The organism is Nocardiopsis protaetiae (assembly GCF_045446735.1).
Lineage (GTDB): Bacteria > Actinomycetota > Actinomycetes > Streptosporangiales > Streptosporangiaceae > Nocardiopsis > Nocardiopsis protaetiae.
On the sequence record NZ_JBJJBV010000022.1, the window covers coordinates 1 to 57671 of the forward strand.

The following is a 57671-nucleotide window of genomic DNA, read 5'->3' on the forward strand; positions in this document are numbered from 1 at the left end:
CCTACGCCGACCCCTCCGGGGTGTGGCGACTACTGCAACGTATGGGCTTCTCCCACCAGGTGCCCGCGACGCGGGCCGCCGAACGCGATGAGGAAGAGGTCGACCGGTGGCGCACCCAGGTGTGGCCCCGGGCCAAAAGAGGACGCTGAGACCTCCGGGGCGTGGATCGTCTTCGCCGATGAGTGCGGGGCGAGCACGTCCCCGCCCACCCGTCGCACCTGGGGCCGCAGGGGGCGCACCCCGTTGGTGGCAGCACGTCGGGGCCGGCGGGAGCGGGCCAACACCGTCGGGTGGCTGTGCGTGCACCCCGCCACCGGGGCGGTGAAGCTGTTCCATGCGGTGCGCACCCGCTCCTCCATCACCGCCGCGGTGCTGCCCGCCCTGCTGGACCGTCTGCACCGGGCGCTCCAAGGCCCGGTGGTGTTGATCTGGGACAACCACTCCTCCCACTCCGGCAAGAAGATGACCGCCCAGATCACGGCACGGGACTGGGTGCGGGTGGTGTTCCTGCCCCGGTACGCGCCCGAGCTGAACCCGGTGGAGACGCTGTGGGCGCACCTTGAACGGGTGCTCAGAAGCCGTCTGTTCCGGAGTCTGGAGGATTTGGAGCAGGTGATCAACGCGCATCTGCGTCTGGTGCGCAAGCGCACCGATCTGCTGCGGGGGTTCATCGAGTCGGTCGGCTTGGAACCCTCACCGTTTCCGTCAACCGCATAATCAAAGATCAGTACTCAAAAGTGGCACGAGTCAGGTCAGGTGTCGAGTCCGAGCCGGTGGAGGAGGAGTTCGCCGAGCTGACCGACCGCATCCGTACCTACCTGGCACTGCGGGGCTGAGGAAACCGCCAACAGTCCGGGGCGTCTTCTCCTGCGGGAGGAGGCGCCCTCCGACGCTTCTCTGAAGCTGCAGGGTGCCGTCGCGGACTTCTCGACCAATGGTCGGGAAGAACCCGAGGTGACTTCTCGGACCGTCGAAGCGGCCTGGAGGCGTTCCAGAAGCCTCCGAGGGAAGCTGATCAGGATGGGCCATCGAGGGGCCGATAACGCCGCCGATCACTCCGCCGATAGGTGGGCCCTTCCGGGGGCCAATGACCCCGCCGATCGGTGGGCCGCCTTGATCGGCCCACCCTCAGCCCGTTATCAGTCCAGGTCAACGCCCCTGCAGGTGGGCCTATAGGAATCCAGACTTATACCCAGTAGGCGGGTTCCTTCACGTAGGGCGCGCGGCGCCCGGGGGTATGCGAGGGCGTTCACGCCCCCGCACACCCTTCCCGGCAGCCGTCTGCCGCCCCGCTCCACCCACCTGTCCTTGGGCGGCTCAAGCCCAGACCTTCCAGGACCGGCTCGTCTTGGCTACCCGGACGATGCCCGGGCTGCGCCACGGGGCCGCCTCGCTCGCACTGGCCGCGGGCACGGACGTGAAGGTGGTGTCCTCCGAGCTGGGCCACGCGACCACGCATTTCACCCAGGACACCTACCAGTCGGTGTACCCCGACGTCGCCAAAGCGGCGGCCGAGGCGACCGCCGCGCTGCTGCGCGGGACGCCGGTGTCGGTCGGGTAGCGGGACGGGGGAGCACACCAGGAGCGATTCAGCGCCCCGAGCCCCGGGCTGCGCGGCGGGTTCACCCCGCCTGGCCTGGGGCTTTGCCATGGGCGGAAGTGGCCTGCCATCGGATCAAAGGTCCCCTGGAGGAAAAAGCCGATTGTGCGCAAAAACTAGGCGAGGTTTTCTTCTAATAGTGATTTGTTTGTGTATTGTGGTCGCCTACTTGAACCCCGTAGGAGTTGGATATTTCTACGGTGTACTTTCCGCCGGACGCGCCCTTAGGATCGGTAGCGCTTAGTACTTTTGACGCGGCCTCAAGGAGCTCCTTATCTTTCTGGATTCCCATCTGGCGAAGGTAGGATTCCAGTACTGGTTGCCAGTTTTCAGGGTCCTCCGCATATTCTTCGACTGCGACTTGAGCAGACTTCTTACTTGAAAGCTTGTCCCTCAGTGAATCACGAAATTTGGTGTAGGTGTCTACGACTGCCTTCCCTGCTACCTCGTGTCCGCCTTGGGCAGCGCCAGCTAGGATTGCACCGAGTACTAGCGATATAGGATCCAACTTTACTCTGCCTCTCGCTTTTTATTCTCTGCGGTGTTGGTGGCGCTCTAATGGCCGCGTCAACTTACTTCATTCAGGAAAATATGGCATCAAATCTATTGACTTGTATGACAAAATAGGGCTGTTGGGTGACGACTGCGTAAATACATCGCAGTCTTCTCCGCCTAGCTCAAATATCCAGTCGAGACAACTGCCGCAGGGGGTCCATCCCCGAGGTGAAACTATGAATATTGCAATGGCTAACTTTCCGCCATTTGCCACAAGGTTGCCAAGTGCATTAGTTTCCGCATGAATATCGTGGCTACGAAATCGATGCTCGACGTTACAGCCGGTATGGAGTCGGCTATTCTCGTCCATCACGGCACACCCAACCGTGGTGGGACCATAGACTCGTGCTCTTTTTTGGCAAAGCCATGCAGCCTGGGACAATTGAACTTGGTGGGAAGGATCACACACGGTTATTTTACCCATCTTTGGAAGAAATTTCCAAGTATTTCGTGATTTCAGGTTCCGAAACTATCAGCGCGGCTATGGCCGGTAAAAGCTCGCTTTTAGGCCAACCCTGAGTCACTGCGTGGTCTACTGCAGCGGTTGCACTTTTAGCCAACTTTCGGAGGTTTGCTTCGCTTATCGCAAGGTTAGTTCGGGCTATTGTGGTTAGCGCCTCACGTGCCACCCACGGGTGAGTATCCTTTAGGAATTTGAAAACCTGTTTGGCCTCGGTGTCGTTAACTCGCCCCTGAGGTAGGCCCAGATCAAACTGTGAGGCTGTAGCCCATCGAATTCCTTCGTCGAAGGAGTCTAGGAGTTCGAGAATAAGGCTCTCACGCAACTCTTTATGCGTGTTCGACAACACGTATGAGATAGTATCCTCGATAGGCGAATAGCGACCTTTGCTGCTTCCTGTCAGGCCTGGTTGGTCCAAACTTATTTCTGTAGACATTTTTTGCATGTCCAGATCAAGGCTCAAAATTTCGAGATTAGACCTAATTAAGCTTGGGCTAGCAATAGGCAGGGACTCTAAGCTGAGACGAGATGGTGTATTTTTTTCTCTCTTAATGAACTTTCTTATAGGAGAGGGTAGTGCATTCGATATGTCAAGGCGATCGAGTGGGTCGATCCAATTTAGAATTAGGCGGATGTACTGAATGTCATCTTCATTGCAGCTTTCAAGAAGGCGCTTTATTTCATCCCATTCGTCGAGTTTGCCCTTGGCAGAGTGTAAGAGGGACGAACTGATGAGCTTCCTCTTGGACCACTGATCTTCGCGATTTAATACCGTATCAACTAGAGTCCTTAGGCCTCCGTTTGATGCGGACAGTGATGGATCACGCGAATGCTGCCACAGAACCTGTGGATGGTTAAATTCATGTATTTCTTGAGTGCTACCAGGAAATAATTGAGAAGCTGAGCTGCTGGCTGTGGTGGCGATAGAAAGCATAACGCTGAAGTTAGCTGAGTCGCGCGCATAGTCGAGAAGGTCAAGTGAAATCTTGCGGGAAATTTCATTAGTGCTACTAGTAGCAGCTAGCACGTGAGACAGGGAGTGGCTGAAAGCACGACGCAGTTGCCAATTTCCGTGCTTCGCGATAACGGGGGCTAGGCGATGGCACAAGAGGAGGTCTCCAACGGGACTTGTCGGAGTTGCCATTCTCCTATTCATTTCCTCAGTGACGGTGTTGACGATAATCATATTTTCGGATTCAGAGGCAAGGAGAGCTGTTAAAGAGAAAGGCCCGAGGTTAGCAATCTTGTCATTCTCAAGAATTTTTTTAGTATTTTTGGAAGGCAAGTTGTAGTAGTGATTGTACTGGGTGTTGTGGTTGCCTAGTTGAACGAAGCTAGGCCGGTCAGATTTATGATGCATGATGGGCTTGTCCGGTTCAGAGTAATGATGGCATAAGCGGTAGACAGCGAGGATCAGTGAAGTTGTGCCTATTGCAGGGCTTCGGTTACCATTCTAATGAGTCGCTTCGTGTTTTTTGGGGATATATTTGCTTTATCTATGTCCTCTCTAACATGGGTCCCAGTCTGTGTATAGACAGACGCGCCCTGGCTTCTTGGGCTGCCTGTTAGCACCAGGGTTGCTGAATAACCACTATCCTCGATGTTCCAAGCACGATGTAGAATCGTGTCAGATACATGATAGAAGTTTCCTTCTCGATGCAGTAGGTCATCGGAAATAGCGAGTCGAGAATTGCCTTGGAAACTTAGATTTCCAGGCGGCAGTGTCGCGCGAGATCGCTCGTAATGGTAGTGATCCATTTCCACTCCCCTGGAAGATTCTTTGAACCTGTGTTCGCCTAATCCCCCAATCAGGATCCTTGAACCAAAGGACCATACGTGGTCATGTATGTTCTCCGGGGCTTCGTCTTTTTCGTCTTGGTTATTGTCTTTGGGCTCCCAAATGTGTAACCGTAATGCGAGTCCCAATCTCCGCTCTAGAACTATTTTGGAAAAGCCATTTGCATGGAGGGAGCTGCGCTTGGAAATGGACTCCAAGACAGGCGCTTGGTTTAAAATATCACGAAGGTAGTCGTGAATCTCACGACGACTCATCGATGCTATAATTTTTTGACTTTCCCGAAGGCGATCTGGGTTTCTGGTTGAATTGGCCATCGAGAGTATTTCCATTTTATTTCCCGTTCTATGGTGAAATTGAATGAATCAATGTGATGGTGAAGCTTCACCCTTGGGGGTGGTCCGTCTGTGACGGTTGTTTCTCGTGTGGGCTGTGTGAGGTTGGCAGGACACAGTTCTGAAATGCCTTCCAGAAATGAGGTAGTCACCACGATGCCAGAACGGTTCAGTGGTGGTAGGGCATAGGCTTTTTTGGCCGGATCTGGCCAACCTTCGATGCAAGGCTTGCACCAGTTCCCTCATCGTGCAAACGCAGAGAGGACGTCCACCCGAGTAGTGATCACCTCCGGCCTTCAAGCCTGAGTTTGGTCACGGTGTTGACTCCGCGAGGAGAGAACCTCTCTGGTACTACAGTTGCACTTCCGTTTTGTCATGATTCACAAGCCGCTCGTCTGCACTGGTGGCAGCCCATCGCCAGCGCTTGGTGGGAGCGTCTGAACACCGACCACGCCAACACGTGCTCCGGGCCGTGCCCGACCGCGAACAGGGCGTGCATCAAACGGACGATCTCGTTGCAGGTCAGCGCCACCAGCCCTGATCGGTGCGGATGCAGGTGCGACTCGGCCAGGCGGCAGATGGCCACGAACGCGTAGGCGACCATCACCAGTAGGCTCCACCACTGCCAGGAGGTCCACCCGCGCACCTGGTGCTCGTCCAGACCGGCCAGGCCCTTGCCGTGCCGGAAGGACTCCTCCACCCGCCAGCGGCGCCCGGCCACCACCAGACGCGCCGAAGGCACCGGCACCGGGGCGAAGCAGTGGAAGAAGGCCAGCTCACCGGTGGTGCGGTTGCGGCGGATCAGCACCCACCGCACCCCGTGCTCATCGGTGCGGTCGTCGATGAGCGCCCAGTCGTAGTAGCGCTCGCCCTTGGACCCGGCCCCGGCCGAACGCTTCTGCCAGCCCTGTTCTGGGACCAGGACGGCCAACTCTTTGACCGGCAGGGGACCGCGCGGGGTGGGCAAGGGGTCGGTAGCCGACATCTCCATCACGTACCCCACCCCGTGTTCTTCCAGGTAGCCGCGCAAGTGCGGGTTGCGGCCGTAGACCTCGTCGCCGGTCACCCACGCGTCAGGGGTGTGCTCCAGGGCGGCGGCGATCATCTGCCGGGCCAACTCGGGCTTGGTGGCGAAACGGGTCGTGTCGGGGACCCCGGCCGCTCGGCGGCGGGCAAGGTCCCCGGTCCAGGCCCGGGGCAGGTAGAGACGGTGGTCGATCAGAGCGTGCGCTTGGGGGGTGGTGTGGGCGAGGTAGACCGCGACCTGGCAGTTCTCGACCTGGCCGGTGACCCCGGTGTACTGGCGGGCGACCCCGACCGTGTGTTCTCCCTGCTTGACGTCACCGGTCTCGTCCACGACCAGGACCGTGTCAGGGGTGCCCAGGTGGGCGATGACATGGTCGCGCAGCGCGGCGGCCAGAGCCGTCTCGTCGATGCGGGCACGGGCGAGCAGGTGCTGGAACCGGTACGGGGAGGGGTGACCGGCGTGTTCGGCCAGGGTCCAGCAGTTCTTGGCTGGCAGCGGGGCCAGCAGGGCGCTGATCATCTCGCGGGCGGTGGTGCGGGTCTCGGGGCGGGCCAGGTGCAGGGTGACGACGGTGTCGATGGTCGCGTTCAGCAGGCGCGGCCATCGCTGGGCGGCTACGCTGGTGTCCGCGGCCGCTGCCTGTTCTTTCTTTGTCTTCACAACCATTGATGATCGGGCGGTGGCCGTTCGTGTGTCCGGGAAACCGCCAGATCAGCGGCGCTTATCCTCCGGGGCAGGGTAGAGCACTCAGACCAGGACAAACCGGAAGTGCAACTGTAGTACCGGGCGCCCACCCCCGCGGCCCGCGCCTCTTCTCACCACCCCGAACCCGGTGCTGGCGATCCTCGATGACCGCTTCCCAGGGCCGGGTCAGCTCCTTGATGAGCGTGGTTAGGTGGTGTCGGGGGATGAGCGTGGTTAGGTGGTGTCGGGGGATGCGGGTGAGCTAGGACCGCACGATTGTCCTTGATCGTCACGACCAGAGCATGCCACGGCACTCCAGTGAGGTCTTATCCGCTACCACACACCGACTAGTAAGTCGGTCAGCGATGCTCCGGTGCCGCCAAAGGATGGTCTGTTCGGGTACGGTACAGACCTGACGGGCAGTCCACATCACGGATGGTTATGTGAACTAGGTTCATGTCCCGGCCCTGGATGATGGTGCCGCCGAAGATCTCTCCGTACACGGCGGCGACAGTTGGCCTAGATCCATGTCGCCTTGTGCATGCCATTTGCCTATGGTGCGTCAGGCTCTGCGGGGTAAGGGGTTACAGGGGACGCGTCCGCTACCGGCCGTTGGGGCGTCACGGGGCGCAGGCCCTGGATCGCGCGTGTCAGGGTGGCTGTGGGGTTGCTGGCGTACGGACGAGGGGCAACACCGTCGGCGGAGTGCCGTGGGCCCACGCGGTCACGGTTCGGCAAAGTGCTCCGGGAGATTGACACCCACCTGTACTGACCTTGTACTGGGGAGCACACCAGGAGCACACATGGGCCGAAAACGGGGCGAGGGCCTCTTGCGAGGTCCTCGTGGAACCCCTGTGAACTGGGGTTTTGGGGCGCACCCAGCTCGACACAATGCGAACCTTCAGCCTGTGATCGAGGGGCCGCAGATCGAACTCCTTCCTGCTCACGCCAAGGTGCGCAGGGACGGGTACCGCGATTCGCGGGATGAGCGTCCGGGTGCGGGGAAGTGAGTGCGGTGGTTGCTTCCCGTTGGTCCAGGTTGGTCACGATCGCTGCTGTCCTGATGCTGGCGTTGATCGCCGCGGTGGTGTCCTACTCGCACATGTATGAACTCGCGTTGCGTCACGGCGAACCCGAGTGGCGTGCTGCGTTGTTCCCGTTGTCGGTGGACGGGATGATCGTGGGCGCTTCGATGACGCTGCTGAGCGACGCGCGCCGCGGCCGTAAGGGTGGTGTGCTGCCCTGGACCCTGTTGATCATCGGGTCGGCCGCGTCCTTGGCGGCGAACGTCGCGGTGGCCGACCCCACGATGTGGTCGCGGATCATCCACGCCTGGCCGTCGTTCGCGCTGATCGGTGCGTACGAGTTGCTCATGCGCGAGTTTCGCACCACCGCCAGGAGTGTACGCACTGCGTACGCAGACGATCAGCACCCACTGGGTACCGACTCGGAGCGTGCTGGAACCTGTGAGCCGGTTGCAGAGCAGACAGAGACGGCACTCCGAGTCGTGTCGCCTGGAAGAACAGCGGAGACCTCCGAGCCGCTGTCGCCGTTCCAAGCCCGAGCATGGCAGTGGGCAGTGGGTCAGGAGAGCGAGACCGGAGATCTGCCTACCGGTAAGGAGATTGCTGATTGTTTTGGCCGTAAAGAGCGATGGGGTCGACTCGTGAAGAAACGTGGCCTTGCTGAGCGCAGGACTGCTTCGTCAGGCAAGGGCGAGCCACCTACTGACCTTTGATGTACGGGGTGACGGGGTGACGGGGTGAGCCTGTCGCGCTGAACTGGGCAAACGGAGCTGCCGCGACCGGTCGAGTTAGTCAACCGCAAGCTCAAAGGTCAGTAGCGATGTTGGAGGCATCGAGAATTCAGTAACCACTGGCTAAGCCGGGGAGCCCGGTGAACTGGTAGGCCAGGGGCTCACCCCCGCTCGCGCGGGGAACACCACCTCGGCCTCGGGGGCGGCCGCGGCCACCGCGGCTCACCCCCGCTCGCGCGGGGAACACGGTAACGGTGCGGGCGGTCCAGGCGCGGTGGGCGGCTCACCCCCGCTCGCGCGGGGAACACACTGAGCCGCGGCTTCCCCGGTCATGCTGTCCGCCGGCTCACCCCCGCTCGCGCGGGGAACACACTCCCGGAACACCATCGCTCGTGAGCTGAAGCGGCTCACCCCCGCTCGCGCGGGGAACACTCGATGGCGACGATCGCACCGACCTCCACCAACGGCTCACCCCCGCCCGCGCGGGGAACACGCGGCCCTGATCGCCGACCGCATCCTTGACGTCGGCTCACCCCCGCTCGCGCGGGGAACGCCCCAACAACGCCAAAGCATGGAACAGGGCGATCGGCTCACCCCCGCTCGCGCGGGGAACGCAGCTTCTCGTTCTCCAGCACCTCGCGGTGAGGCGGCTCACCCCCGCTCGCGCGGGGAACGCTCGTGGCTGAGGACGCGGACCTTCTCGTCCTGCGGCTCACCCCCGCTCGCGCGGGGAACGCACGCCATCTCCGCGCGCTGCGCCGAGAAAATGCGGCTCACCCCCGCTCGCGCGGGGAACGCTCGTACCGGTGGTTGATCAGCCGGTAGTTGATCGGCTCACCCCCGCTCGCGCGGGGAACGCGCCACCTCTGCGACCTTGACCAGCTCCCCGGTCGGCTCACCCCCGCTCGCGCGGGGAACGCGGGGGTGGCGGCGTTGAGGCGTTCGCGGATGGCGGCTCACCCCCGCTCGCGCGGGGAACGCGGCGTGGTGGTGCTGACCGAGGTCACCCGTGACGGCTCACCCCCGCTCGCGCGGGGAACGCGGTGTCGTAGTGGGCCGCCATGACCACGTCCAGGGCTCACCCCCGCTCGCGCGGGGAACGCCCGACGACGCGGGGCCCCGGTTCGTTGTGATCCGGCTCACCCCCGCTCGCGCGGGGAACGCATCCGGGTGCCCAGCACGATCTCGGCGGCCAGCGGCTCACCCCCGCTCGCGCGGGGAACGCCGGCGAGGAGCTGGAGCCTTCCCCCCGGGTGGCGGCTCACCCCCGCTCGCGCGGGGAACGCCTGCACACCCGCGTTGACGTGGGACGTTCGATCGGCTCACCCCCGCTCGCGCGGGGAACGCGGTACACCCACCGCGACGACGGCGCCCTGGAGCGGCTCACCCCCGCTCGCGCGGGGAACGCAACCGCCGCGCAGCCCCCCGCACCGTCGGGGACGGCTCACCCCCGCTCGCGCGGGGAACGCCGGCGGATGGTGATCAGCAGCCCCCACAGGGCCGGCTCACCCCCGCTCGCGCGGGGAACGCTTGAGCGCGTAGCCCTTGACTCCGTGGGTGGCCGGCTCACCCCCGCTCGCGCGGGGAACGCGTGAAAACGTGGACCAACGAAGACGGCAAGAGCGGCTCACCCCCGCTCGCGCGGGGAACGCAAGTTCGGCCTGACCATGGTCGGGTCCATCGACGGCTCACCCCCGCTCGCGCGGGGAACGCCCACCGACCCCACAGCCATCGGCATCGTGGGACGGCTCACCCCCGCTCGCGCGGGGAACGCGCCATGTGCCAGTGCCACCCGCCGTCTGGGTGCGGCTCACCCCCGCTCGCGCGGGGAACGCCAGCGAGCACACGGGTGAGCGCAGCCGGATCCCGGCTCACCCCCGCTCGCGCGGGGAACGCAACGTCCGCGAGGTGCCCGGTGCGAACCTGGACGGCTCACCCCCGCTCGCGCGGGGAACGCGCGTTGACGGCGGCGACTGCCTGCTGGGATAGCGGCTCACCCCCGCTCGCGCGGGGAACGCGACGGCGTCGTCCCATTCATCCGGCTGGGTGTCGGCTCACCCCCGCTCGCGCGGGGAACGCTCGCCAGAGCCCGCTCTACGCTACCGCTCACCCGGCTCACCCCCGCTCGCGCGGGGAACGCCCTGGAGCAGCGGTGGTGGGAGTCCCTGGCTGCGGCTCACCCCCGCTCGCGCGGGGAACGCGAGGCGACCGCCGGGCGCGGGCTGGAGGGCGTCGGCTCACCCCCGCTCGCGCGGGGAACGCGTGATCTCCTCCTCGATCATCCATCCGGCCGGCGGCTCACCCCCGCTCGCGCGGGGAACGCGCACGACGCGCCCAGCGTGGACATGCCGTCGGGGGCTCACCCCCGCTCGCGCGGGGAACGCCGCACCCGGGACCCGGCGTCCAGCGCCAGGATCGGCTCACCCCCGCTCGCGCGGGGAACGCGCACCGCGGCACCCGCTCCGCCGCCCCCACACCGGCTCACCCCCGCTCGCGCGGGGAACGCCAGGACCTGTACGGTGACGGCGTTGGAGAGGTCGGCTCACCCCCGCTCGCGCGGGGAACGCCGGGCCCAGGCCTTGGCCTGCTGGGCGTAGAGCGGCTCACCCCCGCTCGCGCGGGGAACGCCGGCTCTGGGTGCGGCCCCAGGACCACGACGCCGGCTCACCCCCGCTCGCGCGGGGAACGCGGCACCCCGGCCGCCGCGGCGACCGCCCCGGTCGGCTCACCCCCGCTCGCGCGGGGAACGCGCCTCCTCGGGATCGGTGGTCTCCCGGGTGAGCGGCTCACCCCCGCTCGCGCGGGGAACGCAGATCCCGTGCACCCGCTTGCGCTTCGCGAAGCGGCTCACCCCCGCTCGCGCGGGGAACGCGGAGCTGCTGAAGGCTTCTCGTGGGTCGAAGACGGCTCACCCCCGCTCGCGCGGGGAACGCGGATCCGGATCCGGATGACCACCGGCCCCGTGCGGCTCACCCCCGCTCGCGCGGGGAACGCGTCTTCTCGACCGTGTCGAGTCGGCCGTCCAACGGCTCACCCCCGCTCGCGCGGGGAACGCATCTGCCAGATGAGCCCGAGGCCGCGCAGGCGCGGCTCACCCCCGCTCGCGCGGGGAACGCGGGTGTTCAAGCAGCTGCGCGAGGACGGATGGCGGCTCACCCCCGCTCGCGCGGGGAACGCCCCCACGATCACGGCCTGCACGGCCAACTCACCGGCTCACCCCCGCTCGCGCGGGGAACGCCAACCCCGCGGCGATCACCGCGCTGATCGTAACGGCTCACCCCCGCTCGCGCGGGGAACGCACCGTCGGCACCCGCACCACCAGCAAGCGCTACGGCTCACCCCCGCTCGCGCGGGGAACGCATGTTTGCGTACCGGTCGATCACGTGCGCGGTCGGCTCACCCCCGCTCGCGCGGGGAACGCGGCATCGACCCCCGGCTGTGGGAGACCCGCGGCGGCTCACCCCCGCTCGCGCGGGGAACGCCGACCAAGCCCACGAAGGTGATGGGCCACTGGCGGCTCACCCCCGCTCGCGCGGGGAACGCGGATCGGCTCCCCGTCGATGCCGATCGGCGGGGGGCTCACCCCCGCTCGCGCGGGGAACGCGCAACGAGATCTGGCGCACCGCCCCCGGCAGTCGGCTCACCCCCGCTCGCGCGGGGAACGCGATGAGGCGTCCGCGCAGGCGGCGGGCGCCGACGGCTCACCCCCGCTCGCGCGGGGAACGCAAATCCCTGCGGTCGTCCTTGGTCAGGTACAGCGGCTCACCCCCGCTCGCGCGGGGAACGCTTCTGCGGAGGAACCGGCCGAGGAACCCGCCGCGGCTCACCCCCGCTCGCGCGGGGAACGCTGGACAGAAATCTGTCCGACGTGGACAGAAATCGGCTCACCCCCGCTCGCGCGGGGAACGCTCTACGTGGCCGACGCCCCGCACGGCGGCGAACGGCTCACCCCCGCTCGCGCGGGGAACGCAGCTGGGCGTCGACGATGCCGTCGATCGCGGCCGGCTCACCCCCGCTCGCGCGGGGAACGCGGGGTGGTGTCCTCGCGAGTGGTCTCTCCCGGCGGCTCACCCCCGCTCGCGCGGGGAACGCCCCCCCGTCGAGACGGAGCAGCAGCCGGGCGAAGGCTCACCCCCGCTCGCGCGGGGAACGCCGTGGTGACCGGCCACGTCGAGAAGGTCAGATCGGCTCACCCCCGCTCGCGCGGGGAACGCCTCACTGCGACGGCCCCAAGTCCCGGAACCGGCGGCTCACCCCCGCTCGCGCGGGGAACGCGGGCCAGGCGGGTCTCTCCGCAGTGCCAGCGGCGGCTCACCCCCGCTCGCGCGGGGAACGCGTTGGGGACGCGCCTCGGAGGGGAGTGAGGAGCGGCTCACCCCCGCTCGCGCGGGGAACGCGCATCCGGCGGAGGGTGTCGTGGCCGGGGCGGGGGCTCACCCCCGCTCGCGCGGGGAACGCGGCGATGTCCGCCCACCGGGGGGCGACCTCAACGGCTCACCCCCGCTCGCGCGGGGAACGCGGATGAGGGTGACACCCGCACCTACGAACTGACGGCTCACCCCCGCTCGCGCGGGGAACGCGCGGGCGCGGGCGGCCAGGGTGGCGGTGCTCACGGCTCACCCCCGCTCGCGCGGGGAACGCGCGTCAGCGACGTACATGTCCACGCCGCCGATCGGCTCACCCCCGCTCGCGCGGGGAACGCACTTCCTGAACTGGGCTTTTAATGGGGCGTTGCCAATTTGTGACATGAAGTGGTCTCGGGAGGCGAGGGTTTCCGTCCATGTCTCATTCGTGTGCATGCCTTCTGCTGTAGAAGCCTGGATGCCTTGGCCGGCTGCCTGTCTTTGGAGTGTCAGCCCTAGATGCTAACCCTGACGTGGGACACGCCCAGCAGGCCCTCGTTCACAGGAAAGGGACATGTAAGTGGACAACTCCCTAGACGCCCTAATGTGGGGCAAAAGTAAAGGTCTTCCGGTCCCCTATCCGCTCATCTGTCACTTGAGCGATGTAGCGGCAGTCGCTGGGGCGCTGTGGGACATCCTGCTTGATGAACGCGGCCAAGAGCGCATCGCGCATCGACTCCAAGTGAGCCGCTCGTCATGCCGCGCATTGGTCTGCTTCTGGGCTGGGCTTCACGACATCGGAAAAATCAGTCCCCTCTTCCAGGAAAAGGATCCCGCCCGATACGCCCTTCTAGCTCAAGATCCGAGCTACCGCATCGAGAAGGACCTCTCACACGAACGTTTGGGGCATGATGCCGCGACTCACTGGGCGTTGACCACGATCTTGGCCGAGCTCGGTTACCCGAAAGGCCGTCCGATCACACGTTCCCCGGCGCACCAGGTAGCCCAACTGCTCGGAGGGCATCACGGATTCTTCCACCAGGCCCTTGATCGGAAGATGCTGGCCGCGGTCGATCAGTGGGTCCCTGCTCTTGGGGGGCCAGGCTGGGAGGAGCAGCGCCATCTGCACGTCACCGCGCTGGAGAAGCTCACCGGTGTGGAGGCGGTGCCTCTGACCCGGCTTCCCGCTGATCTGGTCGGCTTTGTCGCTGGCCTCACTGTCGTGGCCGACTGGTTGGCTAGTCAAGAACACGTCGTTCGTCAAGCACTACCACCAGCGGGATGGGCGGCTACAGAGTCCGCTCTGTCGGAACACTGGACGAGAGCTGTGAAGCGGGCACCCGCCATCGTCAAGCAGGCCCGGTTGGGTCGCGCCACCTTCCCGAATCGGAGTTTCGCCGAACAATTTCCCCAGATCCACACGCCCAACCAACTCCAAAAAGATCTGGCTGAGCAGCTTCCCGCGCTGGTACAGGGGGGAGCCGGTCTGCTCATGATCACCGCGCCCACCGGGGACGGAAAAACCGAGGCCGCACTGCACGCAGCGAGTGTGCTGGCCAGGGCATCGGGTGCGGGTGGACTGTTCTTCGCCCTGCCCACCATGGCCACCGCCGATGCAATGCACCGCCGTGTGCGCAATTTCGTCGGCGCCAATGTCACAGGGGACACTGCACTGACCCTCGTGCACAGCATGTCCTGGCTCGCAGCCGCACCCAACACCGATCAGAATCACAGTGCCTCCGACGACGTGTTGACCGACGAAGCGGTCACCCGCATCGAAGCGGGCCGGTGGCTGCGCACATCCCGACGTGGTCTGCTGGCACCGATGGCGACCGGGACCATCGACCAAGGGCTGGCGTCGGTACTGCCGGTGCGGTTCAACATGCTGCGCCTGTTCGGGCTGGCCAACAAGGTCCTTGTCGTCGATGAGGCCCACGCTTATGGGCCGTGGATGCACAGCCTGCTCGTACGCCTCCTGGAATGGCTCGGAGCCATGGGTGCACCTGTGGTCCTGCTGTCAGCGACCTTGGCAGGGCGCACCGCCTCATCCCTCGTTGAGGCTTATCGCCGTGGAGTCGGGTTTTTTGAACCTCAGGAGATCGCACCCACCTACCCGGGATGGGTCTATGTCGACGCCACCACCGGCCAGGTCACACCACCCCGTAAGGCCCCCAGCAGCCGCCCCCGCCGACTCGGTGTCGAGGTCCACCAGGTGCGCTGGGACGTCACCGAGCCCGATCGCATCTCACCTGAGGCCGGCACGCGTCGAGACGCACTTGTGCGACTGCTTGCCCCTGCTCTGCAGGCCAAAGGGTGCGTACTGGTGTGCTGTACCACAGTCGAGGAAGCCCAACGTACATACCGATTCCTGAGCGCCGCCTTCACCGAACTCATCGCAGACGACAACCTTCGCCTGCTGCATTCCCGCTATCCCGCGTGGCGACGCAAGGACATCACTGATGACATCGAGATTCTGTTCGGTAAACCCGGTAGGAACGATCCTCCCGGACGCCGACCAGCCCCAGCGGTGCTCGTTGCGACGTCCGTGGTCGAACAGTCGCTCGATCTTGATTTCGACTACGTCATCAGCGATGCAGCGGCGCTCGCACAACTTCTTCAACGCGCGGGGCGATGCATGCGCCACGCACGCGAAGACCGGGCCCTGGGCATGGGCGACAACCCCAGAATCGCTGTGCTCGAACCCGTTGACACTGATGGCAAGCTCGCGGTTCCACGCACCTGGGGCAAGGTTCATGACACCTCGCTCCTGCTGCGTACGAGCCGGATCCTTGCGGACAAAGCCGAGCACGGAATCAGCATCCCCGAAGACGTGCAGGAACTCATTGATGCCGTCTACGCCGAGGACTTCGTTACCCGCCTGGAAGCACCTGATGAGCGCCAAGAACTCAATGTCCATGACGCCGAGCGCCATGCCACGGATCTGGCCGAACGTCATCTGGCCGACATGACGATGATCCCACCGCCCTATGACCTCGGTGATCTCGCCGAGCTCAGCAACCAGGGAACACACCAGGTGGACGAGGAACTCATCACCACCCGTCTGGGGGCGGACTCCGAGCGAGCGGTCTGTGCCTACACCCAGCCCGATGGCTCCCTCACCCTCGATCCCCAGGGGGTGATCGCACTCCCCGGCGTCCATCACGCGCTCACCTCTGAGGAGTCTGCACAGATCGCGAGCCACATGATTCCAGTGCCAGGGCGTTGGCTAAAGGGGCGCACCACCACACACGAACCTCCCACCTCCTGGGCCGAACGTTCCTTCGTCGCCCGGACCGTGCTGTTGCCTATGCGGCGGACCAGCGACGGCAGATGGACCTGTGACGTTGGTTCGCACCTGCTGGAGATCTCCGACGTAGGGCTGGAGAAGAAGTAGGAGCGTTTCCCAGACTTAGACCATCCCACCTTGCTACTGTGTGGTTCAGCCGTCCCATGCAAGCTTTCCTGGCAGGGACGGCGCCCCCGCTCGCGCGGGGAGAAAGCAGCCGCAACGGGTGTTTTCGACCAACCCACCGGCTCACCCCCGTCAAACGCACGGGGAGGGATTCGACTCTAGTGCACCCCCCGGAGGTGCGATGACCTCGATCGACAGGCTTTACCATCTGCTAACGGAACCCAATGTGCCGGTCCGGTGGCGCTCGGACGTCTCGTCGCAAGGCCGCCCGGAACGGGTCGGGTTCAGAGACCTTCTTGTCCATGCCCACGACATCGCGGCGCTGGCTGTCCCGTTGCCTCCCGCGGCGGCTGCCTTGATGAGGATCCTGTATGCGTTCATCCTGCGCATCACTCGACTCGATCGCCGGGAAGCCACCGATAGGAGCGGGGAAGACTGGGATGACCGGCGCTTCGCGATCCTTGACGACGGACGGTTCTCCGAGAAGCACATCGATGACTACTTCAACCGGTACTCCGATCGATTCTGGCTCTACCACCCTGAACGGCCCTTCCTTCAAGACCCACGACTGAGCGAGCAGTGCTCCAAACCGGCTGGCGTCAACAAGCTGGTCACTACCCGTCCCTCCGGCGGTAACCATTCGTGGTTCTCGCACTCCAGCCCTCACGACCCGACGCTTCCCACCTCGGATCAGGCTCTTCTCCACCTGCTGATCTGGAGCTACTACGGTCCCTCCGGCACTTGTGCCATACGCAAGGTCGGTCAGATCAGCGCAGGCAACACCAGCGCCGGCCCCCTGCGCGGCACCTTGTCCTACCATCCTGAGGGCGAATCGCTGTTCGAGACCTTGCTGGCCGGGCTTCCCCGACCCTCGACCACCGTCGATGCGGACACGGACCTTTGCCCCTGGGAATGGCACGACCTACCTGATCCGCTCTCGCCGCGGGAACTGGTGACGGGACCCTGCTCAAGCCTGACCGCGCGCTCCCAGCACGCGCTGCTGTTGGTGCCCGACCAAACCGGTGAACACGCCCGGGACGCCTATGTCACCTGGGCCTACCGTAATAAACTGCCGCGCGGCGACGACTATCTCATCTGGCAGGTGAGCAAGGACGGCAATCCCTACCCTCGACCGGCGGAAGCCGACCGGGCCTTGTGGCGTGACCTGGATGCTCTGTTGCATAAGGCGCCGGTGGGGGAACGGCAGGCCCAACGGCCGCGGATCTTCTCCAGTGCCATTGAACTCTTGCAGGAGACTCCTTCGCGGACTATGAAGGTCAGGGCTCTGGGATTCGACCAGGACGGTCAAGCCAAGGACCGACAGTTCGTCTCAGCCTCCACCCCCCCGGTGCTGGACCTGATGGAACGGCGCGATGCCGACGTAGAGCAGATCCGTCACGTCGGCCATATGCGTCATTTGGGGGAATTGGCCGGACGCCGCCTCGATACGGCCACCAAACGGGCCTGGGCCCTGTACAGCGATGCTGCCAAGATCAGCACCTGCTCGTGGTCTCGCCAGGCGGCCGCGCGCTACTGGCCCGCTGCTGAGACGGAGTTCTGGCGACGGTTGCGTACGCGCAACTGGGATGACATGGCTTCCTCCTTCCGACGTATCGCTGAGCGTGCCTACGAAGAGGTCACCGCTCCCGCCGCCGGTACGGCGCGGGGGGCGCGAGCGCGGGAGACGGCCCGTATCGACCTGTACGGGGGACGCCCCAAGAAAAAGGTGAGGACCTCATGAGCGACCACCCTTCATCGGTCCCGGCGGAGCAGTCCGTCAACCGGACGAACAGCGTCCCTTCCGAGCAGATGCGAGCGGTCCGAGCCTTCGTCAGCGCGGTCATGGGGCGGTGCGCCGATGACCGGGGAGCGCGGGCCGCGCTACGCAGTGGGCTCGGCAAGCCTCTGGACCGTGTTCCACGTATGCACTCCATCGTCGCCCCTCTGCTCCCTTCCTGGGTCATGGGTAAGGCCGATGCCGAGCGCGCCTACTATGCCGTTGCCTCCATGATCGCGCTGCTGCCCAAGGACGAGATCCAAGCCGCCCAGAAAAGTCTCGACTCTGATGGGTCCGACACTGACCGCTATGGCCAGAGCCTGGGGAGCTCCCTGGCCGAGGCGGTTGCCTCGGGCACCCGCAAGGGGCTTCGAGAAAGCGCTGCGGAAACGCGCATCAACCTGCTCACCAAGCAGAGTGTGGAGGGCCTGCACCGGCATCTGCCCGCGACCATCCGCCAACTCCAGGGAGTTGGTACATCCATCGACTACGCCCGCCTGGTCAGCGATCTGTTGCGGTGGCGTCATTATCGCGGTGACATCTCCCGGCGTTGGCTCCAGGACTTCTACCGGGATCGGTTCAAGGCTGACCGTGATGCCGCCCAACAGGCGGATACCGAAACTGAAACCGATCCGGTCTCCCAAACCTGACGACACTCCAGCGCCGATAAACCACTCCACCACATCACATCCGCGCACGTGAAAGAGAGAACCTCATGCAGCGCCGACCCTCGGACATTCCCGGACGCTTCATCGACATTCACCTCATCCAGAGCGTCCCTTATGCGAATCTGAACCGCGATGACACCAACTCGGTAAAACAGGTCGAATTCGGAGACAGGACGCGTACCCGGGTCAGCAGCCAGAGCTGGAAGCGCGCCACCCGAGCAGACTTCCAGCGCATCACCGGTCAAGCAGCGGTGCGTACCCGTCGCATCGGAGAAGCTGTGGAGCGGGTCCTGCTGGAAGACCGTCAATGGCCCCAGGACCTGGCGCGTCGCGCGGGCCAGCACATCGCGGCCGGATCCAGCATCAAGGCCGATCCGCCCAGTGACGAAGTCCCCGCCTGGTCCACCAACGCCATGGTCTACGTGCCCGCCCCGGCGATCGCCGAGCTCGCTGACCTCGCAGAGGCGCACCGCTCTACCCTCGAAGCGGCTTCCGACATGAAGAAGGGGAGCAAGAGCGTTCTGTCCAAGGAGGACATCGATGCGGTGCTGCGCTCCACCAACGGTGTCATCCACCTCTTCGGGCGCATGCTCGCCGAAGTCGACGACGCCGGAGTGGACGGTGCCGTGCAGGTCGCACACGCCTTCACCACCCACGCCACGGACACCGAACTCGACTACTTCGCTGCTGTGGACGACATCACCGACGCCTGGGGCGACACCACCGGCAGCGCACACATGGGCAACACCGAGTTCAGCGCAGGCGTGTTCTACCGGTACGCGACCGTGGATCTGGACGACCTGCTGAACAACATCAAGGGGGACCGTGCCTCGGCCAGGGAACTGGTCGCGGCTTTCCTGGAGGCTTTCATACTGTCCATTCCCCAGGCGAAGAAGACCGCAACCGCTCCGCACACCGTCCCTGACATCGCACACATCGCGGTGCGCTCCGACCGTCCGGTCTCGTTCGCCGCAGCTTTTGAAGAGCCGGTGGCGGCCGGTCGTGACGGAGGCTACGCCCGTCCTTCCGCTGTTCACCTGGCCGAGTACGCCGCGGCGGCCCACCGTCTGCTGGGAGAACGCGGCCGGCTGCAGGCAGCATGGGCAGGCACTCACGCGGGTGAGGTGGAAGGGTTGGGCGAGCGCAAAGACTCCCTGCTGGATCTGATCAGCTCCGCCGTGGACGTCGCACTGCCCCCGGAGCAGCAGTGACGAGCAACCCTGAACCTACACGCGAGCAGGTTCCCGGCCTGTTGCTGCACCTGTCCGCCCCTCTGCAGTCCTGGGGACAACGCAGCCACTACAACGAGCGTGACACAGCTGCCTTCCCCACCCGCTCCGGGGTCCTGGGCCTGCTCAGTTCTGCCCTCGGTCGCGCTCGCGGTGCCTCCATCGACGACCTCACCCAACTTTCACTCACCGTGCGTGTGGACCGTCCCGGGCATCTGCTGCGTGATCTGCACACCGTTGGAGGAGGTCTGCCGGCAAAGGAGACCGTCACCACGGCCGAAGGCAAGAAACGCGGTATCAAACAGGCCACCCTGCTCTCTCACCGGTATTACCTCCAGGACGCCGCCTTCACTGTGGCCATCACCGGTACCACCGACCACAGCGACCTGATTCGGGCCTGCGCTCACGCTCTGGAAGCGCCCACTTGGGCGCCCTACTTGGGGCGACGTTCCTGCCCACCCACCGGACCTTTCTTTCTGGGGCACACCCACAACCCCTGGTGGCACCTGACTCATCTGCCCCTGCACCGTGCTGCACCCGCCGCCACTCATACGGCAGGGCATGCGCATGTGCTCTTCTACGGTGATGCACCGTTGGACAATCGCCTGGCCACAATCATCGAGGACCGGTTCGATACACATGCGGCGAACGGAGCGGACCCCATCGGTGAGATCGACGATGATCCTCGTACCTTTCACACCCACCACCGCTCTTACCGCACGCGCCCTCTTTTCCAACGGGAACTGCAAATGGGCCGGCGCCAATGCGGTGGACTGGGCAGGCACTACCTGGAAGCCATCGGAACCTATCTGAGTGAGTACCGCACCACAGAGCACGGAAGGATCAGTCCATGACTCACTGGATCACACAGATCCGACCCGACCTGCGCTCACGCGAGGCCCGCCGCGACCTGGGCAGCGCCGTTGGCATGCACCACAGACTGATGTCCCTTTTCCCGGACGGGGCCGGCCAGGAGGCTCGGCGGACTTTCGGTGTGCTCTTTCGTGTTGAGGACACACCCCGCGGGCCACAGATCCTCCTGCAGAGCAACATCGAGCCCGAACTGAGCCGACTGCCCGAACACTACGGCTCCGGGCAGACCAAGGACCTCAGCGTGTTCCTGGACGCCCTCAAAACAGGTCGTTACGTGCGTTACCGCATTGCCGCCAATGCTGTACGCCGCCCCGGACATACCACCAAGGCGAAGAGCGACGTTAATTCCGTTGTCCCTCTAGTGGGTGCGGACGCTGAGGAATGGTGGACCCGGCAGGCCGAGGCATCCGGACTCAAGCTCCATCACATCGCATCCCATGCCCTGGACGCCGCGCGTGGCGAACGTAAAGAGGGACGCCACAAGATCCGTCACGCTCGTACCCTCTTCGAGGGGACTGCCCAGATCACCAACGCTCTCCTGCTCCGAGAACGCACCATTACCGGTGTCGGTCGCGGTAAGGCTTACGGGTGCGGCCTGCTCAGCCTTGCCCCCGCACGGGGCCTCCTATGAGTAAGAGCGCACGACAACGGTTGGCCGCACCGACGGTGGCGATGCTCCCCCGGATTGCGGACTCCCTGTCCTTCCTCTATCTGGACATCGTGCGTGTATACCAGGACGACACGGGAGTCTGCGCCCAGGTCGAAACCGAACAGCGCGGTAAGGAACTGGTCTACCTTCCCACCGCTGCGCTCAGCTGTGTCCTGCTGGGACCAGGAACCTCCATCACGGCCCGAGCGCTGACCACCTTCTCTCGCCACGGCACCACGGTCCTCATCAGCGGTGCTGGAGGCGTGCGCTGCTACTCGGCCATGGTGCCCAGTTCACTGAGCACCACTTGGCTGGAGCACCAAGCCCGAGCCTGGGCCGATGACGAACAACGCTCGGCGGTCGCCAGACGCATGTATGAACGCCGCTTCGGTGCTGGAACCGTGCAGGACGAGACCTCCATCGCTCAACTACGAGGGATGGAAGGCCAACGAGTCAAAGCGATGTATCGGCTACTGGCTCAGCAATACAAGCTCAGCCGGTTCCGCCGCTCCTATAACCCTGAGGACTGGGATGACCAGGACCCGGTCAACCGCGCACTTTCCTCGGCCAATACCTGCTTGTACGGCATCGTGCACGCGGCTATCTTCGCGTTGGGGTGTTCGCCAGCCCTGGGTTTTGTCCACAGTGGTAACCAGCAAGCCTTTGTCTACGACATCGCTGACCTGTACAAGGCCGAGCTGACGATCCCGCTGGCTTTCTCTCTCCATGCCTCATCCAGCCCTGAACAACAGGCACGAGTTGGATTTCGAGAAGGGTTGCGTCTGTTCGCGCTCCTGCCTCGCATCGTGGCCGATATCCAACGTCTCCTTCTACCTGGTGCTGATGTGCAATCACCGGACTTGGAGGAGCAGGTCGTGGATCTATGGGATCCCATCTCGGGTGCAGTTCCGGGTGCGATGAATCACAGTTCGGATGAATGGTGATTGTTCCTATCCGACGAGAAAGAAGAAGGTGAACCGGTTTGTCGAACATGATCGCCATCAGTGCCACCGCCGTGCCGGACCACCTGCGGGGCGCGTTGTCGCGGTGGTTGCTGGAGGTGACTCCTGAGCTCTATGTGGGAACGGTCTCCGCTCGCGTACGGGACGAGCTGTGGGATGCAGTCAGCGCCTGTGTGGCTGATGGGCTGGCCGTGCTCCTCTACCCCAGCGACAACGAACAAGGCTTCGAGGTTCGTACTGCCGGCCAACGTCGACGGCGCCCCATCGACTTCGATGGGTTGACACTGATCGCTTTCGGGGCCACGGAGGGAACCCTCAATCCGGAAGATAACAAAAAGGTAACCTCCTTGTAGATCTGCAGGTCAGGAAGTCCCTTCCCCGCGCGAGCGGGGGTGAGCCGCTCACTTGCCCTCCTCCTCTGTGAGCCATGAGCCCTTCCCCGCGCGAGCGGGGGTGAGCCGATCACCACCCCCGGCCAGATCACCATCCACGACCCTTCCCCGCGCGAGCGGGGGTGAGCCGTCCGACCTGTGCACCCTGGTCCTGGGTGACGCCCCTTCCCCGCGCGAGCGGGGGTGAGCCGCGCCCGGCACGCGGCGTCCGTGATCGGGATGACCCTTCCCCGCGCGAGCGGGGGTGAGCCGACCACGAACGCGTGGACGCCGGGTGAGGAGTCCCCTTCCCCGCGCGAGCGGGGGTGAGCCGCGTCCCGGCGTACTCGGCTTCGTAGTTGGCGACCCTTCCCCGCGCGAGCGGGGGTGAGCCGGAACGGGGTCGTCTCGGGGCTCACGGCGAACACCCTTCCCCGCGCGAGCGGGGGTGAGCCGGTCCGGGTCGGGTACGGGGACCGCGAGGTCGACCCTTCCCCGCGCGAGCGGGGGTGAGCCGGCGCCCTGTGACCGCCCCGACCGCCTCCCCCGCCCTTCCCCGCGCGAGCGGGGGTGAGCCGTGGCTCCTCAACGCGGCCCTGTGGGCGAACCCCCCTTCCCCGCGCGAGCGGGGGTGAGCCGGGGGACGGTCGCCTGTCCGCCCGGCTCCGGCACCCTTCCCCGCGCGAGCGGGGGTGAGCCGTGGCACACCCAGGGGTACGACGACCGCACCGTCCCTTCCCCGCGCGAGCGGGGGTGAGCCGCGGGAGCTCGTCCCGGGCGGGCAGGTCGACCGCCCTTCCCCGCGCGAGCGGGGGTGAGCCGGTGTTCGACACCTACCTGCGGCGCGGCATGACCCCTTCCCCGCGCGAGCGGGGGTGAGCCGCGGATGTCCCGCCGGTGGGGCAGCCCGGAGGGCCCTTCCCCGCGCGAGCGGGGGTGAGCCGTCAAACTGCCCCGGAACGCCCCTCCCACAAGGCCCTTCCCCGCGCGAGCGGGGGTGAGCCGACTGCCGGGGGCGGTGCGCCAGATCTCGTTGCCCCTTCCCCGCGCGAGCGGGGGTGAGCCGGTGTTCCAGTCGGCCTCGGGGTCCAGCATCTGCCCTTCCCCGCGCGAGCGGGGGTGAGCCAGCTGTCGCCGGGCCCCACGCGGTCACCCCGTGCCCTTCCCCGCGCGAGCGGGGGTGAGCCGTTGACCTACACCACCATCCCGCAGCAGGTCCACCCTTCCCCGCGCGAGCGGGGGTGAGCCGTTCGGCACGAAGGGCGGCCGCGGGTGGGACATCCCTTCCCCGCGCGAGCGGGGGTGAGCCGCTGTCCCACGTTTTGACGCGCCACCGGTATGTCCCTTCCCCGCGCGAGCGGGGGTGAGCCGTCGGCCTCGGGGTCCAGCATCTGGACCAGGCCCCCTTCCCCGCGCGAGCGGGGGTGAGCCGTTCCACGCCTCCCTGCCGCACCCGCGCCAGACCCCTTCCCCGCGCGAGCGGGGGTGAGCCGCGGGTGCCGTGCTTTCGGGTCCGCCGCGTGGGCCCTTCCCCGCGCGAGCGGGGGTGAGCCGCGGGACATGGCGGCGGCCATGTCGGCGGCGATCCCTTCCCCGCGCGAGCGGGGGTGAGCCGGCGCCCCAGGGGGGCGCAGTGGCGTGGGGAGGCCCTTCCCCGCGCGAGCGGGGGTGAGCCGGCTTCTCCGTGATGGCCGCCGCCACCGAGCCCCCCTTCCCCGCGCGAGCGGGGGTGAGCCGCTACGAACCCCACCCGGCCGCCGTGGACGACCCCCTTCCCCGCGCGAGCGGGGGTGAGCCGCCCGGCCTCACGCTGGGCGGCGATGCGCTCCCCCCTTCCCCGCGCGAGCGGGGGTGAGCCGCTGATGCGTCGGGCCGTCGGCGCCCCCGAACCCCCTTCCCCGCGCGAGCGGGGGTGAGCCGCCGAGACCCCCCCTGTGATGGATGCCTACGCCCCCTTCCCCGCGCGAGCGGGGGTGAGCCGTCGGCCGCCATCAGGACCACACCCGCGAGCGCCCCTTCCCCGCGCGAGCGGGGGTGAGCCGGGCACGGCTCCGGCTGGGCGTGGTGCCGCCCGCCCTTCCCCGCGCGAGCGGGGGTGAGCCGCGTGCGCGGCCCGGTAGGCGCGGTGCTCCTCCCCCTTCCCCGCGCGAGCGGGGGTGAGCCGCCGGTGGGCGCGGAGCCCGAGGGCACCCTGCTCCCTTCCCCGCGCGAGCGGGGGTGAGCCGGCCCGCCGCGCCGCCCGTCGGGCGCAGGGTGACCCTTCCCCGCGCGAGCGGGGGTGAGCCGATGCCGGTCCTGTACGTGACGTTGGAGATGCCCCCTTCCCCGCGCGAGCGGGGGTGAGCCGCCGCACAGCGCGTGCATCACGTACTGGAACAACCCTTCCCCGCGCGAGCGGGGGTGAGCCGCGCGAACCTCAGCGATGATCTCCGACACCCGACCCTTCCCCGCGCGAGCGGGGGTGAGCCGATCATGTCGATCTTCGGGTGGTCGTCGGCGGACCCTTCCCCGCGCGAGCGGGGGTGAGCCGTCGGTGCGCTTCCCGATCCTGTCCGCGCTTCCCCCTTCCCCGCGCGAGCGGGGGTGAGCCGCCACGTCGCAGGGGAGTTCACCGGCCTGATCCCCCTTCCCCGCGCGAGCGGGGGTGAGCCGCCCATCCCGAGGCGGGCGGCGGCCTCGGCGGTCCCTTCCCCGCGCGAGCGGGGGTGAGCCGATCCCGGAGCGGACCGGCGACCCGGACGAAGCCCCTTCCCCGCGCGAGCGGGGGTGAGCCGCCATTGTGAGTGCGGTATCCGCAGCCGTCGCACCCTTCCCCGCGCGAGCGGGGGTGAGCCGCCTCCGGTGCGGAGGTCAAGCGCCTGGAGCGCCCCTTCCCCGCGCGAGCGGGGGTGAGCCGTCAACTCGGAACACACGACCGTGCAAAGCCCGCCCTTCCCCGCGCGAGCGGGGGTGAGCCGGACGCCGCGTGCGCCGACCCCGGTGTGGACCCCCCTTCCCCGCGCGAGCGGGGGTGAGCCGTAGAGGTGTTCGTCCACCCACACGGCCATGAGCCCTTCCCCGCGCGAGCGGGGGTGAGCCGGCGGTGCGGTTGGCCACGGTGGCGTGGACGGCCCCTTCCCCGCGCGAGCGGGGGTGAGCCGATCCCGGCCTCCTCGCCCACGGTCAGGTACGTCCCTTCCCCGCGCGAGCGGGGGTGAGCCGACGGCGGCCGCCTTGGTGGACTTGAGGACGACCCCTTCCCCGTGCGAGCGGGGGTGAGCCGGACAGCACGATCTGGATCTCACCGGTGGTGGTCCCTTCCCCGCGCGAGCGGGGGTGAGCCGTGGATGCCCCAACCGTCGGGGTAGGCCAGCGTCCCGCTGACCACGGCGTTTTCGCAGTCGGAGGCGGGTCCGATGCGAGAGACCGTCTCGCGGGCGACTTCCTGGGCCGAAGCGTTTTCGCCGAGCCCCAGAAGTGCATGCGCGAGGTTTCACTGCGTCGTTGCCACTCGCATGGTACCCACCGGTCAGCCTGCCGGGATCAGGCAAGCCACCGGCTCATCTTCGCGGGATTGGCATTGGTCCAGATCAGGGCTTTCCTGACTCTGCGCTCACCCTTGCGCGGAGTCAAGGGCATGGGCAAGCCGTCGTTGTGGCGTCGTGCGTTCATCACGTGACGAAGATTGGCGACCTGGTACAGCTGTTTCTCGATAAGGGACGGTGGAAGGGTCCCAGTAAACGATGGAATCCTATCTTCCTGGTCAGGTGGGTCGGAGGCTAAGGATGTGCTCGCTTGGTAGCGGTCACGAGGTTCGACCACTCATCCGACGGGAACAACAGGGCGCCGAGTTCCCGGTGCCGAGTGTCGCGTACGGCCGACACTCCGGGTAGGTCGCCGACCTCCACGCATTCCTGACCATGGGCGGAGGAGTAGCTCGACTTGCGGTACTCGAAGTCTTCGGGGTGGAGTTGGTGGGTCACGGGGCTTCCAGTTCGGTCAGTAGTTCGTGCAGGTACACGGTGGTGTCCGCGGGGGAGGACGCCGCGGCCGACACATGGTGGAAGAGCCAGTCGTACCGGTCGGTCTTCTCCGGTGCCTCCAGCAGGAGGGACTCGCTGAAGTTCTCCAGGTGCACCACCGGCTGATCTCCCGCCTCGAAGTCCAGGAGGGTGAAGGCGCCTGCCATCCCCGCGTGTGCGCCGGCGGCATCGCGCATCACCTGCAGGGTCAGGTTCTCCTGCTCCGTGATGGTGAGCAGATGGCGGACCTGGCCTGCTTGAACGTCTCGCCCGCCGACGGCCTTTCGCAGGGCGGACTCGTCGATGACGGCCCAGACCCGGGGCGGGTCGGTGTGTGCGAGTAGCTGCTGGCGGTGCATCCGGGCGTCGATGCGCCGCTCGACCTCCTCGGGGTTGCGGATGTCCGCCCCGGCGAACAGGGCGGCCGCGTAGTCCCGGGTCTGGAACAGGCCGGGGACGAGCATGGGCGACCAGGTCCGTACCCGTGTGGCCGCGGATTCGAGGCCGATGTAGTTCGTGGACGCGTACAGGTCCTCGATCTCGGTCCACCAGGCCTTGCTTCTGCCCTCGGTGACCAGTTTGAGGATGTACGACCGATAGCTCTCGTCTTCGGCGCCGTAGTAGTCCAGCAGGTCCTGCACGTCCCGGGGCGAGGGGCGCTTCCACTGGTTGGTCTCGATCCGGGACAGCTTCGACTGCTGCCAGCCGAGTGTGGACGCGACGTGGGCGGCTGTCGTCGGGGTGCCGTCTGGCTGGCGGTGTTCCCGTCGCAGCTTCGCCAGCTCTGCGCTGAGGGTCCGCCGTCGCGCGGTCGGGCTATGCATCGAACCTCTCGCTCCTACGTGTGCGCAAATCCTACGCCGCCCCAGGGTACCTTCTGGATCCAGGTATTCCTTTTTAGATATTGCGTTTTAGAACTTGCGGGCTCATGATGGGGCTCACCGGTTCCCACCGGATCCCTCCGTGAGTCAGGAGAGACACTCCATGCACCTGTATCGGTTACTGTCCGCATCGATTCGGCGTGTGCTGACCCCGCCCTCCACGGGCCGCCACGCCCGCCGACCCCAGCCCACCCCTGGCCGCCGACACCACCGACCGCAACCGACCCCCCGCACTGTCCGGCGCGTGCCGGCCACTCAGCCTCCGAGATGGACCGCTTCCCTCCCCTCCACCTGGCGGTCCCCGGTCCTCGACGAGAGCCCTGTCCGCCCCTACTACCGGGCCTGGGAAGAGGAACGCCGCCGCCGGATGCAAGACCGCGACCGGCTGGGTGTCGCCGTGCTGCAAGAGATCTCCACCCCGCACCCGCACCCGCACCTCGACCCCGCGGATCCGGCTGTGGCCGTCCGTCGGCGACAGGCCGTGGGGGTGGGAGTGTGAGCACCGCCCTGGTCACCGCCCGTACCCATGTGGACCAGGTGTCCATCACCCAGCCGGATGCGGCCGACGTCCATCTCACATGGTCCGCAGATGTGCCGGACCTGACCCCCGGGGCCGTTCTGCTCGACCTGGCTCCCGGCGTCACGCTGCACCTGCAGACCGGCTTCGACGACCTCGACGCCCCCTACGTGGAAGCCCTCATCACCGCCCTGATCGCTGTCCGTGAACGCATGGGCGGGACGGCGGGTGGTGCCTGATGCACGCCACGACCGTCGTCACCATCACCGACCTCACCGAGACCGATGTCCGACTCACGCACGACCCCATGGGTTCGGGAGCTGCGACATCCCTGGTCATTGCCGGGTGCTACATCGACATCACCCCTGCGGTGGTCTCCGCGGGCACTCCGGACGAGCGGGTCGCCGCACTGGAGCGGTTGGCCGATCTGGCGGTGGAGGCCGCTGCCGGGCTGCGTCGCGCCCGGTCCCGGGAGGTGCGCCGCCCATGACTCCCCGCACGGTGTTCGAGGTGCGCGAGACCATGAGCCGGTCCGCGCTGGGCCGGTGGGCTGGCCTGTTCGGTGTCCCGATCCATCACCTCGGGTCGGACATCGAGGGCCGTGAGGTGTACGGGGCGCGGTTCGGTCCGCATCTGCGTGTCTGCCGTACCGCTCCGGAGCGACTGCACCCGGTCCGATGGACCTCCCCGCTTGAAAATCTTCCGCACCCCAGAACGGCCCCGACCATGTTCGCCTGCCCTGCGTGGTGCGAGAACGACCACGATGCCAGCGCCTCGGATGCGGTCCGGCACCTGCGGCTCCTGCACGACCGGACCGGCCATCCGGTGACCGTCTACGCCGAACGCGATGACCTGTCCGCAGGAGAGCACGGTGTGCCCTGGGTCTGCCTGGTCACCTGGGTCGGCTCCGAGGCGGTCAAACTCCGGCTTGCCGCCGCACAGGCGCGGGCCCTGGCCGTGCTCCTCGCCGTGACATGGAGGGACGGTGACGTTGCCGGAGCCCTCACCGAAGGAGCCGACCTCATCGAGTCCGACATCTGAAAGCCCGGCGCACCCGGTGTCGTCTCCCGGGTAGAGGGCGTGGCGAGGGGCCACTGCGCCGTCCGGCCCAGGCGCAGCGGACCACCTCGCCGCACATACTCGTCAGCGCAGACTCACGACTAGCATGCTGTCGTTCTTCTCGATGATCACCCCGTCGGGGTTCTCCACCGGCATACCCGTCTGGTGGGCGGTGATCTCGGGGATCGCGGTCCGGTCGACGTCCCAGTCCCGGGTGCGGTCGATGATCTGCCGGGCCAGGTGCTCACCTTGGGGGCCGTGGCCGATGGCACCGAGTTCGAACCGCACCTTGGTGTCGGCGCCCGGGAGCCTGCGCACGCTCAGGTACGCCAGCAATGCCCCCGCGAGGAGGGCCGGGTTGAGCGCTGGGACGGCGGGTGCGACCAGGTCGCTGCCGAGCGCGGGGGGTTTGACGACCATCCGGCCGGTGCTCGGGGTGGTGGCGGCCAACCGCATCGACACCCCCTCCAGTGGGGTGTCTCCGGCGATGCGCACCCCCGACCACACTTCGGCGGGGGGACTGTGGAGCACGTCGGCCAGGTCATCGGTGACGCGGGTGTCTCGTGCCGGTTACGTTAGAGGCCATGGTGTGTGCTGGTCTCGCCTCCCCAGCTCCCTTGAACCGAGGTACATCGAAGCCAGGATTTCCTTCGGGGACGGGCGAGGAGAGTAGCGCTATAGGGTCGTTTCGTGACTACCGTTGACCTGCGACATGCCACCGAACGACTTCCCTCCTCGATGCGTGAAGCCATCACCCATGGGGAGGTCTTCACCCGCGGATGGGTCGTTGAGCTCATACTGGACCTGGTGGGCTACACCCCCGAGCGCGACCTCGCCACGTTCACGATCGTTGAGCCCGCGTGCGGAAGCGGAGCGTTCCTAGGCCCGATCGTGCAACGGCTCAGCGCATCCTGCAAGCTCCACAACCGCGACCTGGACGAAGCCCGGCAAGCGCTACGGGCTTTCGACCTGTTCGAAGCGAACGTCAAGGCCAGCCGGGACTTGGTCCGCACTCAGATGCAGGAGCAGGAGTGGGACGAATCGACGGTCGAGAATGCCGTTCAAACTTGGATCACCCAAGGTGACTACCTCCTGACACACCACCGCGGCCAAGCCGTGGACTTCGTCGTCGGTAACCCGCCCTACATCCGCCTCGAAGATGTTCCTCGTGAGCGCATGGCTCGATACCGGGCAGCATGCCCCACCATGGGCGGCCGAGCTGACATCTACGTTGGCTTCTACGAGGCAGCCTTGCGCACCCTCCGGGAACAGGGACAGCTCGGATTCATCTGCGCAGACCGATGGATGCACAACCAGTACGGAGCACGTCTACGCGAGCTCGTGACCTCAGGCTTCAGCGTTGACTTCGTACTGACCATGCATGACGTGGATGCCTTTGAAGAACAGGTCTCCGCTTACCCCGCCATCACCATCATCAGCAAGCAACAGCAGGGCAGCGCGGTGGCAGCCGACACCAGGAAGGGCTTCTCCCAGGCTGAGGCACGAGAGCTCTACGACTGGAGCCTGGAGCCAGAGAGCCAGGTCATCGAGAAACCGACCTATCAAGCAGCACGGCTGCCGCACTGGTTCTCCGGGACTGAACTCTGGCCCGCGGCTTCCCCAGCACGTCTGGCCATGCTGGAAGACCTCAACGACCGTTTCAGTGTCCTCGAAGACCGCACGGCCGGCACACGGGTTGGCATCGGAGTGGCGACCGGCGCCGACAAGGTTTTCATCACCACCGATGCCAACCTGGTGGAGGAAGATCGGCTCCTGCCGTTGGCCATGGTCCGGGACACTAAGACCGGCACCTACCAATGGCAGGGGTACTACCTGGTCAACCCCTGGACCCGTAACGGGGAACTGGTTGACCTGGACCGGTTCCCGCGCCTGCGGACTTACCTCGTACAAAACGCTCATCTACTCCGCAAACGTTACGTCGCGGTCCAACAGCCCGAGCGCTGGTATAAGACCATTGACAAGGTCGATCATGCCCTGGTGGGCAAACCGAAGCTGTTGCTCCCGGACATGAAGACCACGATCCATCCGGTCCTCGACAAGGAGGGTGTCTACCCTCACCACAACCTCTATTACATCGTCTCCGATGTCTGGGACTTAGAGGTTCTAGGCGGCCTGTTGATCTCCAAGATCGCACAGGCCTTCGTTCAGGCCTATGCGGTCAAGATGCGCGGTGGAACCTTGCGGTTCCAAGCCCAGTACCTGCGCAAGATCCGGGTTCCCGAACCGTCCGAGCTGAGCGATAAGGTTCGGTTGCAACTAGCCGAGGCCTTCAGGAACCGCGATGTGGAGGCAGCAACACGAGCGGCACTGGATGCCTACGGCCTGGATCATCTTCCCGACTAGGAGGACAGGTTGGCGGTTACTCGTCAGGACTTTGAGGACGCTATCGCCGAGTACTGGGGTGTGAAAAATAAACAGGGTGAAATTTCCAAGATTAAAGGTGCGGTCGGCGCCGGAACAGCTGGTTCTGTCAGAGGTGGAAAGCACTTTGATGGCGTCGCGAGGCTGATCAAGAAGTTCTTCCTCGAAGCTGGCTACCCAGAAGATGCTATTCGTATCGATCGAAAGCAAGGGTTGGAGCTTCCGGGATATTTTCGACCCCAGAAGCAGTGGGACGTGGTCGTTAGTCTGAAGCAGACATTAGTTGCGGCTTTTGAGCTGAAGGCTCTTGGCGCTCCTTCATTTGGTAAAAACTACAACAACCGTGTGGAAGAGGCACTGGGCAGCGCTGTGGATCTTCGTCGTGCGGTATTGGCTGATCTGTATCCCAAGGAAAAGCCGTGGTTGGGGTACTTCTTCATTATGGAGGACGATGAGGGCTCCCGGCGTCCAGTCAATTTCGCGAAGAAGGCCGCACTTCCGCCTGAGGCTATTTGGCGGGGGGCTTCCTATCAGGATCGGTTCGGGATTTTCTGTCAGCGGCTTATTGATGAGTCTTTGTATGACTCTGTTTGTTACGTCACCTCTTCTAAGGAGTCCCTGAGTCCAGTTGAGCCAGTGGAACAACTCGACTGGTCGCATTTTGCTGCTGGGGTGCGCAGTAGAATCTCCTACTTGGGGGAGCTGGGATATCCCAGCGAGGGGTGCAAAAAATCTTGATCTTAATCTTTTAGGTGCAGTGGAGGCTTTGGTGAACACCGGGGGGCGCCTGTCCGAGATTTACCCGTAGGCGCCCCAGCGTCGGGGCGTCCATGCGTCGTTGCCGCTGGGTGCGCTCGGTGAGGAAGCGCTGGCCGGTCTCGGCCAGTCCTTCGGCGTCGGCGATGCGGCTGCGGTTGAGCGGTTCCCACGACGGCCGCGTGGACCCTGAGGTGGTATCCGAATCAGCGCGAGCGAAGACATCGCAGGCTTGGGCGAGTGAAATGCCTGTGAGCCTGTCCTGGTCAGAACAAAGTCTCCTGACCCTGCTGGTCTGGGATTGTTTCTGCACTGGCGGCGGTGATCAGTTCCGCCCAGGACGTGATCCCGCCCTGCGTGGCCAGTTCGCGCAAGAGGAGGGCTGCGGCCACGGCGTCCCACAGCGCGCGGTGCGGCCTGCCGGTGGGGACCAACTCGTTGACACGGTCGCGTAGCCCGAACCGATCCAGCAGGGCGCCGAGTCCTTTCGGGCCTGGCACGTCCAGGGCCCGTGCCAGGCGCAGGGTGTCGATCAGCCCGGCCGGGGCCGCCCGCGGGTGCCGCAGGCGGAGAAGCCTGTTGTCGACGCCGATGTTGTGGCCCACCAGGTAGCGGCCCTCCAGTCGGGTCACCAGGGCGTCGTCGATCTGCTCGGGGCGGGGCGCGGCTTTGAGGGTGTCGTCGTTCAGGCCGGGGCTGATCCAGGGACGGCGGGGGACCGGCCGGCCGGGGTTGACGAGGGTGTCGTAGGCGGTGGCCAGGTCGGGGGACCCGTCGACCAGCCGGACCAGGGCGATCTCCAGGATCGCCTCCTGGTCGCGGTCCTGGGAGCCGGTGCCCTCCAGGTCCAGCGCGACCAGCGGCATCCTCGTCCACGCCTGGTCGGCCATGACGGGTCCCCCTCGTGTTCGGTCAGTCGTCTTCGTGGCGTGCGGCCGCCGCGAGCCGCTGTCGGGCCTGGTCGAGTCGGTGCTGTTCGTCTTGGCTCAGGGTGTACCCGGCCAGGGTGCGTCCGTGCGCGCGGTGCAGGTGCGGGTGGTCGACCTCCCACACCTGGAACCGCAGCCGGTGTTGCAGAGCGTAGCGTCGCTGCTCGCCGAGGGCGTGGGTGAGCACGTGCCCGCCCTCGACCAGGAACGGGGCGTCGGTGTCGTAGCCGAAGGAGTCCAGCGCGGCCCGGAACTCGTCCCGGGTGGGCGCACGGTGGTCGTCGGCGCAGATCCTGCGCTGGGCGGCGGGGCAGATGTCGCACAGCTCCGGCACGCCCCAGTGGCCGTTGTAGTCGGGTACCTGGTGGGCGTAGGTGACCCCGCAGCTCGTTTTGCGGAACAGCGGCACACCGGTGCCGTGCTTCTGCCAGGCCCGGACGACCTTTGCGTCCAGCTCTTCGGGCAGCACTTTGCGGCGTTGGTAGTCGGTCTTATAGGGCACTTCCACGCCGAGGTCGCGCAGGTAGGTGGCGTTCTCCTGCTTGTGGTAGTAGCCGGTGAACACCAGGGCGTCGACCTGGGCGCGGTCGGCGAGGTCGAGCACGCCCCGCATCGTGTCCGGGTCGTCGTTCCACCCGGGGGTGATGGGCCGCCAGTACAGGATGACCTTCGTGCGGCGGCGGTGCGCGGCGGCGGTCTCGATCGACCTCACCGTGGCCTGGGACTTCGCGATCGGCTCCACCCGGGAGTCGGTGATGCCGGAGTAGGTGAACAGCAGCGTCACCCGCACGTTGACCAGGGCCTCGAAGCGTTCCATGTCGGCTCGGGTGACGTGGAAGCGGGTGATGATCAGCACCAGGTTGCGCAGGCCCCGCTGGTCCAGCTCCTCCAGGACCGCGAAGGTGTGCGGCTTGACTCCGGGCAGCATCGGGTCGGTGGCCTTGTTGAAGAGCTGGATCGGGGTGGTGTGCGGGGCGAACGCCTCATGGCCCAGGAGTATCTCCACCGCCTCTGCGGTGGTGACCAGGAGCTGCGGGGTCTTGTTGTCGAAGTCGCCCCAGAAGTGGCGGACGCAGTAGCCGCAGTCCAGCGGGCAGCCGATGATGTGGTTCAGCGACAGCCCGCTCTTGCGGTTGGTGATGATCTGCGCCATGTACGGGTCCAGCCCGGCCTGCTGTCCGGCGGGCATCACGGCCAGGGCGCGGGGGCCGACGGGGATCGACGCCCCGTCGGTCAGCATGGTCTCGGTCATGGTGACGGCTCCTCGGATCGGAGGGTGGAGGTGAGCAGGTGCGCGAACGCCGGGCCGAACCACACGCCGAACTCACGCTCGGCGCCGGCCGGGTCGTCGCTGGTGTGGACGAGGTTGTCGATGAACCGCCCCTCGGCGCGGGCAGCAGCGGTGGAGTCGGTGCCGTAGCGGCCCCGGAGGGTGTCCGGGTCGGCCTGGGCAGGGTCGTAGTGGCCCAGCAGCGCGCGGACCCGCTGCGGGGTGTCGTCGGTGGGACCGCGGAACAGGGCGACCGTCACCCTTTGGCCGACCCAGTTGCGGCGCAGCTCGGCGGCCACGTCGAACGGGAACCGGTCATCGAGGGCGAGCATGTCCGCGTAGTGGGCGCGGATCTGCTCCTCGTCCACGACCACGGTGCGGCGGTGCACCAGGTGGGCGTGGGCGGCGATGTGCTCCAGGACGGTGTCGACCAGGCCGCGGCGGGTCGCGTCCGGTTTGCACAGCGCCACCGTCCACCGCCCCCACCCGCCACCGGGAACGAGCGCCGTCACGCCGCGACCTGCGCGGGCATGCGGTTCTTCCACCGCCGGGCGGCCAGCCACCGGTATCCGGGATCGAGCGCGGCCAGGTGAGCGGCGCCCACCGGGGCGTCGGTGTGCTTGATCTGCCGGTACACCTCGAACAGCAGGACGATCTGCCGCCAGTACGCGGGCAGCGGCAGCGCGGCCACCTGGGCGGGGGTGTAGCCGGTCCGGTCGGTGCGCAGCGTCTCCTCGTGCTCCAGGACCTGGGCGATGACGGCCATGGAGGTGTCGGCGCCCATGGTCGGCAGGGGCGGGTCGGGGCGGACGTAGCCGGGGGTGCGGGGTTCGTTGAGCACCCGCCGCACGGCCTTGGTGTCGCGGTCGTTGACGTGCATGGAGCCGACGTGGTGGGTGTAGTGGCCCAGCTCGACGCCGAGTTCGCGGGCGGCCACCTCCTGGAGGAAGGTGAACGCGAACACATCCGAGACCATGCCCATGTAGGCGTCGTTGCCGCGCATGTAGCACGTCAGGTGCAACCGGCCCTGCCGCAGCAGGAACTGGCCGGCCAGGGTGCAGGACACATCGGGGTTGTCGGGCACCGCGAGTTCCTCGGCCCGGTAGATGGCCAGCACGGCGCGTTTGGTGTCGGGGTCGGCGCGCAGCAGCTCCAACACCCGCGTCCACTGGGTGACCTCCTCCCGGTCGGGGGAGAAGAGCTTGGTGCCGTACGCGGTCCCGGTGAGGACCTTGCCGTCGGCGGAGTAGGCGCCCATGCCGGGCGCGTAGTAGCCGATCATGGCGAGGTCCTCGCGCCCGGCCGCGTACCACAGGGCCTCGGCGATGTTGTAGACGACGTTGACCGCCCGCCGCTCCAGGAACGGCAGCCGGTTGCGGGGGTCGGTGAGCCTAAAGCTCGTGTTGGTGACCTCGGCGGAGTCGTTGCCGCGTGAGGAGGTGCGGTACTCCGGGGCGGTGGTGACCGCTTCCAGGACGGCCAGGTAGGCGTCATGGAAGGACTCGAAGGCAACGGGTGTGAGAAGGGCAGGAGGCATGGCGTTTCTCCACGTAGAGGTGCTGAGACGAAGGTGACGGGTCTGGTCGCGGTACGGCTCGGTGGCCGGGCACGGGCCGTTGGGCTCCTCGGAGGTCACCGTGCCGGTGCCTGCGTTGCCGTCGGCGGGTCGCTGCCGGGGTGACCGGTCGGTGCCATCAACCGCCGAGCGGCATCGGCCAGTGCGTGTGCGCGGTCGTGTTCACCGCGCATCCGGGCAAGGCCCGCCAGGCTCGTGAGCAGACCCGCCTGCTCGTGGACCGCGCCGTCAAGGCGGGCCTGGTGCAGCGTCTGCTGCGCCAACATCTCCAGCACCCGTACGGTGACGGGCTCCGGGGGCGTGAGGGTCAGCACCCGGAGCAGGCCCTGCACCGTGCGGGTGGCCTGGTAGGTGTCCGGGGATCCCAAACCCAGGAGCGCTTGGTGGGCGTGAGTGAAGTCGGCGGCGGCCTCGTCGATGTGGTCCATCCGGGCCCGGTTCTCGGCGCGTTTGCGGAGGGTGAGCGCGGCTCCGCGGCCCCGTCCGATCGCCAGGTGTCCCGCCAGCGAGGCGCAGTAGAGTTCCTCCGCGCCGTCCAGGTCCCCGGTCTGGCTGAGGTGGTCGGCCAGGGACTGCTCGGCCGAGCACACCCCTTCGGGGTGGTCGGCGGCCCGGTAGGTGTCCAGGGCGGCCTCCAGGTGCGCGCGCTGGTCATCGGGGTCGGTGGTGATGACGGCGGCCCGCTGGTGCATCAGGGCGATGGCCACTTGGTCGCCGCAGGCCAGGGCGGCTCCCATGCCGTGGTGGTACAGGACCGTGGCGGCCGCCCAGGGCTTGCGGTGGTTGACGTAGGTGGCGATGTGCTCGGCGATGCACCAGAGCTCGACGCGCTCGTCCTCGGCCAGGAGTCCGGCAAGGGCCACCAGGTTGTCGAGCTCGTCATCGAGCCAGGCCATCGCCGCACCCTTGGTGGGGAACCACGTCCGTTCCTCGGTCTGCTGGGCCTGGGCGGCCTCCTCCAGCCCCTGTCCATCAGCGCGCCATCGCCATGTGTTGAGCGCGAGGTCGGCGGCGGCCACCCGGAGCCGGTGGAAACGGGCGGCCCGGTCGATGGCCTCGGCACGGTCGGTGCCGGTGAGGCGGAGGCCCAGGGCCACGCGGACCGGCCCGGGCAGGGTGTAGCGGTGGTCTCCCAGGTCGGTGACGATCCGGGCGACGGTGAGGGTGCCCAGCACGGCCGCGGCCTGTGCGAAGGGCACGCTCCACAAGGCGGCGGCCAGGTCCGCCGACAGGTGCGGCCCGGGGTGGGCGGCCAGCCGTGCGGCCGCCCGGACGGTGCCCTCGGGAAGCAGGTCCAGCGCGCGGTCAACGGTATCGGGCATGGAGAGCGTCTCCGTGTCGTCGGGGTGAGCGAGGGCGAGCAGGCAGGCGTGCAACCCGGCCAGCAGGGGAGAGCCGCCGGCGGCCGCAGCGGCGGCGTCCAGGGTCGCGCTCGGCAAGGGCCGGTCGACCAAGCGGGCGATGAGCCCGGAGACCGTGCCGGTGTCCAGCGGAGGCAGCCGGACGAGGCGACCGCCGCGAGCCACGAGCCGTGTCCACCCGTGGGTGCCGATCACGACCCCGGCACACCCGGACCCCGCGGGGAGCAGGTCCTGGACCTCGTCGGCGCGGGCGGGGTCGGCGTTGTCGATCACCACCAGCAGACGCAGGTGGTGCGTCAAGGTGCGCCACAGTTCCACCGCCTGCCCCGGGTCGTCGGGGAGGCCGGTGTGACCCAGAGCCGCGCACCACCGCCGGAGCGTGGTGTCGGCGATGCTGCGGGACAGATCCGTGTAGACCACGCCATCGGGCCACCGATCGGGGTTGCGGTGCCACCAGTCGACGACCAGGGCGGTCTTGCCGATGCCGGGTGCTCCCTCGACGGCGACCCAGCAGGTGCCGTGTCGGGTGTCCCAGGCCCGGTCGAGGTGGGCACGCGCGGGTTCGCGGTCGACGAACAACTGGTGCGGTGGGAGCTGGCGGGGAGACGGTGGTGGTTGCGGAGCAGGGGCAGCCGTCAGGTGCACGGACCCGTGCACATCGCGCAGTTGCGCGACGGCCGCGGCCCCTCCGACTTCACCATTGATCTGGTTCAGAGACACGGCACCTCCTCACCGGTGCGCACGACAGTGGGGACTGAACGGTGATCACTCATTGGCGCTCCTGGGGGAGGGGCGGCCTGCTTCCGGCTGTTTGACCATGTGGGCGGTCACCTCGGGCCCGGCGATGGCAGCGACCTGGAAGACATCATTTGGTTGCTTTCCGTGTTGGTGTGTGGAGGTCGGGGGTGGGTGGGGTGGCCCCGTCCCGGTCCCCTGCGGGACGGGGCCACCTGCGGGATCCCTTCCAAGGCAGGGAAGGGCGGACGGTACCCGCGGAGAAAGGACTGCGTCGGAGAAAACCGGGCGTGTTCAGATGTGGCCGACACCGCCCAGCACCCAGGCCTGATCCGGGGGCCAGTAGGTGTCGCATAGTTCCGGCCGCCAGTCGCACACGTAGGTCACCCCGGGGTGCACCATCTCCATGCCATCGAGGAAACGGCTGATCTCCGCATGGCTGCGGGTTCGGCCCGGAGCGGACGTGCTCGCGTAGACCTCCTCCATGAGGGCGGCTCGGTCGGGCGCGGTCTGGTTCTCGACGTGGCTGATCGCCGTTATCGATCCGGTCGGGAGCACGTCGCGCAGGGTGCGCACGATCCCGTAGGGGCGGGTGTCGTCGGGCAGGAAGTGCAGCACCGCGATCAGCAAAAGGCCCACCGGTCGGTCGAAGTCGATCAACCGCCTGGTGTCGGGGTGGGACAGGATGCTTGCGGGGTTGCGCAGGTCGGCGGCCACCATGGCGGTTCGCTCGGGGTCGGTGGCCAGTACCGCGTTGCCGTGGGCCACAGCCATGGGGTCGTGGTCGACGTAGACCACTCGGACATCGGGGTTGACGGTCTGGGCGACTTCGTGGGTGTTGTCGGCGGTGGGCAACCCCGACCCCAGATCGAGGAACTGGTCGATTCCTTCTCCGGCCATGTATCGGACCACCCGGCGCAGGAAGGCCCGGTTGGCGAGGGCCATCGAGCGGATCTCGGGGATCTTCTCCAGGAGCCGGTCGCCCACCTCGCGGTCGACCGGGTAGTTGTCCTTGCCGTCCAGGTAGTAGTCGTAGAGCCGGGCGGGGCTGGCCTTGTGCGGGTCGACGCCTTCCGGCGGCGGGGTCGTCATGGCGGGTCCTAGACGTGGAGGTCGGCAGGGGCGGTCAGGTGCCGGTCGAGGTCGGCGGCCACCTGCCGCCACGTGCGGTCGGGCAGGAACAACTGGATGTCGACGGTCTGCCACGGCGGGATGCGGCGCAGCCGGGAGGTGAGCTGGAGCAGGCCGTGGCTCTGGATTCCGGTCTCGGCCCAGGTGGAGTCTGGATCGAGGCCGTCGGGCAGGTGCACCAGGCGGGCGACCTCGGCGGCCAGGTGGTCCGGTACCTGCCCGGGTTTGGGCGGGGGCACGGGTCCGTCGCGGTGCGCCGGGGTGGGGCGGCCGGTGCGGTCCCAGCCGGGCGGGATGGGCATGCGGGGGTCGGCGCGGTCGGTGGGCCCGGTAGGGGTGACGCCGTGGGTGTACAGCGCTCCGATGCCGTGGGCGAATCCGTCCGGGTGGGCGGTGATCGCGACCGTGGCGTTGCTCGGGAGGGTGTGGGCGATGTGCTCCACCAGCAGTGCCTTGGGCCCGATCTCCACGGACACCACCGGTTCCTCTCCCAGAACGGCGGAGGCGGTGTGCAGGGCGTCGGTGAACCGCACCGGGCAACGGGCCTGGTCGGCCCAGTAGGCGGGGCTCCACAGCCCGGCTGGATCGGCCGGGTCGGTGGGGTGGGCGGTGGAGATGATCGGCACCTGCGCGGGGTGGGGGACCAACCCGGCCAGCACCCGGCGCAGCTCCGGGACGATCGGGTCGACCGCGGGCGAGTGGGCGGGGATGGCGTCCGGTACCCGCTTGCACCACACCGCCGAATCGGTGAGGTCCGCCTGGAGATGCTCCAGGTCGAGGAGGGGTCCGGCGACGACCTGCACACCGGGGGCGCTGTAGGAGGCGATCGCCACCCGGCCGGCATAGAGGGAGATGTGTTCCTCGACCCGGTCGACGGTGGCGCGGACGGCCAGCAGACCACCGGCGTCGGCCAATCCGCCGAGCAGTCGGGAGCGTTCGGCGAGCACGCGGGCGGCGGCGTCCAGCGGAAGGATGCCGGCGATGTGAGCGGCGGCGATCTCCCCGACGGAGTGGCCCAGGACCAGATCCGGGTGGATGCCGCGCGCGGACAGCAGCGCGGTGAGCCCTGCCTGGACGAGGAAGGTGCAGTGCTGGGCGTCGACGAATGAGGTGATCGGCTGACCGGGCGCCCACACGTCGTAGCCGGTGCGTCGGGACAGCGCCGTCCGCGCCTCGGTCACTGCGGCGGCGAACACCGGCAGGCACATCAGTTCCAGGCCGGCGTCGGGGTGGTGGCTGCCGTGCCCGGTATAGACGAACACGACCCGGGGGCGGGCCTTCGGCGCCTGGCCGGGGCCGGTGACGTCGGGTGAGGGGGTCCCGTCCTGGAGGGCGCGCAGGCCCTGGACGAGGCCGCCGAGGTCGCGGGCCACGACCGCGGCCCGGTACGGGTGGTGGCCTCCACGGGCCAGGGCGGTGTCGGCGACGATCCCGACCGACCCGGCTTCGGGTATCTGTTCGGCCAGGCGTTCGGCGGCATGGGCCAGCGCCGCCGGGGTGTGCGCGGACACCATCACGGTCTCCGGCAACGGCATCGGATCCTCACCCACAGGAGCCTCGGCGGCCGGGGCCTGGGTGATGACGGCGTGGGCGTTGGCGCCACCGAACCCGAACGAGGACACCCCGGCCACCCGCTGTCCTTTCCCTTCCTCTGCGCTGGTGGTAGGCCATGGCTCCACCTCGGTGGGCACCCGCACCTTGTTCTCCAACCCGGCGCGCAGACGGGTGTGATGGGCGGTGGGCGGGAGTCGGCCGTGGTGGACGGCCAGGGCCGCCACCATCACCCCCAGGGCGCCGGCGGCTCCTTCCAGGTGGCCCAGCGTGCTCTTAACCGATCCGACCGCCACCGGCGCGCCGTGGCCCAGTGCTTGGGCGATGCCGTCGGCCTCGATGCGGTCCCCGGCCTTGGTGCCGGTGCCGTGGGCCTGCACCCACCCCACCCGCCCGGCACCGATCCCGGCATCGGCCAGGGCCCGGGAGAGGGCGGCGGCCTGCCGGGAGGCCCGCGGCGCGAGCAGGTGCGGGGTGTGGCCGCCGTGGCCGATTCCGGTTCCGGCCACGTGCGCCCATACCCGGTGGCCGCGCTCGGCCGCCGTCCCTGCGCGGGCCAGCACGAGCACCACGGCCCCTTCGGAGCGCACGTACCCGTCGGCGGACTGGTCGAAGGGCCTGCACCGGCCTTCGGGGGACAGCACCCCGGTCTCCACGAACGACGCGGTGATGGTCGGGGCGGTGAGGATGTTCGTCCCGGCGACCACCGCCAGCCGGGTGTCGCCCGCCCGTAGGTCGCGGACGGCGTAGTGCAGGGCGGTCAGCGAGGAGGAGCAGGCGGTGTCCAGGGTCAGGGAGGGCCCGGCCAGGTCCAGGTGGTGGGAGAGGCGGTTGGCGAGGATCGCCATCCCCGCCCCGGATCCAGTGAACACCCCGGCCCGTCGCCTGTTTCCGAAGTTGACCGCGGCCTGGTCGATCGAGGCCGCGCCGACGTAGACCCCGGTGGCCGACCCGGCCAGCAACGCCGGGGTGATCCCGGCGTCCGCGAGCGCCTCGTGGGCGGTTTCGAGGATCCAGCCCTGCTGGAGGTCCATTTCCGCGGCCTCGTCGGCGGAGGTTCCGAAGAAGTCGTGGTCGAAGCGGTGGTCGACGACCCCCGCCGGGTAGGGGGCGGCGGGGACCTGGTCGGGGTGCAGGTGGGCGACCATGGTCTCCCACCGCTCCTGCGGGATGCGGGTGATGCGGTCCCGGCCGTCGAGCAGCGCCTTCCACAGCAGGTTCGGAGAGTCGATGTTCCCGGGCAGGCGGCAGCCCATCCCGATGATCGCGACCGGCCCCCGCGACGGCGAGTGGGTGAGGGCGGTCATCGGGTCCTCACCCGCCACAGCGCCACCGACCCGCGCACCGACAGCTCGACGATCTCGAACCGGGAGTTGAGGGCGTTCACCAGGTCGGTGAGGGAGTCGCCGGAGTTGGCGAACACACCCCGCCGGTTGAGCAGCCCCAGGCCGAGCCGTCCCAGCGGGTTGTGCCTCACCCCGTGGGCCAGAACCGTGTAGCCGAGGAACTCGCCTTGGCCGTCCTTCTTGAGAACCTCGTGGATGTGGTCGAACACCGGCGTTTTGGCGGCGATGGTCTGCCCGCGCAGGCAGTGCAGGACCATGCCCAGGACGACCAGGTCGACGCTGGAGGCGGGCAGGGGGAGCGGGTCCAGGGCGTCGCCGGTGTGCAGGGCGGGCCGGTGCCGGGCCAGGCGGGTCGCGGCGGCGGTCAGCGATCCGGGGTAGCGGTCCAGCAGGTGCAGCCGCAGGCTCCCGGGGGCGAACCAATCGAGGAAGAAGCCCGAGCCGGGGCCGATGTCCAGCACGGTCATGCCGGAACGCAGGGCGTGCCGGTACAGGCGGGCCGGATACTTCCACCGGCAGCCCCACAGCAGCGGGTAGGTGCCGCGGATGACGATCCAGTCGTAGAGGTGGGTCATCTTCCTCTGCGACCACAGGTCCGGTTGGAACGTGACGTCGACGGCGGGCACGGCGGAGGCGGTGGTGTTCGGCGGGTTGGGCATGGCGGTGCTCCAAAGGGGGGTGGGGAGCGGACGGGGCTCGGCCGGTACGGAGGTGTTCAGCCCCGTCCGGCGGTTGCGGTGACCTGGGAGAGGAAGGCGCGGGCGGCGCCGGAGTCGTAGAGCCATGCGGCATAGCGGCGGGGATCGTCCAGATCACCGATGAACCGGTCCGCCACCGGCTGGTGCGCGACCGCAGCGCCGAGCACCTGGGTGAGATGGACGGGAGCGTCGGGAGACCAGATCCGGTCCAGTACCTGGCCGAGGCCAGAGGCGGCTTGTCCCATGCCGGCGAGGGGGTACTCCGCAGTCGGGCTGCCTTCCCACACGCCGGTGAAGGTCTCCTCCATCCAGGACTCGGTGAACTCGTTGCCGCCGTGGCCGAGGATGCGGGACAGGTAGTGGTTGGCGCAGGCAACGCTGACGGTGTTGGCCTGGGCTGCGATGGGATCGTCGGCGGACACCACCACGTCGGCCATGCCCAGCACCACCCCACCCGAAGGCAGGGCCCCGACCGGGGTGCGTACGTGCGGGTTGTAGGAGTGAAGACCGGCATCCCACTCGTGCAGCAGCTCCGCCTTGCCCACCCGCGCGGCAAGCTCGGGGGCGTGTTCGGCCAGCATCCGCAGCATCAGCCCCAGGAGTTCTTCGGGGCCGGGACGGTCGGGCCAGCGCTCCATCGGGCCTCCCACGGGCCCCATGAGCTGAAGCACGTGCTGGGGGCCGTCGGGGGTCAGGACCGGGGACAGGATCGCTCGCAGCTCGGGACCCGAGGCCACTGCGGCGAAATCCGCGAGCACCGGTTCGGGTTTGTACCCGGGATGCGCGCCCTTCGGAGCCTGCACCGGGTGCGATTGGGCATGTGGGCCGTCGGGGACACCGTCCAGAATCGCTTGGGCGAGGACCCGCCGCGATGCGGAGCGGGACCCCGCCGAATCGAAGAGCTGGCCCAGCTCCCCGTGGCCGACCGCGACGATGATCAGGTCGTACATGCGGGAGAAGTAGTCCAGGTCGGTGACGGTCACCCCGTGGATGACGACCATGCCGCCGCGGTCCTCGAAGGACTCCAGCCAGTCGGCCGCCTTCACCCTGCGGTCCACCGACACCCCCCACGTGGGAAGAGGGGACTCCACCGTCACCGGAACGCCGCCCGGAGGGTGCAGGTCCAGGGTGATCCCGGTGATCCGGGGCGCCAGGTGGTCCCACATGGCCAGCCCGGACGCCTGCTCATAGGCCAGCGCGCTGGGCAGGGTGAACTGGGTGACGGAAGGGCGGGCGGTCCTGATCTCCTGAGAGGAGGACCCGGTGATCACGGTGACGTCATAGCCGTGGGAGAGCAGCCCGTGGGCCAGGTGGAGACCCGAGGTACCGCCTCCGACGATCAGGATCTTCCTCATCAGCGGCCTTCCTTGGGCTCTGCATACGTTGACGTGCCGTTGGGGTGTGCGGCGCGCGGGGTGCGCAGGGGGAGATGTTCGGGCCGGACCGGGTCCTGGTTGATCAGGTCGCGCAGGGCGGCACGTGCCGCCGGAACCGAGCGGACGTCGGCCATCGTCATGTGCTCCGGGTCCACCTGGAGAAGTTCGGCCGCGGCGGAGGTGTCCGGTGCGGTGCCGTCCGGATGGTCGAGCACCACGTGGACGGGCACGTGCAGGTCCCGTAGCAGCGGAAGGGCGTGGGCTGCCGCGTCGAGGTGGTCGGGGTGGGCGATGAGGATGATGCCGCAGGCATCACGGACGGCACTGGGCCACAGCGCATCCCACATCTGCGGTTCGGGGAGCGCGAGCAGGCACAGGTGCAGATCCCCGACGGGGAGGGTGCCCATGGAGATCAGCAGCGAGCTCAGGGGCGGCCGGCGCCCGCTACCCAGCGCGCTGTGCACCTGCGCGGCTTCGCCCGCACCTTCCGAGCCCTTCGCGTCCTGTGTGCTGGGTGGTTCGGGTATCTGCTCCTGTACCGCCACGGGGTGGGCGTGGGAGCAGGACCCCACGAACTGGCGGGCCGCGAGCTCGGGGGTGCCCAGGACCAGGACCTTGGCCGAGGCCAACCGCGGGTCGAAGTGTGTCGCCGCCAGGTTGTCGCGGACCTCCGCCATCGGCAGGCGCAGTCCCGTGCGGGGGCGGCTCACCCGGACCTGGCGACGCAACAACAACTCCGTCACCGCCAGGATCGCCACGCCACGGCTCAACCCGGCGCGGGAGGCGATCTCCAGCACGGTCAGCGGGCGGTGCGGACGTATCTGCTCCAGATCACGTACCCGCCGCCACACCGACGCCACCAGGTGGTCCAGCTCGGTCGCGGAGGGGAACGCTCCCTCGCCGATCGCCCGCACCAGCGTGTGCTCACCGACCGCGGGCAGCGGTGCGCGGGCGGTGAAAGGGAGCGGTGCGGCCATAACGCGGCGCGACGTCATCGGCTTCCGCCCCCGATTCCCGTGGCCGTCATCGCGGGCAGGCTCCACCCCACCGTCTTCGGGACGAGGGGTGCGGCCTGCTCGGCGAACAGCGCGAGGGCATGAGCGGTGCGGATCACCTGGTCGGGGCCGGACATACACCCCGCCCAGATCTGGTCGGTGATCGGCAACAGGACCACGGAGGCGGACGTGTAGCGGATGACGACGCTGGACGCCTCGTTGGTCCGGGCCGGCCGGCCGAGCCGGGCACAGCGGTGGGCGCCGGTGACCAGGCCCGAGCAGATTGCTGCGATCTGCTCGACCGGCTGCTCGGCGTAGGCGGGACTCGCGTCCAGAAGTCGGCCTTCGTCGGCGAACACGAACACGTTCACGTCCTGCTCGGCCAGGGCGGTGATCGCCTGATGGAGGCGGCGCGGGTGGCCCTGGTCGGATGGGGTGGCGTGTTCTTGGAGGACGGGGTTCATGCATCCCATCGTGCGAATCCCCGGGGTTCTTCTGTACCGGAGATCTATCGAATTCCATCGGATTTATCGATGGTCAAACGTCTGCCGCTGTGGTAATCACTATCGGTTCTCGTGGCTGCCGTTGGTCCTTTTCTCTGACAAACCCGGCGCACATGTCGGATGATGGATACCGTGGAGCCAGCGATCCCTTCATCTGATGAAAGGCACACGTTGCTGACCAACGAGGAGCCGGTGGTGTGCCGAGGGTGCGGTCGGCCTCCCCACGCCAGCCGGGCCGGGTGCCGGTGTATCCCGCCGGAGGTGTGGGCGCTGCCCGAGTTGCGGCAGGCATGGGAGGGCGAAGACGCGGCTGCGGTGGTGCGGCTGGTGCTGTGGAACAGCGAGTTGTCGCAGATGAAGTTGGCGCAGATCCTCGGCCTTTCGCAGTCCACGATCTCCGACGCCGTCTCGGGGCGGTCCAAGCTCAAACGGAAAAGCACCAGTGACGCCGTCTTCAACGGACTCGGCATCCTTCGGCCGCCTGACACCCCATCCCCAGAGCGATGCTCGGGAACAGCAGTGACACCAGCCCGGCCATCCCCGTTTCCTGGTCGGTCAATACAGCCTGTGCTGAAGGTGGACTTGTTTCCCGGGGAGGAGTCGAACGTGCGTCGCCGTGAATTCGTCGGGCTGGCCGGCACCGCTCTGTTCCAGGCGAGCACCGGTTCCCTGTTCGACATGGACGAGATCGCCGCAGCGCTGACCCGGTACGCCGGAGGCGACCAGGGTGCGACGCATCCGGCGACGAACCTGCGTGAACTGGCCCGGAGGACTCGGGCGGCCAAGGCCGGATACCAGGCGTGCCACTACACGGAAGTGGCGAAGCGGCTTCCCGCCCTGCTACGGGGGTTGGACGACGCCGTAACCGGTGTGGAGGGGGACGAGGTCGCACGGGCGCATGCTCTGCGGGCGGAGGCTTACCACGTGGCGGCGAGCTTGCTGCTGAAATGCGAGGAGCGCGGGCTGTCCTACCTCGCCGCCGATCGGAGCATGCGGGCGGCGGAGGCCAGCGAGCGGCCCGAGGTGGTGGGTGCCAGCGCTCGGGCCTTCGCACGGGCGTTGATGCGCGAGCGCCATTACAAGGCGGCGACGGAACTGGCGACGAGTATCGCGGAGCGGGTGGACGCGGAGATGGATCAGCCCACGCCCGAATCCCTGTCGGTGTACGGGTCCCTGCTGCTGAGCGGAGCGGTATCGGCGGCCAAAAGCGAGAAGCGGGATCAGGCACTCGGCCTGCTCGAAGAGGCAGAGGAAACGGGTGCGCGGCTCGGAGGGGATTTCAACTACCAGTGGACGGCGTTCGGCCCCACGAACGTGTTGCTACACCGGGTGAGCGCGGCCGTGGAGATGGGGGACGCAGGGAACGCGATCGACTACGCGCGACAGGTTCGATTGGAGAACATCGAGGTCATGGAACGCCGCGCGACCCTGTTCATCGACGTAGCTCGCGCGTACCAGCAGTGGGAGAAGACAGAGCAGGCGTACCAGGCGTTGCGCAACGTCGAGGACATGGCGAGCGAGGAGCTGAGCGCGCGGCCCGTGGTGCACCGGTTGATCAACGACATACGGAGTCGGGCGGGCGGGAACCTTTACGGGGATGTCAGCGAGCTCGCGGAAAGGGTCGGTGCCTGAACAGGTGGGCGATCAGAAGGTGCTCTATGTGGTGGTGTGCGCGGCGGGACCGGCCGCGGAGGTCGGCACCCTGGTGGGGTTGGCGCAGGAGCAAGGGTGGGCCGTTCAAGTGATGGCTACCCCGGCCGCTGTCGGCTTCATCGACGTGGAAGCGCTGGAAAAGCAGACCGGCCGACCAGTGCGAAGCCGGCATCGCAGGCCAGGAGATCCACGCTCTCCCAAAGCGGACGCCATCATCATCGCTCCGGCGACCTTCAACACGATCAACAAACTGGCCAATGGAATCGCCGACAACTACGTGTTGGACGTGTTGAACGAGGCGATCGGTCTGGGAGTGCCGACCGTGGTCCTCCCGTTCGTGAACTCCGCCTATGCCAATCGGACCCCGTTCCAGGAGAGTGTCGAGAACCTCCGAGCAGAACAGGTTCGAGTGCTGATCGGACCGGGGGAGTTCATCCCGCACACCCCGGGAGCCGGAGCGAGTGCATTCGACCGGTTCCCCTGGGCTCTTGCACTGGCTGCTCACTCGATATGAGCGTCAACCTCTGCACTCGGTGGAGCGTCAACTCAGGCGTGGAGGGCCCGTTCTCACCTGGGCCGACCTCCGTCGGTGGCAGCTGCCCAGTCACCGGATCATCCCGGGGCGTTAAACGCCCTGCGAGCGACGGGTATCGGCCATGAACCCTTCTTTCCCCCACGGGCCCCTCCCGGACGGCCTTCAACCGCTCACAGCCGACGAGCCTCGCCATTTGGGGCCGTTCCGTGTGGTTGGCCGGATCGGCGCGGGAGGCATGGGAGCCGTGTACGCCGGGCTAGACGACTCCGATATCCAGGTAGCGATCAAGTGCGTGCACCGGGTATTCGCCGATGATCCGGAGTTCCGTTCCCGCTTCGCTCGTGAGGTCGCTCTCGTGCGTCGGGTGCGGGCGGTGTGCGTCCCACGGTTTCTCGGCGCGGACGTCAGGGCGGACATTCCCTGGATGGCTACCGAGTACGTACCGGGACTCACCCTGGGCGCCCATGTCCGCGAGCACGGTCCACTCACCGGTTCCGCTCTCATCGCCTTCGCGGTCGGTGTGGCCGACGCATTGGCCACACTGCATCGGGTGGGCGTCGTGCACCGGGATCTCAAACCCGGCAACGTGATCCTGTCACCTACCGGTCCCAAGGTGCTGGACTTCGGCATTGCCCGGGCAGTCGAGGAGACCGCCATCACCCGGACCGGAGGACTGGTCGGTACCCCCGGGTGGATCGCGCCTGAGCAGTACCGAGGGCGACCTGCCACGGAGCGCTCCGACATACACGCCTGGGCCACCCTGGTGGCCTACGCGGCCACGGGAACCCATCCGCACGGCACGGGCGACTCCGAGACCATGGCCATTCGCGTCCTGTCCAGGGCACCGAACCTGGACGGCGTTCCCGAGCACTTGCGGAGCCTGCTGCACCGCGCGCTCGATCAGGACCCCGAGCGGCGTCCCAATGCGTCCCAGGTGTTGGACGAGCTCGCCGCGCTTGTGTCCGGGGAAGGTAGCACCGTGCCGCTCCCCAGCCGCGAGGTGGACGTCACCCTTGTGTTGGACGAGGCCTGGACCGGAATCGGGGCACCCGGAAGCCGCCCTGGGGAGTGGCTCCGCCATGCCCCGCCCCGTCGCCCATGGGCCGCACGGAAGCGCCGGGGCCTGACAATGACCGCGACCGGACTCAGTCTGACGCTTGTCGCCGGACTTACGATGTGGGCCACTGTCGGCGGAGGCGGTGGGGAGGGTGCCGCGATCGAGAGCGAGCCACCGAACGACGGTGTGGTCTCCGATGCGGTAGGGAGCAGCGAGGGAGAAGGCGGGGCCGATGATGCCGCCGGTGCTCTCGTAGACGTCCCCGAGGAGTACCGGGATCTCTACGAGAGCGGCACTGTAGCGGTGCGCCCGGTCGAGGGCAGGGCTCCGGTGCTTCTACGAACCCTCGAACCGGCTCTGGGCCAGGCAGGTGAGCCGCTGGAGCAGTTGCGCATCACCTTCGATGAAGTCCAGACGGGGGGTGTCACGGAGTTTTCCGTGCGGGCGGAGTACCTACCTGACTTCGGTTCCCTGGAGCTGTTGAGCGACGACTTTGCTGTGGGTGACATCATCGGCCCTGAGGACACGGAGGTTTCCCTCAACACCCCCGATAGTCGCGGGTTGTTGGCGCGGGTGGACGCGGACGACCCGATGGCCGAATTCACGCTGCGATTCCTGCGCAGATCGACGGGGGTCGTTTACTACACCGCGGACCGCAGAGGCACGGTTCCATTGGACTACGCGGGCGGCTTCTGCTTCGGGAGCTCCGGGGGGTCAGGCACGAGTTTCCCGGACTTGCCCGCCCTCGCCCCGCACGATGCCACCCTCACCGACGGCTCCCCCCGTGACAGTTGCGCCTTCCAGGACTTCTCCTGAACAGCTCTCTGACCTGTCCACACGTCCCCTAGCAGGGAAGATCCCATGTCCTCCACAGCCCCTGACCCCGTACCCACCCCCAGCGGCCTTGCCGCCACTCCTGTTTCTGTGACCGTCCCTTTCGGCCCTGATCGCTTGCCGCCGGGGATACGGTCGCCCTCCGCAGGTGACCCCGAGATGCTCGGCGACTACCGCGTAGTCGGTCGGATCGGCGCGGGAGGTATGGGCGCGGTCTACGCCGGGGTGCGCTCCGACGGCCTGTGTGCGGCAGTCAAAGTCATCCACCCGCAGTTCGCCGCCAACCCGGATTTCCTCGCCCGATTCACCCGGGAAGTCGAGTTGGTCTCGCGTGTGCGGGCGACCTGCACGGCTGCCTTCCATGGAGCCGACACACAGGCGGACACCCCCTGGATGGCCACCGAGTACGTACCCGGCCAGACCCTGCGCCAGCACGTAGGAGAGCACGGGCCACTGTCCGGTGGCATGCTCACCGCGCTGGCTGCCGGCCTGGCCGAGGCCTTGGCCGCGATCCACCACGAGAGCATCGTCCACCGCGATCTCAAACCCGGCAACGTGATCCTGTCACCCACCGGCCCCAAAGTGCTGGACTTCGGTATCGCCCGCGCCGTGGAGGAGACCGGCCTGACCCGGACCGGGGGGCTGATCGGAACCCCGGGTTGGATTTCGCCGGAACAGTACCAGGGCCACGGCGCCACGGACCGCTCCGACATGTTCGCTTGGGGCGGCATGGTGGCCTTCGCCGCCACTGGCCGCAACCCTTTCGGGACCGGTGCCCCGGACGTGTTGGCCTATCGCACCCGCAACGAGGAACCGGACCTGGAGGGCGTGCCGGACACCTTGCTCGGCCTCGTCCGGCGGGCGCTGGACAAAGACCCCGAACGGCGACCTTCCGCCGCGCAGGCCCTAGCAGCGCTCACCGACGACTGGAACACCACGAGGCTCCAACCGGCGGTCGCCCAACCGCCCACCCGGGTGCTGTCGGACCTGATCGCTATCGAGTGGCGCGGAGTCACCGCGCCCGCTCCGCGTCGGGTACGCCGTTTCCGCCAGGTCGGCCGCCTGCCGCTGCTGGCGGGGTCAGCCGCCCTGCTGGTGTTGGTTCTTCTGGCTGCCTGGTTCCTGGCACGGCCAGGAACGCAGGGGAGCGATGTTCTGCTGGAGGAGGTGACGGGCGATGCGGACCCCGTAACCTCCCGGGACGGGTCCGGTGATCCGAGTACGCTCGCGGTGAGCACCACACCTGAGGACGGTTTCGCTGTGATGGCGCAAGCGTACGAGCTTGCCATGGCGGCAGAGAGTTTCGAGGCATTCGAACAGGCACTGACTTCTGAGATCGCCAGCTTCATCGAGTACGCCTACACCGAGAACCCCCAGCCGATTTTGAGTACAAGGTCTTACGCGGACGGCACCCTCCAAACGGCGATCGGTGTAGGTGAAGGGCCGGACGACGTCATCCACGGATTCGGAACCTTGGGCGAGGACGGGTACTCACAGCAGTACTACCGCGATGCCGACGCGCCCCTGGCCCACCAACGCAATGCCGAACGCGACAGCCTGTTGGGGATCCTTGACCAGGTCGTTCGCACTGCCGAGACCATTGACCACCATGGTAGGGCGACGGTACCTCTGGTCTCCGACAACCTGGGGAATCACTCCGGGAACCCCGACATCGAAGACCGCGAGGGCCACCACTACACCGGGGTGTTCACCATGGACCGGGTGGGCTACGACGTCGAGGCGGAGCAACCCGCGGTCATCGCCACACCCGAAGTGTCATTCGACCTGTGGATCGACGCGGATGGGTATCCGCTGTACATGCAGTACTTCGTGGCGTACGAGACCGAGTATGAGGGAACACCGATCTCCATCTCCACGTCGTACGAGCTGATTTTCGAGCACTTCAACCAGCCTGTGGAGATCGAACTCCCCGAGGAGTGGGAAATCGGAGAGCCACCACCGGGTTTCTGACCATCGGTGAGAAGGGCAACGGGGCCGGGGGAGAAAACCGCTCACCGGCCGTGTCGCCACCTTGACCGATGCGGTGGACTCGGTGGTGGTCGGCTTCCACCTGGGGGCCGGGGAACTGTATTCGTACCGTGGAGCATCGGAAGTCGCTACCATGCTGCGCCAGGTCCAGGACGCGTTGTTCCGTGCTGATCGAGGGCACCTGGTCATCGAAGGGGGAGCCGTGGCCGAAGACGGCCAGGCCGAGGAGTCGTTGTACATGCGTGACTCGGCCGCGTGGCGTACACAGAGGGCCGAGGGAAACTGATTTCAGCCCATGGGGTTGCAACCGAGGTCCTGGTCCGTTGGGATCGCACACAGCGGGCGTTATGCGCCCATCAAATGAGTACTCCACAGGGCGGGGCAGCGTTGTGCGGCCTATCTGGCCGTAGAGCAAAGGAAGTCCTTGCCGAAAGACTGGAGGCAGCGTGACCAGCGAATCCGTTGCGGTGTGCCGAGGGTGCGGTCGGCCTCCCCACGTCGGCCGGGCCGGGTGCCGGTGTATCCCGCCGGAGGTGTGGGCGCTGCCCGAGTTGCGGCAGGCATGGGAGGACGAAGACGCGGCTGCGGTGGTGCGGCTGGTGCTGTGGAACAGCGAGTTGTCCCAGATGAAGTTGGCGCAGATCCTCGGCCTTTCACAGTCCACGATCTCCGACGCCGTCTCGGGGCGGTCCAAGCTCAAACGGAAAAGCACCAGTGACGCCGTCTTCGATGGACTCGGCATCCTTCGGCCGCCCGACACCCCATCCCCAGAACGGCCCTCAGGGACGGCAGAGCCCCTACTCGAACTTCCCCTTGCTCCAACAGCGATCACCAACGGCTCATGGCTTGCTTCCACCGACCCCGACGATCTCTTCACAGAGTCTGTATCGGGTGCGGTGGACGCCAGCGGAATGCTGTGGCGCGCCGACTTGGAACAGCGCCTCACCTCGGATGCCACCCGACTCGATCCCGAGCATCTGAGCACACCACTCCTACGGTGGTTGGTGGCACCGCCGGCCACCCTCACCACCAACACCTCACAGGCCGCACCCGAGGTGACCACAGACGACGTCAACGCCATCGGAAGGGCTTGTGATCTCTTCGAGGCCCTGGACCATGAATTCGGCGGTGGGCACGCCCGCACCGCCGCTGTGCAGTACCTGCACAGCGAAGTCGCCCCGCTGCTGCGTGGCAACTTCACCTTGGAAACCGGCCGTGCTCTGTTCGCGGCCAGCGCGCGCTTCGCCGCAAAAACCGGAGCCATGGCCTATGACGCCGGGCTGCACGATATCGGCCGCCGTTACTTCCTCCAGTCCCTCACCTTCGCCCACCTGGGCGGCGATCGTCTTCTAGGTGCTAAAGCCCTGGCCTTGCTCAGCCACCAGGCCAACTTTCTGGGACACTTCCGCAGCGCCGTCGACCTGGCCCGCACCGCCAAAACCGGCGCCGCCCACCACGCCACCCCAGCGGTACGCGCCATGCTCGCTGCTATGGAGGCACGCGGCCTGGCCTCACTCGGCGATGACCACGCCTGCGCTCGCGCCCTGCACGAGATGGAGGAGGCGTTCGATCAGCTCGACCCGGAGACGGAGCCTGCATGGATGGGCTATTTTGACGCCTCGGAGATCGCCGATGAGAGCGCCCACTGCTTCCACGATCTCGGCCACGGCACCAGCGCTATCGACCACGCCCACCGCTCGATCAGCTTGGCTCCGGCCGGGTTCCGCCGCAGCCGCACCTTCGCCGGACTCATCCAGGCCGGCGCCCATCTTCGGCTACCCGACGCGGATCCCGAAGCGGCCTGCACGTTGACCCGCACCACCATCACCCACGCGGGTACCCTGCGCTCGGCCCGCGTGCGCACCTACATCACCCGCCTGCGCGGCGACCTCGAACCCTATGCCGAGACCCGGCACGTTCGGGAACTCGACGAGTTCCTCGCAGACGCTCCGCTCACCCGCCGGTAGACCTATCTCAGGTCCCCGGCGTCCAATGTTTGGGAACCGACGGGTCTGTGAGAGAGGCGATGCGGCGGCGTGCCTCGGGCAGCAACCGAGGTTCGCGGCCGGTGCGTGCGCACAGCCACACCGTCATCCGCAACTCGCGGCTCGCCGCCAACGTCTCGAACCCCTCCCAGTCCCGAACATCCCACCCGTAGGCTTCGGTGAACTCGCCGTACTCGGCCTCGGTGTACCAGCCCACCCGGTGGTAGACGGCCGCGACCACCAGGTCCCATTCCCGGGCGCCGATGCTGAAGCGTTCCAAGTCCAGGACCACCGGGTTTCCCAGGCTGTCTTCGACGATGTTCTTGCGGTGGGCGTCCCCGTGAACAGGGCCCGCCGGGAGCGCGTGGTCCAACATGGAGAGCTTGGCCCGAAGCTCGTCCCAACGTTTTTGCAGGAACGTCTTCTCCGCGGTGGTGAGTACGGACGAGGCGATGTAGCCGTCGATGCCCGTTAACGGATCCAGGACCGGCAGGGAAAAATCATCGGGGGCCTTGAGCCGGTGCAGAGACTTCAGGGCCGTTCCGATCGTTGTCGGAGAGCCGGGGGCCACCCCGGGGATGTACTCCCACAGGGTGACGACCCACCGACCGCTCTCCACCTGGGGTGTGTTCGAGCGAGCCCGGACCGCCGGGACACCGCTCTTGCGTAGCCAGTGTGCGACCTTCACCTCCCGACGTGCCCGGTCCAGGGCGCTGTGGGTGCTGATGCGCACCACGATCCCCGGCTCGGGCGCCACCAGGTTCGCGTTCTCACCGATCGGCCCCAGCACGCGCATCCCTCGCGTCGACCATCCGGCGGCGCGCAGCACGTGGTCACCGATCTCCAGGGCACGTTCACGGGTCAACTCCTGTGCGGACACGATCTCTACGGTACGCAGGACACACCACCCTCAAACCTGGGAAAGATGAGAGACATGCCAGCACCGAGGAAATACCCCGATGAGCTGCGCGAACGCGCCACCCGCATGGTCGTGCAGGCCCGCCGGAACCCGGCCACGCGTCCAGGGGCGATCGCTTGTATCGGCGACCAGCTCGGCATCAACCGCGAGACCCTGCGCAACTGGGTCACTCAGGCCGAGGTCGACGCCGCCGACCTGCCCGGCCGCATGATCCCTTCGGCGGCCATGTGGTCGCGCCAAGCGGCCACTTCCCGGGCCGTCACCGCGGTGAGGCGGTCGTGGCCGAACCCTTCGACCATCCACGCGCGGAACCGGTCCAGGTGCCGGGCGATCTTCGCCGCGACCTCCGCCGAGCGCCCCCCGTGCACCGCGGCGACGAGGTAAGCCTCGGCCCAGGAGGTGAGCGTGTCGGCGCCGCCGGTCGGCGCGCCGAGGACCGCTACCACCTTTCGTGAAGGGAACTTGCTGCGATCTCGCACGGCGTTCTCCGAGAGCGAGGACCCGGGTATGTGCAGTTTCCTTCACAGAAGAGCTGTTTCCTGAAGAGACCCTAACCGACCCGGCACGACCGGTGAAGGCGGCGCAGGTGCCCGAACGGGCACAAGTCCAGTAGCCGGCCGAGGGGCGCCGAAGCCGCCACCACCGCGCGCGGGCCGCCACGTCTACGACCAAGCGCAACCACACGGCAACCCGATCGGCATTCTGCCCGTCTGATCAGATGACCGGCCCGGCCCTGAGCGAGGAGGAGCCCTGCCGTGCTCCCACACACCTGCCACCACCCCCCGCCCCTGGACGATGCGCGATGAGGGCGCGCGCCTGGGCGCCGTGGGCGGCCGCAGCCGCCATTGCCGTGTTGACCGTCGCGGTGGGCATCTTCATCAACCAGGTCCACCCCACCGACTTCGACCGCACGGGCCTGGCCTGGCTCATCGCCGCCCTGCTCTGCGCCGGCGCCGCGGGAGCCCTTACCCACTGGGTCGCCCCCGCACCACCCACGGCGCCCGTGCCCCAGCTGTGGCCCTCAGTGATCACCCGCGACGGCAGCTCTCGCCTGGTGGGCGAGCTGTCCGCCCGCGACCTGGGCGCCCACGCCTGCCGGTTCGCCGCCGACGCTCAGAACCTCTACCTGGAACGCGACGTCGACTCTGAAGTGGCCGCTGCCCTGGCCGATGCGGACCAGTGGCTGGTCATCGTGTCCGGGCCGCGCCTGGCCGGGGCCACCCGCACCCTGGCCCACGCCGCCAAGCGTCTGCTCGCCGACCACGCGGCGGTGGCCTTTCTCGACGACCCGGCCGTCTCCCTGCAGGCCATGGTCGAGGCCGCAGGCACCTACACCCGCCACGGCCGGAAAGTGGTGCTGTGGCTGGACGCCCTGACCCCCGACCGCTACACCGAGCTGGCCCTGCTGAACCCCGCAGAACTCCCCGAGGGTCTGCGCCTCTTGGCCACCTTGGACGCCGCTCTCCTCGACGATGCCCGCATCCCCCACACTGTGCGTGACCACATCGCCTCCCACACCGCCCTGGCCGACCTGGGTGCCCTGACCGGCCACGAACGAGACCGGTTCCGAGCCGAGGACGCCTACACCGACCTGCACCCGATCCTGGACGAGGGCGGTGACCTGCTGCTGGGACGCCTGCTGGTGTCTTGGGACCAGGTCCGCACCACCCTAACCCGCGGCACGGGGGAGGAGGCCACCGACCGGGTCGCACTACTGTGCGCGGTCACCGACTGGGCACGCATCGACCCGCCCCGCCGCCTGAGCCGCACCATCCTGCCCCACCTGTACCGGGCCTACCGCAACGCCCTGACCAGCCGCCCGCCGGGTTCGAACTTCTCCCAGTACCGCTACAAGCAGGCCCTGGCCTGGGTCACCACCCCCACCAGGGACCGGCCACTGCTGGTCGATGAGCGCACCGACGGCAGCGGCACCTACTACACCCCCCACCCCCTGCTGACCGCGATCGCCGATCAGGAGGGCGAAAGCGTCGCCTGGCCGGTCGCCGACCAGATGTGGACCTACGCCGACACCTTCTTCGACGGAGCCCAGCGCCGTGACCTGGGCTACACCGCCCTGCGCCTGGGCGCCCACACCGCGGCCGACCGGCTGTTGGGCCACGGCGACGCCGATGTGGACCCCTACGCCATGAATGGGCTGGCCACCTGGTTCAAGAACAACGACCATCCCGCGACCGCACGCAAGTGGTACACCCGCGCCGCCGACACCGGCCACCCCGACCAGGCGCCGAGCGCGATGTACAGCCTCGGGAACCTGGAGTCCGACCTGCGGCGGGTGCAGGAGGCCCGCACCTGGTTCACCCGCGCCATCGACACCAACCACCCCGACGCCGCACCAAAAGCGATGGGCAACCTCGGAAAGCTGGAAGACGAACAGGGGCGGGTGCAGGAGGCGCGTACCTGGTTCACCCGCGCCATCGTCACCGGCCACCCCGACGCCGCACCAAAAGCGATGTTCAACCTCGGGGTCCTGGAAGCCGTGCAGGGGCGGGTGCAGGAGGCGCGTACCTGGTACACGTGCGCCATCGTCACCGGCCACCCCGACGCCGCACCGAGCGCGATGTACAGCCTCGGGAACCTGGAGAAGCGGCAGGGGCGGGTGCAGGAGGCGCGTACCTGGTTCACCCGCGCCATCGACACCAACCACCCCGACGCCGCACCAAAAGCGATGGGAAACCTCGGGGTCCTGGAAGCCGTGCAGGGGCGGGTGCAGGAGGCACGTACCTGGTTCACCCGCGCCATCGTCACCAACCACCCCGACTACGCACCTGAGGCCTCCCAAAGGCTGCGAAGGCTGGACGAGAAGGAACAGGAACGGCATAGCGCCGACCACTACACGAAGTACGGGTGGGAGGCCTACGCCGACCCGGAGCTGATGCGGCGTCCAGGAAGCCGCCCCCATGATAAGTCGGCTGACAACACGACCGGCCGGGTGGACGCGGAGGAACCGGTGGACGATGCGGCTTCCAACAGCGAAGACGAGGATCCACTGTCGTCACCAGACGTGACCGACTGACAGCTGCTACCGAGGAAAGCGTCAAGACCACCCAGGAGCCCCCTCATTTACCTGTGTGCTACAGCACGCCATCAAGCACTGGAGATTCCCTGCCACTCAAAA

42 protein-coding genes, 1 pseudogene and 2 CRISPR repeat arrays are annotated in these 57671 nt (G+C 67.3%); of the genes and pseudogenes, 23 read left to right on the top strand and 20 right to left on the bottom strand.

Going from position 1 to position 57671, the window contains the following annotated elements; translation table 11 throughout:
• Window positions 1-41 precede the first annotated feature (41 nt).
• The 3 genes and pseudogenes from ACJOT3_RS05635 to ACJOT3_RS05645 form a co-directional block, all read left to right on the top strand.
• A complete protein-coding gene (locus tag ACJOT3_RS05635) occupies window positions 42-149 on the top strand; it encodes a winged helix-turn-helix domain-containing protein (protein WP_407019388.1) in 108 nt (35 codons plus the stop codon).
• Between the two features lie 16 nt (window positions 150-165).
• The gene (locus ACJOT3_RS05640; protein WP_421536132.1) at window positions 166-717 is read left to right on the top strand and encodes an IS630 family transposase; all 552 of its coding nucleotides are present in this window, start codon (window positions 166-168) and stop codon (window positions 715-717) included.
• A gap of 643 nt (window positions 718-1360) precedes the next feature.
• Window positions 1361-1561: pseudogene (locus ACJOT3_RS05645) on the top strand (tyrosine-type recombinase/integrase); the annotation flags it as partial.
• Window positions 1562-1733: 172 nt separating this feature from the next.
• On the opposite strand, the gene ACJOT3_RS34845 reads toward ACJOT3_RS05645, so the two are convergent.
• From ACJOT3_RS34845 to ACJOT3_RS05660, 4 genes are all read right to left on the bottom strand, one after another.
• The gene (locus tag ACJOT3_RS34845; RefSeq protein ID WP_489685956.1) at window positions 1734-2108 is read right to left on the bottom strand and encodes a Het-E N-terminal domain-containing protein; all 375 of its coding nucleotides are present in this window, start codon (window positions 2106-2108) and stop codon (window positions 1734-1736) included.
• Window positions 2109-2177: 69 nt separating this feature from the next.
• A complete protein-coding gene (locus ACJOT3_RS05650; protein ID WP_406969511.1) occupies window positions 2178-2579 on the bottom strand; it encodes a cytidine deaminase family protein in 402 nt (133 codons plus the stop codon).
• Window positions 2572-3975 (bottom strand): HEAT repeat domain-containing protein, encoded by a 1404-nt coding sequence (locus tag ACJOT3_RS05655; protein ID WP_406969513.1) that lies wholly within the window; start codon window positions 3973-3975, stop codon window positions 2572-2574. The genes ACJOT3_RS05650 and ACJOT3_RS05655 overlap by 8 nt, the downstream gene beginning before the upstream one ends.
• Before the next feature lie 1143 nt (window positions 3976-5118).
• Window positions 5119-6363: an IS701 family transposase gene (locus ACJOT3_RS05660; protein WP_421536133.1), complete on the bottom strand. Its 1245-nt coding sequence runs from the start codon at window positions 6361-6363 to the stop codon at window positions 5119-5121.
• Window positions 6364-7519: 1156 nt separating this feature from the next.
• Here ACJOT3_RS05660 and ACJOT3_RS05665 point away from each other — a divergent pair.
• From ACJOT3_RS05665 to cas2e, 9 genes are all read left to right on the top strand, one after another.
• The gene (locus ACJOT3_RS05665; protein ID WP_406969617.1) at window positions 7520-8194 is read left to right on the top strand and encodes a DUF2637 domain-containing protein; all 675 of its coding nucleotides are present in this window, start codon (window positions 7520-7522) and stop codon (window positions 8192-8194) included.
• A gap of 175 nt (window positions 8195-8369) precedes the next feature.
• A CRISPR array of direct repeats spans window positions 8370-12914; the repeat unit is 29 nt; unit sequence CGGCTCACCCCCGCTCGCGCGGGGAACGC.
• 245 nt (window positions 12915-13159) lie between these two features.
• Window positions 13160-15949, top strand: coding sequence for a CRISPR-associated helicase Cas3' (cas3, locus tag ACJOT3_RS05670; RefSeq protein WP_406969619.1), 2790 nt, complete (start codon window positions 13160-13162; stop codon window positions 15947-15949).
• A 199-nt stretch (window positions 15950-16148) separates the two neighbouring features.
• A complete protein-coding gene (casA, locus tag ACJOT3_RS05675) occupies window positions 16149-17708 on the top strand; it encodes a type I-E CRISPR-associated protein Cse1/CasA (protein ID WP_406969515.1) in 1560 nt (519 codons plus the stop codon).
• Window positions 17705-18394, top strand: a complete 690-nt coding sequence (gene casB, locus ACJOT3_RS05680) for a type I-E CRISPR-associated protein Cse2/CasB (RefSeq protein WP_406969517.1) — start codon at window positions 17705-17707, stop codon at window positions 18392-18394. The genes casA and casB overlap by 4 nt, the downstream gene beginning before the upstream one ends.
• A gap of 65 nt (window positions 18395-18459) precedes the next feature.
• Window positions 18460-19623 (top strand): type I-E CRISPR-associated protein Cas7/Cse4/CasC, encoded by a 1164-nt coding sequence (cas7e, locus tag ACJOT3_RS05685; RefSeq protein ID WP_406969519.1) that lies wholly within the window; start codon window positions 18460-18462, stop codon window positions 19621-19623.
• Window positions 19620-20495, top strand: a complete 876-nt coding sequence (cas5e, locus tag ACJOT3_RS05690; protein WP_406969521.1) for a type I-E CRISPR-associated protein Cas5/CasD — start codon at window positions 19620-19622, stop codon at window positions 20493-20495. Before cas7e ends, cas5e begins: the two co-directional genes overlap by 4 nt.
• On the top strand, window positions 20492-21145 hold the full coding sequence (gene cas6e, locus ACJOT3_RS05695) for a type I-E CRISPR-associated protein Cas6/Cse3/CasE (RefSeq protein WP_406969523.1): 654 nt from the start codon (window positions 20492-20494) through the stop codon (window positions 21143-21145). The genes cas5e and cas6e overlap by 4 nt, the downstream gene beginning before the upstream one ends.
• The gene (gene cas1e, locus ACJOT3_RS05700; RefSeq protein ID WP_406969525.1) at window positions 21142-22107 is read left to right on the top strand and encodes a type I-E CRISPR-associated endonuclease Cas1e; all 966 of its coding nucleotides are present in this window, start codon (window positions 21142-21144) and stop codon (window positions 22105-22107) included. The genes cas6e and cas1e overlap by 4 nt, the downstream gene beginning before the upstream one ends.
• A gap of 47 nt (window positions 22108-22154) precedes the next feature.
• A complete protein-coding gene (cas2e, locus tag ACJOT3_RS05705) occupies window positions 22155-22478 on the top strand; it encodes a type I-E CRISPR-associated endoribonuclease Cas2e (protein WP_406969621.1) in 324 nt (107 codons plus the stop codon).
• Window positions 22479-22496: 18 nt separating this feature from the next.
• Window positions 22497-25819: direct repeats of the CRISPR family, unit length 29 nt; unit sequence CCCTTCCCCGCGCGAGCGGGGGTGAGCCG.
• Between the two features lie 435 nt (window positions 25820-26254).
• Here cas2e and ACJOT3_RS05710 read toward each other — a convergent pair.
• Both ACJOT3_RS05710 and ACJOT3_RS05715 read right to left on the bottom strand, forming a co-directional pair.
• Window positions 26255-26458, bottom strand: a complete 204-nt coding sequence (locus tag ACJOT3_RS05710; protein ID WP_406969527.1) for a DUF397 domain-containing protein — start codon at window positions 26456-26458, stop codon at window positions 26255-26257.
• Window positions 26455-27321: a helix-turn-helix domain-containing protein gene (locus tag ACJOT3_RS05715; protein ID WP_406969529.1), complete on the bottom strand. Its 867-nt coding sequence runs from the start codon at window positions 27319-27321 to the stop codon at window positions 26455-26457. Before ACJOT3_RS05715 ends, ACJOT3_RS05710 begins: the two co-directional genes overlap by 4 nt.
• Before the next feature lie 552 nt (window positions 27322-27873).
• On the opposite strand from ACJOT3_RS05715, the gene ACJOT3_RS05720 reads away from it, so the two are divergent.
• From ACJOT3_RS05720 to ACJOT3_RS05730, 3 genes are read left to right on the top strand one after another with little or no spacing between them, the layout of a single operon-like run.
• Window positions 27874-28134, top strand: a complete 261-nt coding sequence (locus ACJOT3_RS05720; RefSeq protein WP_406969531.1) for a hypothetical protein — start codon at window positions 27874-27876, stop codon at window positions 28132-28134.
• Complete coding sequence (locus tag ACJOT3_RS05725) at window positions 28134-28385, top strand: hypothetical protein (protein ID WP_406969533.1); 252 nt, start codon at window positions 28134-28136, stop codon at window positions 28383-28385. Before ACJOT3_RS05720 ends, ACJOT3_RS05725 begins: the two co-directional genes overlap by 1 nt.
• Window positions 28386-28396: 11 nt before the next feature.
• Entirely contained in the window at window positions 28397-28936 is a 540-nt protein-coding gene (locus tag ACJOT3_RS05730; RefSeq protein ID WP_406969535.1) for a hypothetical protein, read from the top strand.
• A 102-nt stretch (window positions 28937-29038) separates the two neighbouring features.
• Here ACJOT3_RS05730 and ACJOT3_RS05735 read toward each other — a convergent pair whose 3' ends face one another.
• Window positions 29039-29485, bottom strand: a complete 447-nt coding sequence (locus ACJOT3_RS05735) for a class I SAM-dependent methyltransferase (protein ID WP_406969537.1) — start codon at window positions 29483-29485, stop codon at window positions 29039-29041.
• 159 nt (window positions 29486-29644) lie between these two features.
• Between ACJOT3_RS05735 and ACJOT3_RS05740 the strand changes: the two genes are divergently transcribed.
• Both ACJOT3_RS05740 and ACJOT3_RS05745 read left to right on the top strand, forming a co-directional pair.
• On the top strand, window positions 29645-31318 hold the full coding sequence (locus tag ACJOT3_RS05740; protein ID WP_406969539.1) for an Eco57I restriction-modification methylase domain-containing protein: 1674 nt from the start codon (window positions 29645-29647) through the stop codon (window positions 31316-31318).
• Between the two features lie 9 nt (window positions 31319-31327).
• A complete protein-coding gene (locus tag ACJOT3_RS05745; RefSeq protein ID WP_406969541.1) occupies window positions 31328-32074 on the top strand; it encodes a PaeR7I family type II restriction endonuclease in 747 nt (248 codons plus the stop codon).
• 284 nt (window positions 32075-32358) lie between these two features.
• On the opposite strand, the gene ACJOT3_RS05750 is transcribed toward ACJOT3_RS05745, so the two are convergent.
• The 11 genes from ACJOT3_RS05750 to ACJOT3_RS05800 form a co-directional block, all read right to left on the bottom strand.
• Complete coding sequence (locus ACJOT3_RS05750; RefSeq protein ID WP_406969543.1) at window positions 32359-32982, bottom strand: 3'-5' exonuclease; 624 nt, start codon at window positions 32980-32982, stop codon at window positions 32359-32361.
• Between the two features lie 22 nt (window positions 32983-33004).
• Entirely contained in the window at window positions 33005-34273 is a 1269-nt protein-coding gene (locus tag ACJOT3_RS05755; RefSeq protein WP_406969545.1) for a radical SAM family protein, read from the bottom strand.
• Window positions 34270-34803, bottom strand: a complete 534-nt coding sequence (locus ACJOT3_RS05760; RefSeq protein WP_406969547.1) for a nucleoside-diphosphate kinase — start codon at window positions 34801-34803, stop codon at window positions 34270-34272. The genes ACJOT3_RS05755 and ACJOT3_RS05760 overlap by 4 nt, the downstream gene beginning before the upstream one ends.
• Entirely contained in the window at window positions 34800-35828 is a 1029-nt protein-coding gene (locus ACJOT3_RS05765) for a thymidylate synthase (protein WP_406969549.1), read from the bottom strand. Before ACJOT3_RS05765 ends, ACJOT3_RS05760 begins: the two co-directional genes overlap by 4 nt.
• Window positions 35829-35923: 95 nt before the next feature.
• A complete protein-coding gene (locus ACJOT3_RS05770; protein WP_406969551.1) occupies window positions 35924-37948 on the bottom strand; it encodes a hypothetical protein in 2025 nt (674 codons plus the stop codon).
• A 309-nt stretch (window positions 37949-38257) separates the two neighbouring features.
• Window positions 38258-39055 (bottom strand): SAM-dependent methyltransferase, encoded by a 798-nt coding sequence (locus ACJOT3_RS05775; RefSeq protein WP_406969553.1) that lies wholly within the window; start codon window positions 39053-39055, stop codon window positions 38258-38260.
• 8 nt (window positions 39056-39063) lie between these two features.
• The gene (locus tag ACJOT3_RS05780) at window positions 39064-41952 is read right to left on the bottom strand and encodes a type I polyketide synthase (protein ID WP_406969555.1); all 2889 of its coding nucleotides are present in this window, start codon (window positions 41950-41952) and stop codon (window positions 39064-39066) included.
• Window positions 41949-42650 (bottom strand): class I SAM-dependent methyltransferase, encoded by a 702-nt coding sequence (locus ACJOT3_RS05785; RefSeq protein ID WP_406969557.1) that lies wholly within the window; start codon window positions 42648-42650, stop codon window positions 41949-41951. The genes ACJOT3_RS05780 and ACJOT3_RS05785 overlap by 4 nt, the downstream gene beginning before the upstream one ends.
• 56 nt (window positions 42651-42706) lie before the next feature.
• A complete protein-coding gene (locus ACJOT3_RS05790; protein ID WP_406969559.1) occupies window positions 42707-44044 on the bottom strand; it encodes a styrene monooxygenase/indole monooxygenase family protein in 1338 nt (445 codons plus the stop codon).
• Complete coding sequence (locus tag ACJOT3_RS05795; protein WP_406969561.1) at window positions 44044-45042, bottom strand: hypothetical protein; 999 nt, start codon at window positions 45040-45042, stop codon at window positions 44044-44046. The genes ACJOT3_RS05790 and ACJOT3_RS05795 overlap by 1 nt, the downstream gene beginning before the upstream one ends.
• A 14-nt stretch (window positions 45043-45056) precedes the next feature.
• The gene (locus ACJOT3_RS05800) at window positions 45057-45524 is read right to left on the bottom strand and encodes a hypothetical protein (RefSeq protein WP_406969563.1); all 468 of its coding nucleotides are present in this window, start codon (window positions 45522-45524) and stop codon (window positions 45057-45059) included.
• Between the two features lie 300 nt (window positions 45525-45824).
• Between ACJOT3_RS05800 and ACJOT3_RS05805 the strand changes: the two genes are divergently transcribed.
• From ACJOT3_RS05805 to ACJOT3_RS05825, 5 genes are all read left to right on the top strand, one after another.
• Window positions 45825-47195, top strand: a complete 1371-nt coding sequence (locus ACJOT3_RS05805) for an XRE family transcriptional regulator (protein WP_406969565.1) — start codon at window positions 45825-45827, stop codon at window positions 47193-47195.
• A complete protein-coding gene (locus ACJOT3_RS05810; RefSeq protein ID WP_406969567.1) occupies window positions 47188-47730 on the top strand; it encodes a flavoprotein in 543 nt (180 codons plus the stop codon). The genes ACJOT3_RS05805 and ACJOT3_RS05810 overlap by 8 nt, the downstream gene beginning before the upstream one ends.
• Window positions 47731-47872: 142 nt before the next feature.
• On the top strand, window positions 47873-49624 hold the full coding sequence (locus tag ACJOT3_RS05815) for a serine/threonine-protein kinase (RefSeq protein ID WP_406969569.1): 1752 nt from the start codon (window positions 47873-47875) through the stop codon (window positions 49622-49624).
• Between the two features lie 177 nt (window positions 49625-49801).
• A complete protein-coding gene (locus ACJOT3_RS05820) occupies window positions 49802-51613 on the top strand; it encodes a serine/threonine protein kinase (protein ID WP_406969571.1) in 1812 nt (603 codons plus the stop codon).
• 551 nt (window positions 51614-52164) lie between these two features.
• Complete coding sequence (locus ACJOT3_RS05825) at window positions 52165-53598, top strand: NsdA family TPR-like regulatory protein (protein ID WP_406969573.1); 1434 nt, start codon at window positions 52165-52167, stop codon at window positions 53596-53598.
• A gap of 7 nt (window positions 53599-53605) precedes the next feature.
• Here ACJOT3_RS05825 and ACJOT3_RS05830 read toward each other — a convergent pair whose 3' ends face one another.
• Complete coding sequence (locus ACJOT3_RS05830) at window positions 53606-54496, bottom strand: phosphotransferase enzyme family protein (RefSeq protein WP_406969575.1); 891 nt, start codon at window positions 54494-54496, stop codon at window positions 53606-53608.
• Between the two features lie 209 nt (window positions 54497-54705).
• Window positions 54706-54981 (bottom strand): hypothetical protein, encoded by a 276-nt coding sequence (locus tag ACJOT3_RS05835; RefSeq protein ID WP_406969577.1) that lies wholly within the window; start codon window positions 54979-54981, stop codon window positions 54706-54708.
• 407 nt (window positions 54982-55388) lie between these two features.
• On the opposite strand from ACJOT3_RS05835, the gene ACJOT3_RS05840 reads away from it, so the two are divergent.
• The gene (locus tag ACJOT3_RS05840) at window positions 55389-57569 is read left to right on the top strand and encodes a tetratricopeptide repeat protein (RefSeq protein WP_406969579.1); all 2181 of its coding nucleotides are present in this window, start codon (window positions 55389-55391) and stop codon (window positions 57567-57569) included.
• The last annotated feature ends 102 nt before the right edge of the window (window positions 57570-57671 follow it).

What these genes read in the sequence shown, in the direction of transcription:
- cas2e (WP_406969621.1), top strand. Translation starts at nt 22,155, where the DNA reads ATGATCGCCATCAGTGCCACCGCCGTGCCGGACCACCTGCGGGGCGCG.
- ACJOT3_RS05725 (WP_406969533.1), top strand. Translation starts at nt 28,134, where the DNA reads ATGCACGCCACGACCGTCGTCACCATCACCGACCTCACCGAGACCGAT.
- cas6e (WP_406969523.1), top strand. Translation starts at nt 20,492, where the DNA reads ATGACTCACTGGATCACACAGATCCGACCCGACCTGCGCTCACGCGAG.
- ACJOT3_RS05665 (WP_406969617.1), top strand. Translation starts at nt 7,520, where the DNA reads ATGCTGGCGTTGATCGCCGCGGTGGTGTCCTACTCGCACATGTATGAA.
- cas3 (WP_406969619.1), top strand. Translation starts at nt 13,160, where the DNA reads ATGTGGGGCAAAAGTAAAGGTCTTCCGGTCCCCTATCCGCTCATCTGT.
- ACJOT3_RS05820 (WP_406969571.1), top strand. Translation starts at nt 49,802, where the DNA reads ATGCTCGGCGACTACCGCGTAGTCGGTCGGATCGGCGCGGGAGGTATG.
- ACJOT3_RS05765 (WP_406969549.1), bottom strand. Translation starts at nt 35,828, where the DNA reads ATGCCTCCTGCCCTTCTCACACCCGTTGCCTTCGAGTCCTTCCATGAC.
- ACJOT3_RS05815 (WP_406969569.1), top strand. Translation starts at nt 47,873, where the DNA reads ATGAACCCTTCTTTCCCCCACGGGCCCCTCCCGGACGGCCTTCAACCG.
- cas1e (WP_406969525.1), top strand. Translation starts at nt 21,142, where the DNA reads ATGAGTAAGAGCGCACGACAACGGTTGGCCGCACCGACGGTGGCGATG.
- ACJOT3_RS05650 (WP_406969511.1), bottom strand. Translation starts at nt 2,579, where the DNA reads ATGGGTAAAATAACCGTGTGTGATCCTTCCCACCAAGTTCAATTGTCC.
- ACJOT3_RS05750 (WP_406969543.1), bottom strand. Translation starts at nt 32,982, where the DNA reads ATGGCCGACCAGGCGTGGACGAGGATGCCGCTGGTCGCGCTGGACCTG.
- ACJOT3_RS05635 (WP_407019388.1), top strand. Translation starts at nt 42, where the DNA reads ATGGGCTTCTCCCACCAGGTGCCCGCGACGCGGGCCGCCGAACGCGAT.
- ACJOT3_RS05755 (WP_406969545.1), bottom strand. Translation starts at nt 34,273, where the DNA reads ATGACCGAGACCATGCTGACCGACGGGGCGTCGATCCCCGTCGGCCCC.
- ACJOT3_RS05780 (WP_406969555.1), bottom strand. Translation starts at nt 41,952, where the DNA reads ATGACCGCCCTCACCCACTCGCCGTCGCGGGGGCCGGTCGCGATCATC.
- casB (WP_406969517.1), top strand. Translation starts at nt 17,705, where the DNA reads ATGAGCGACCACCCTTCATCGGTCCCGGCGGAGCAGTCCGTCAACCGG.
- cas7e (WP_406969519.1), top strand. Translation starts at nt 18,460, where the DNA reads ATGCAGCGCCGACCCTCGGACATTCCCGGACGCTTCATCGACATTCAC.
- ACJOT3_RS05655 (WP_406969513.1), bottom strand. Translation starts at nt 3,975, where the DNA reads ATGCATCATAAATCTGACCGGCCTAGCTTCGTTCAACTAGGCAACCAC.
- ACJOT3_RS05795 (WP_406969561.1), bottom strand. Translation starts at nt 45,042, where the DNA reads ATGGCCGCACCGCTCCCTTTCACCGCCCGCGCACCGCTGCCCGCGGTC.
- ACJOT3_RS05775 (WP_406969553.1), bottom strand. Translation starts at nt 39,055, where the DNA reads ATGACGACCCCGCCGCCGGAAGGCGTCGACCCGCACAAGGCCAGCCCC.
- casA (WP_406969515.1), top strand. Translation starts at nt 16,149, where the DNA reads ATGACCTCGATCGACAGGCTTTACCATCTGCTAACGGAACCCAATGTG.
- ACJOT3_RS05715 (WP_406969529.1), bottom strand. Translation starts at nt 27,321, where the DNA reads ATGCATAGCCCGACCGCGCGACGGCGGACCCTCAGCGCAGAGCTGGCG.
- ACJOT3_RS05785 (WP_406969557.1), bottom strand. Translation starts at nt 42,650, where the DNA reads ATGCCCAACCCGCCGAACACCACCGCCTCCGCCGTGCCCGCCGTCGAC.
- ACJOT3_RS05800 (WP_406969563.1), bottom strand. Translation starts at nt 45,524, where the DNA reads ATGAACCCCGTCCTCCAAGAACACGCCACCCCATCCGACCAGGGCCAC.
- ACJOT3_RS05790 (WP_406969559.1), bottom strand. Translation starts at nt 44,044, where the DNA reads ATGAGGAAGATCCTGATCGTCGGAGGCGGTACCTCGGGTCTCCACCTG.